The organism is Methylomonas lenta (assembly GCF_001644015.1).
Taxonomy (GTDB): Bacteria; Pseudomonadota; Gammaproteobacteria; order Methylococcales; family Methylomonadaceae; genus Methylomonas; species Methylomonas lenta.
The window spans coordinates 1-43,609 of sequence record NZ_LUUI01000090.1 but is presented as its reverse complement, the minus strand read 5'-3'; the positions used below and the strand labels follow the sequence as shown (position 1 = coordinate 43,609).

The 43,609-nt window shown below is 45.6% G+C and carries 38 protein-coding genes; 14 read left to right on the top strand and 24 right to left on the bottom strand.

Annotation, left to right across the window (positions count from 1 at the left end; genetic code table 11):
* Positions 1–382 precede the first annotated feature (382 nt).
* Entirely contained in the window at positions 383–520 is a 138-nt protein-coding gene (locus A1359_RS21850; RefSeq protein WP_232322152.1) for a cold shock domain-containing protein, read from the bottom strand.
* Here A1359_RS21850 and A1359_RS23780 point away from each other — a divergent pair.
* The 4 genes from A1359_RS23780 (at position 514) to A1359_RS07330 (ending at position 4,182) form a co-directional block, all read left to right on the top strand.
* The gene (locus tag A1359_RS23780; protein ID WP_332310072.1) at positions 514–729 is read left to right on the top strand and encodes a type I restriction-modification system subunit M N-terminal domain-containing protein; all 216 of its coding nucleotides are present in this window, start codon (positions 514–516) and stop codon (positions 727–729) included. The genes A1359_RS21850 and A1359_RS23780 overlap by 7 nt on opposite strands.
* Positions 730–1,171: 442 nt before the next feature.
* On the top strand, positions 1,172–1,447 hold the full coding sequence (locus A1359_RS07340; RefSeq protein ID WP_066980292.1) for an HU family DNA-binding protein: 276 nt from the start codon (positions 1,172–1,174) through the stop codon (positions 1,445–1,447).
* 102 nt (positions 1,448–1,549) lie between these two features.
* Entirely contained in the window at positions 1,550–1,882 is a 333-nt protein-coding gene (locus A1359_RS07335) for a hypothetical protein (RefSeq protein WP_066980289.1), read from the top strand.
* Positions 1,882–4,182, top strand: coding sequence for an EAL domain-containing protein (locus A1359_RS07330; protein ID WP_066980285.1), 2,301 nt, complete (start codon positions 1,882–1,884; stop codon positions 4,180–4,182). Before A1359_RS07335 ends, A1359_RS07330 begins: the two co-directional genes overlap by 1 nt.
* 252 nt (positions 4,183–4,434) lie before the next feature.
* Here the strand turns inward: A1359_RS07330 and A1359_RS07325 are convergent, their stop codons facing one another.
* The 4 genes from A1359_RS07325 to A1359_RS07310 form a co-directional block, all read right to left on the bottom strand.
* Positions 4,435–6,294, bottom strand: coding sequence for a diguanylate cyclase (locus A1359_RS07325; protein ID WP_066980282.1), 1,860 nt, complete (start codon positions 6,292–6,294; stop codon positions 4,435–4,437).
* Complete coding sequence (locus A1359_RS07320; RefSeq protein ID WP_066980279.1) at positions 6,291–9,815, bottom strand: response regulator; 3,525 nt, start codon at positions 9,813–9,815, stop codon at positions 6,291–6,293. The genes A1359_RS07325 and A1359_RS07320 overlap by 4 nt, the downstream gene beginning before the upstream one ends.
* Before the next feature lie 182 nt (positions 9,816–9,997).
* Positions 9,998–14,101: a PAS domain S-box protein gene (locus A1359_RS21840; RefSeq protein WP_157200498.1), complete on the bottom strand. Its 4,104-nt coding sequence runs from the start codon at positions 14,099–14,101 to the stop codon at positions 9,998–10,000.
* 411 nt (positions 14,102–14,512) lie between these two features.
* On the bottom strand, positions 14,513–15,487 hold the full coding sequence (locus A1359_RS07310; RefSeq protein WP_066980276.1) for a tyrosine-type recombinase/integrase: 975 nt from the start codon (positions 15,485–15,487) through the stop codon (positions 14,513–14,515).
* Between the two features lie 257 nt (positions 15,488–15,744).
* Between A1359_RS07310 and A1359_RS07305 the strand changes: the two genes are divergently transcribed.
* Together A1359_RS07305 and A1359_RS07300 are read left to right on the top strand one after the other, a co-directional pair.
* Positions 15,745–15,996 (top strand): antitoxin, encoded by a 252-nt coding sequence (locus A1359_RS07305; RefSeq protein WP_066980273.1) that lies wholly within the window; start codon positions 15,745–15,747, stop codon positions 15,994–15,996.
* Complete coding sequence (locus tag A1359_RS07300) at positions 15,993–16,304, top strand: type II toxin-antitoxin system RelE/ParE family toxin (protein WP_066980270.1); 312 nt, start codon at positions 15,993–15,995, stop codon at positions 16,302–16,304. Before A1359_RS07305 ends, A1359_RS07300 begins: the two co-directional genes overlap by 4 nt.
* A gap of 256 nt (positions 16,305–16,560) precedes the next feature.
* Here A1359_RS07300 and A1359_RS07295 read toward each other — a convergent pair whose 3' ends face one another.
* Genes A1359_RS07295 through trbB form a run of 14 tightly spaced genes read right to left on the bottom strand, consistent with a single transcriptional unit; the run spans position 16,561 to position 28,544 of the window.
* Complete coding sequence (locus A1359_RS07295) at positions 16,561–17,259, bottom strand: TraX family protein (protein WP_066980267.1); 699 nt, start codon at positions 17,257–17,259, stop codon at positions 16,561–16,563.
* 37 nt (positions 17,260–17,296) lie between these two features.
* Positions 17,297–17,848 (bottom strand): transglycosylase SLT domain-containing protein, encoded by a 552-nt coding sequence (locus A1359_RS07290; protein ID WP_066980264.1) that lies wholly within the window; start codon positions 17,846–17,848, stop codon positions 17,297–17,299.
* A gap of 1 nt (position 17,849) precedes the next feature.
* The gene (locus tag A1359_RS07285) at positions 17,850–18,125 is read right to left on the bottom strand and encodes a TrbM/KikA/MpfK family conjugal transfer protein (protein ID WP_232322150.1); all 276 of its coding nucleotides are present in this window, start codon (positions 18,123–18,125) and stop codon (positions 17,850–17,852) included.
* 14 nt (positions 18,126–18,139) lie between these two features.
* The gene (trbL, locus tag A1359_RS07280) at positions 18,140–19,531 is read right to left on the bottom strand and encodes a P-type conjugative transfer protein TrbL (RefSeq protein WP_066980261.1); all 1,392 of its coding nucleotides are present in this window, start codon (positions 19,529–19,531) and stop codon (positions 18,140–18,142) included.
* 15 nt (positions 19,532–19,546) lie between these two features.
* Complete coding sequence (gene trbK, locus A1359_RS07275) at positions 19,547–19,825, bottom strand: entry exclusion lipoprotein TrbK (protein WP_066980258.1); 279 nt, start codon at positions 19,823–19,825, stop codon at positions 19,547–19,549.
* A gap of 6 nt (positions 19,826–19,831) precedes the next feature.
* Positions 19,832–20,635 (bottom strand): P-type conjugative transfer protein TrbJ, encoded by an 804-nt coding sequence (gene trbJ, locus A1359_RS07270; RefSeq protein ID WP_066980255.1) that lies wholly within the window; start codon positions 20,633–20,635, stop codon positions 19,832–19,834.
* A gap of 23 nt (positions 20,636–20,658) precedes the next feature.
* Positions 20,659–22,059 (bottom strand): TrbI/VirB10 family protein, encoded by a 1,401-nt coding sequence (locus A1359_RS07265; protein ID WP_066980252.1) that lies wholly within the window; start codon positions 22,057–22,059, stop codon positions 20,659–20,661.
* 4 nt (positions 22,060–22,063) lie between these two features.
* A complete protein-coding gene (locus A1359_RS07260) occupies positions 22,064–22,504 on the bottom strand; it encodes a hypothetical protein (protein WP_066980249.1) in 441 nt (146 codons plus the stop codon).
* Position 22,505: 1 nt separating this feature from the next.
* Positions 22,506–23,408, bottom strand: a complete 903-nt coding sequence (trbG, locus tag A1359_RS07255) for a P-type conjugative transfer protein TrbG (RefSeq protein ID WP_066980247.1) — start codon at positions 23,406–23,408, stop codon at positions 22,506–22,508.
* 17 nt (positions 23,409–23,425) lie between these two features.
* Positions 23,426–24,178 (bottom strand): VirB8/TrbF family protein, encoded by a 753-nt coding sequence (locus A1359_RS07250; RefSeq protein ID WP_066980244.1) that lies wholly within the window; start codon positions 24,176–24,178, stop codon positions 23,426–23,428.
* Entirely contained in the window at positions 24,175–26,739 is a 2,565-nt protein-coding gene (locus A1359_RS07245; RefSeq protein ID WP_269747890.1) for a VirB4 family type IV secretion/conjugal transfer ATPase, read from the bottom strand. The genes A1359_RS07250 and A1359_RS07245 overlap by 4 nt, the downstream gene beginning before the upstream one ends.
* Complete coding sequence (locus A1359_RS07240; protein WP_066980241.1) at positions 26,736–27,071, bottom strand: conjugal transfer protein TrbD; 336 nt, start codon at positions 27,069–27,071, stop codon at positions 26,736–26,738. Before A1359_RS07240 ends, A1359_RS07245 begins: the two co-directional genes overlap by 4 nt.
* A complete protein-coding gene (locus A1359_RS23445; protein ID WP_083960542.1) occupies positions 27,071–27,571 on the bottom strand; it encodes a TrbC/VirB2 family protein in 501 nt (166 codons plus the stop codon). Before A1359_RS23445 ends, A1359_RS07240 begins: the two co-directional genes overlap by 1 nt.
* A gap of 10 nt (positions 27,572–27,581) precedes the next feature.
* Positions 27,582–28,544 (bottom strand): P-type conjugative transfer ATPase TrbB, encoded by a 963-nt coding sequence (trbB, locus tag A1359_RS07230; protein ID WP_066980238.1) that lies wholly within the window; start codon positions 28,542–28,544, stop codon positions 27,582–27,584.
* A 369-nt stretch (positions 28,545–28,913) separates the two neighbouring features.
* On the opposite strand from trbB, the gene A1359_RS07225 reads away from it, so the two are divergent.
* The 3 genes from A1359_RS07225 to A1359_RS21835 are packed head-to-tail and all read left to right on the top strand — an operon-like array spanning position 28,914 to position 32,138.
* A complete protein-coding gene (locus A1359_RS07225; protein ID WP_066980235.1) occupies positions 28,914–29,843 on the top strand; it encodes a hypothetical protein in 930 nt (309 codons plus the stop codon).
* Positions 29,824–30,687: a type 1 periplasmic-binding domain-containing protein gene (locus A1359_RS07220; RefSeq protein ID WP_066980232.1), complete on the top strand. Its 864-nt coding sequence runs from the start codon at positions 29,824–29,826 to the stop codon at positions 30,685–30,687. The genes A1359_RS07225 and A1359_RS07220 overlap by 20 nt, the downstream gene beginning before the upstream one ends.
* Positions 30,684–32,138, top strand: a complete 1,455-nt coding sequence (locus tag A1359_RS21835) for a sensor histidine kinase (RefSeq protein WP_083960541.1) — start codon at positions 30,684–30,686, stop codon at positions 32,136–32,138. The genes A1359_RS07220 and A1359_RS21835 overlap by 4 nt, the downstream gene beginning before the upstream one ends.
* Here A1359_RS21835 and A1359_RS07210 read toward each other — a convergent pair.
* From A1359_RS07210 to A1359_RS21830, 4 genes are all read right to left on the bottom strand, one after another.
* Positions 32,113–33,099, bottom strand: coding sequence for a response regulator (locus A1359_RS07210; RefSeq protein ID WP_083960540.1), 987 nt, complete (start codon positions 33,097–33,099; stop codon positions 32,113–32,115). The genes A1359_RS21835 and A1359_RS07210 overlap by 26 nt on opposite strands.
* Positions 33,100–33,133: 34 nt before the next feature.
* On the bottom strand, positions 33,134–34,441 hold the full coding sequence (locus A1359_RS07205) for a cytochrome P450 (RefSeq protein ID WP_066980224.1): 1,308 nt from the start codon (positions 34,439–34,441) through the stop codon (positions 33,134–33,136).
* 2 nt (positions 34,442–34,443) lie between these two features.
* Positions 34,444–36,486 (bottom strand): TonB-dependent receptor plug domain-containing protein, encoded by a 2,043-nt coding sequence (locus A1359_RS07200; RefSeq protein ID WP_232322149.1) that lies wholly within the window; start codon positions 36,484–36,486, stop codon positions 34,444–34,446.
* Between the two features lie 525 nt (positions 36,487–37,011).
* Positions 37,012–37,194, bottom strand: a complete 183-nt coding sequence (locus A1359_RS21830) for a helix-turn-helix domain-containing protein (protein WP_198159290.1) — start codon at positions 37,192–37,194, stop codon at positions 37,012–37,014.
* 165 nt (positions 37,195–37,359) lie between these two features.
* Here A1359_RS21830 and A1359_RS07190 point away from each other — a divergent pair, with 165 nt between their 5' ends.
* The 5 genes from A1359_RS07190 (at position 37,360) to A1359_RS07165 (ending at position 43,035) form a co-directional block, all read left to right on the top strand.
* Complete coding sequence (locus A1359_RS07190; RefSeq protein ID WP_066980217.1) at positions 37,360–38,577, top strand: replication protein; 1,218 nt, start codon at positions 37,360–37,362, stop codon at positions 38,575–38,577.
* Between the two features lie 695 nt (positions 38,578–39,272).
* Positions 39,273–39,599, top strand: a complete 327-nt coding sequence (gene kleE, locus A1359_RS07185; RefSeq protein WP_083960538.1) for a KleE stable inheritance protein — start codon at positions 39,273–39,275, stop codon at positions 39,597–39,599.
* 97 nt (positions 39,600–39,696) lie between these two features.
* Positions 39,697–40,779, top strand: coding sequence for an AAA family ATPase (locus tag A1359_RS07175; RefSeq protein ID WP_456297536.1), 1,083 nt, complete (start codon positions 39,697–39,699; stop codon positions 40,777–40,779).
* Positions 40,769–41,899 carry a ParB/RepB/Spo0J family partition protein gene (locus tag A1359_RS07170; protein ID WP_066980212.1) on the top strand — a complete coding sequence of 377 codons (1,131 nt, stop codon included), beginning with the start codon at positions 40,769–40,771 and terminating at the stop codon, positions 41,897–41,899. Before A1359_RS07175 ends, A1359_RS07170 begins: the two co-directional genes overlap by 11 nt.
* Before the next feature lie 467 nt (positions 41,900–42,366).
* Positions 42,367–43,035, top strand: coding sequence for a hypothetical protein (locus A1359_RS07165; protein WP_066980209.1), 669 nt, complete (start codon positions 42,367–42,369; stop codon positions 43,033–43,035).
* Between the two features lie 357 nt (positions 43,036–43,392).
* Here A1359_RS07165 and A1359_RS23100 read toward each other — a convergent pair.
* The coding region (locus A1359_RS23100) for a hypothetical protein (RefSeq protein ID WP_232322148.1) at positions 43,393–43,609 on the bottom strand (217 nt) is incomplete at its 5' end.

Genomic DNA, 43,609 nt, shown 5'->3' with positions numbered 1-43,609 from the left:
ACGTTACGTTACGAAGAACAGTTAAAAATGGTTCAAGAGGCCCTCAGGGAAGGCTTGGAAAGCGGCATCAGTGATCAGTCAATTGATGACATTATCGACAGCAAAGAGACAGAAATCTAATCGCTTCTCAAAGGCCAAATGTTGGCAACAAAACAGGCATAGCGACACCGTTTTCGTACATTTTTGAGGCCGACTTTAGGGAGCGACATGGTTAGGATATTTCAACGTTGCTAAAACAGGACATTACTATATTGCATTAACAGCATAACTTCGCATAACACGGGTTATGTTAAAACATAGAAATTTAACGCCGTAATTTATAATAAAAACAAGTGCTTAAGTCGGATCTGGTTTTACGCTTTGCGAGCCACTGATTCGACGACTATACAGGGGTCACGTTCTCAGCTTGTGGTCCTTTGGGCCCAGAGGTCACTGCCAGGGTCACGCGCTGGCCTTCTTTCAGGCTTTGCCTTCTACTATTACTGCCATAAAATTCTCTTACTTTAACAAACCATTTCATCCCTCTCTCCGCCTTCATCTGGTCAGTCACTGACCTGCTACGCGGCGATTAGACAATCAGATTATGGCAAGGTTATCTTGCCATTCACCGTACTGCGCCGACTCGACTGTGTATTGGAATCCACTAAAGATGCCGTGCTGGCCGAATATACCAACAAACAAAGAGCCGGCATCAATCCTGAACTGTTAGGCTTGGCAAGGTTTTTATAATACCCCACATTGTGAGAATCCCCGTGCCCGAATACCGTTGGCTTCCCGTTCCATATAGACCAGAATTTCATCGAAGCCTTTACGCCCAATACTGCCTTGGGCCAATTCAAAATTAGGATTGGCTTGGGAAAATTATCAGCACGCCACGGGCATTGTTCGCTTTGGCTTCTGCAAATTGTATCCTTAATCCATTCCTGCGCCGCTTGCTGCGGGCTGGCAAACCTCAACACTCATTCAACTCAGATTCCCGATAATTTTACAGCCAAGGAGCGTAGCAGTGCGGAAATAGCAGAACTACTGGAGTGGATATTGATGAAAAACAAACTTATGAAGGGAGGCATGTTAGATCATGAAGGCGATTTTCAACTATTATAATGAATCTGAATCAAGTTAATCCATTACACGCATTTAACCTAACCATTAATTTAAGGAGTATCTCTGCATGAACAAGTCAGAACTGATTACGGCTATCGCTGAACACGCAAATTTGAGCAAAGCAGACGCAGGGCGTGGCTTAGAGGCCATAATGAACACCCTAGAAACCGCTTTAAAAGCAGATGATACAGTTACTTTGGTTGGTTTTGGCAACTTTGAGGTCAAGCAACGCGCAGAACGAACAGGCCGCAACCCGCAAACGGGTCAGGCCATTACGATTGCGGCAGCAAAAGTTCCGTCGTTTAAAGCGGGCAAAGGCCTGAAAGATGCAGTAAACGGCTAACCCTCTGCTGTTTGAGAGTATTCGCCTCTCTAGCAGACAGATTATCGGCGCATTCTAACGTCTTTAACATAGCTTAAACATCAAACCCCCATTCCTGACTTTATGACAATCGACAGAAAAACCCACATTAGTGCCCAAGTCGGTGAATATGCCATCCCGCCATTAAAGGACATGTTGGTTTTAGGGAAACAGGCACCCATCGGTTGCATAGCCATGCGCAGAGCCATAGAGCTTTTGATCACAGCAACATATGCACATATCGAAATTGAAGATGATGTCATTTCGGATATTTTAGTTCGTCAGCATTTATTGAAACGAGTCTCCAGAGACGGCTTGATCGATTTTGTTTTGACACATGTAAAACCAATGATGGGAGCCGATGAGATTATGCACGCTGAATTAAATATTAAGGTGTTTCTGTCTGAGGGCATGTAATGGATCGGTTGATTGTTCGAGACTGCTTACTGCCACAGATAAGTCGTGTGTTGGAAGAAGAGCGTCCTGGGACTGTATCAAACCAGCCATTGTATGCTGTATTCAGGGAATCCGTTGATAATGGTATTTTTTGCGGACTAGCAACTGCGCAAGACGTCATGCAGCACCCTAGCTGGATTTTCGCTGATTTAACTGAGCACCGAGAAAGTAAATGCGTATCTCTGGATATGAGTGTGGATCGGGCGCTGAGAACCATGGACCAGCACGACCTGGATGCATTACCAGTGCTTGAGCAGCAGTCATTTGTAGGCGTCGTAACTCGGCAAAGTATTCTGAACGTATTGCTACAGCGGGAGCGGACCTTACTAAAGCAAACACGCATATTAAATAAAAGACTAGCGGAGGAACATGAGCAGATTGTTTCCTGGTCAGAGAAACTTGCCAAACTACATGAAGCCTCACGTAGTTTGCTAACGGTATTGGCACATACGTCTATTCAAAATGATCTTCTACAAATCGGCATTGAATCGCTTGCCGAGTTATTGGAAGCGCGGTATGGCGCCATTGGTATTCTGGATGCGTCAGGCGAACTTAACCATTTCGTTTATACCGGCATTAATGCCGAACTAGCAGAACGTATCGGACAATTTCCGCAAGGAAAAGGGCTTTTAGGCGTCGTCATTCAGAACAATGTTTCGCTCAGGCTTGATGACATGAGCTCACATCCGCAAAGCGTCGGCTTTCCTGAACATCATCCGCCTATGAAAACGTTGTTGGCGGTGCCTATTGCCTATCATGATCGAGTATATGGGCGTATCTACCTCAGCGATAAGGAGAACGGCGAGCTATTCAGCAAACAGGACGAAGACTTAGCCTTCAGTTTTGCACACTCCCTATCATTGGTGTTGGACAATGCCCGTGAAATTGAAGAAGTCAAACAAGCTCGCCAATCCTTGGATTATATGGCGCATTTCGACGCGCTGACTGATCTTCCCAATAGAACCCTGCTAAAAGACAGAATGGATCAAGCCATTTCTCAGGCCCAACGTAAACAGCGTATGGTCGGGGTCCTGTTTCTTGATCTGGATAATTTCAAAGTGGTTAACGATACCATCGGTCACACTTGCGGTGATGAGTTGTTGAAAAGTGTCGCTCAGCAAATATCGGATTGTTTACGCGAGGGAGACACCGTCGCGCGTTTGGGCGGCGATGAGTTTATCGTGTTACTACCCGATCTATCGGATACTCAGGATGCCGCTAAGGTGGCGAATAAAATACTGGAATTGTTGAACTCCCCGTTTGATATTGGTCAGCATGAAGTTTATGCAAGCGTCAGTATCGGCATCAGTATTTATCCTCACAATTCCAAAAACATGGAGGGACTTTTGTCTAATGCCGATGGCGCTATGTATTACGCTAAAAAATTGGGGAAAAACAACTATCAATTCTTTACGCCGGAAATGAACCGTTCGGCACAACAGTATATAAAACTTGAAAAATATTTGCGGCGAGCTTTGGAGCAGAATGAATTCGTGCTGCACTATCAACCCCAAGTCGATGTTAAAACTGGGAGAATCATAGGAATGGAGGCTTTGATCCGCTGGATGAATCCCAAATTAGGTTTGGTTAATCCGGCAGATTTTATTCCGCTTGCAGAAGACACCGGTTTAATCGTACCGATTGGCGCCTGGGTATTGAAAACGGCATGTAAACAAGCCAAATTTTGGCAGCAAAACGGGTTTCCTATTCGCGTTGCAGTGAATATGTCGAGTCGTCAATTTCATCAAATTCAAAGTCAACAACAAAGCCAACATCCGCTTTTAGACGACGTTCTGAATGCACTGGATGAATCAGATTTACCGCCTGAGTTACTCGAGCTGGAGATCACTGAGAGCATACTGATGCAGCACCTTGATACGACGATGGAGATTCTCAATGCACTCAAAAACATAGGCATACGTTTATCGATTGATGATTTCGGCACCGGCTATTCATCGCTCAGTTACCTTAAACGTTTTCCCATCGACATACTCAAAATTGACAAATCTTTTGTCAACGACATTACAACCGACCCTAGTGATAAAGCGATTGTTGCCGCTATTACCGTCATGGCTCAACAACTAAAACTCGAAGTGGTTGCTGAAGGCGTTGAAACCTTGGCACAGCTGGAATTTTTACGAAAATTACAATGTAACTTTGTGCAAGGTTATTACTTTAGTAAACCGTTATCGGCAGATGATGGTTATGCTTATTTATTAGCCCAAGATGATTTGAATAGAATGGGCGCTTCAATAGGCTAAGGGTAAGGACGGGTGTGGGTGACGCTACGGTTTATAGGGTATTGGCTAAAGCGAGAAAAGCTTAATTTGCGGGTTATATAAATAATACTAGGCGGTCGAAGATGGTGGTTTTTGCAGCTATGTGGTCGCTATCCGACCAATTTGCCGGCATTATCACTTCGCTGTTGTACCAATGCTCTCCCAATTGATTAAAAAATCGCACTTCCGAAGTCAACCAAGACTGTTCTGGAGCAGATTTTAATCAGATCACGTTTACAACTCAGATGCCAGCTGCGTAGCGTTACGACGACCCGCCTTGACGACGTATAAAGCCCTATCGGCCTGTTTGATTAACTCATTCCAGCCGGGTTGATTGCCTATGGAACCTGCCACACCAATGCTGACCGTGATAGGTCTCTTTAACGCAAGGCCATTTGGCTGATGTGTTTGGATGGCTATGCGAATGCGTTCTGCCAGCAAAACAGCGGTTTTGCCGTCGGTATTCGTAGCGATAATCAAAAATTCCTCGCCACCCAAGCGGCAGGCGATATCAGTCGCTCTGGATGCCGCTTTCAGCAGCTTGGCGGTATGGGACAGAACTTCGTCACCGGCATCATGTCCTAAGGTATCGTTGACCAACTTAAAATGATCCAAGTCCAGCATCAGGACGCTGATAGGTCGGTTGTAGCGCTGTGCCGACTCCCATTCCTGCGCCAGACGAGCCAACGCATAGCGGCGGTTAGGCAGGTCGGTAAGAAGGTCAGTGTTGGCCATAATGCCCAGCTTACGATTGGCCACCGCTAATTCGGCGTTGGTGCGTTGAATGTCTTGTTTTTCCCTTTCCACTTCTTGTTGCAGTGTGGTGATACGCTGCCCGGCACGAATCCGCGCCAATAATATTTTTAGATTAACGGGTTTGGTGACATAGTCGTCTATGCCGACGTCAAACGCTTCTACCAGTTCATCTTCGGTTTCGGCTGCCGTCAGCATGATGATGTAAAGATTTTTGCCGATAGCAGAACTGCGCAAGGTTCTGCATAGCGCTAACCCATCCATCGGTTGCATGCGCCAATCGGTAATGATTATCTGCGGTTTGTTTTCAAGTACGTGTTTTAATGCGGCTTCGCCATCAGGGCATACTGCGACGTGATGGCCGGCATGGGTTAATTGTTTGGATAAACGGACGAGTATCAGCGGATCGTCATCGACCAACAATATATCCAGACCCGGTAATACATCAGATTGCTCGGCTTGAGTCGTTGGGAATGCAAGGCGTGTGTCTGTTTTAATGTTGATCAGCTTGCCCCAATCCTGCCATTGCTGGTTGATTTGATCAATAAATTGGCTTAAGGTCTCGTCTGTGAAATTGTGCGGGATCGCTTCTTTTTGTACATCGGCTAATAAGGCTGCACGATATTGATCATCCGCAACACAATAGTGACTCAACTGCCTAGCAAAGGCTAACTGACTGGCAAAACGCACTGTACGCGTGACTTCGGCCTGTGGTGGCTGAAAACTCAGTTTTAGTGCGTCCAAAAACAAGCCGGGTAAACCCCAGTCCTGCATCAGCATCAGTGTCAGTGCTTTGTGATCGATAGCAAATCGTTCGCATTCCAGCTTAATTAACGTATCGCCTTGCGCGGAACGCAGACATTCGCCAAAAATATCCGGCCAGACAGTGGCTAACGCGAGTTGGCCTATTTCCGATAACAACCCCAGCGTAAAGGCTTCTTCAGGTGCTGCAGTCCGCTCGCGCGCAGTAAGTGCGGCAATCGCCACTGCCATGGCCAGCGATTTCATCCAAAAGGTGTTGTAATCAAAATCCGCGCAGTGGCCTTTGCGATTATTACTGACTAAAGACAGGCTGAGGGCAAAATTGCGTACTGCCTGCATCCCCATCATTTGCACCGCCTCATTGACGTTGGCAATCGGTCGATGTGCGCCAAAAGCCGCAGAATTGGCAAAGTTAAGAATACGCGAAGTAAGGGCAGGATCCACTTTGACCGCCTCAGCCAATTGCTTTACGCTGGTGTCATCTTTTTGCACCAGATTCATAATGGTCAAGGCTGTGCCAGAGGGAGAAGGTAAGCGCTCGGCAGACTTTAGCGCATGAAAATTGAATTCAGTGCTCATTTCAGGGGTCCTTGCTTTTGTTCTAAGGCACTGATCAAGCCGGCAGCAGAGTCGGCTACATTTTGAGCGAGGTTTTGAAAGTCGGTTGATTCACCTTGGCGCGCCTGGTGCTCAAGTAGAGTTGCAGAATGGACTAACTGTTCAGCACAAAAATGCCCGGCCATACCTTTGATAGCATGGGCCACATCGGCTAAAGCCGTCAGGTCGTGGTTAATTAAGGCATCTTGAAGTACCTGTAGTCTGGCTGGAATCTCTTGCAAGAATAGGTCGATCATATCACGGAGTAATTCATAGTCATCATCCAAGTACTTCAAGGCAGCAGCTTCATTCCATATGGAATGCGGGTTATGATCGTTATGCGTGTCTTTTGTTTGTTTTGCTGTCATTTTACAATGCGTGGCATCTCCCAACCAGTGCGCGAGCATTTTTGCCAGTTCTGATCGGGCTATGGGTTTGCTGAGAAAGTCATCCATGCCGGCCGACAGACATTTTTCGCGCTCTTCCTGGGAAACATGTGCGGTTAAAGCGACTACGGGTGTGCGTAGGCTATTGTTTGTTAATTCCTGTCCACGCAATATGCGCACCGCTGAGTAGCCATCCAGGATGGGCATTTGGCAATCCATCAATACCAAGTCATAGGTTTGTTGGGCAAGTTTATCCAGTGCTTGTTGTCCATTCTCTGCCAAATCGGCACTACAGTTAAACTTGCCGAGCATGGCCATGATGACTTTTTGATTGATAATGTTATCTTCAACCACCAATAGACGTAGGCTATTGTAATCGGGCAGGGCTTGTTGATCGGGTACAACTTCAGGTCTGTGCGTTTTGTTTTCAGACGATTGCAAGGCACTGATTATGGCATCAAATAATTGCATTTGCCGAACCGGCTTTAACAAGATCTGCGCAAAACCCAATGCCATTTGATCGGCTTCAAAGCTCAATCCGCCTGAGCTAAGCAATAAGCGAGGGGTGTCTGCAATAGTTGGGTTAGCAGTTATCGCTTGTGCCAACGCACAGCCGTCCATATTGGGCATATGCAGGTCGGTCAGCAATACATCAAACGCTTGATTATTGTTGCTGGCCGCTTCCAGTGTCTGCAAAGCGGTTAAAGCATTATCCGTTTCGCTGACGAGCATGCCCCAATGGTCCAGGTAGTGATGCAAAATTTTACGGTTGGTCGCATTGTCATCCACGATCAAGGCGCGTTTGCCAACAAGAGCCTGCAGCTGCTCAACATCCGTATGTTTGGCAATTTCCAATGGCAGATTAAACCAAAAGCAGGCGCCTTGACCGATCGCGCTTTCCACGCCGATGGTACCCTGCATAATATGGACTAGATTTTTGCTAATGGATAAGCCCAGACCCGTGCCACCGAATCGGCGGGCGGTGGAGCTGTCGGCTTGAGAAAATGGTTGAAACAAACGGGCCTGACCTTCCGGGCTCAGACCGATACCGGTATCCTTAACCTCAAAACGCACAGTTGTTTCTTTAGTGTTAACGGCCTGTGGCAACAGATTGACGGACACTTCACCCTGATCAGTAAATTTGACCGCATTGCCTATCAAATTGCTCAAAACCTGGCGGATGCGGTTAGGGTCTCCCAGCCAGCGCTGCGGCAAACTAGGCGGCAAAAAACAATTGAGTTCTAAGCCTTTTTCATGGGCGCGAGCCGACAACAATGCGCACACTTCCTCGACCAGCATAGGCAGGTTAAATTCGATATGCTCTAGCTCAATTTTGCCGGCTTCCAGTTTTGAGAAGTCTAAAATGTCATTGATGATGATTAACAAAGATTCGGCCGAATGGCTGGCCGTCGTGATCAAATCCTGTTGTTCACGGCTCATCGGGGTATCTTTCATAATGTCCAGCATACCCAAAACACCGTTCATGGGCGTGCGAATCTCATGACTCATATTGGCCAAAAATTCAGCTTTGGTTTTAGTGGCTTGCTCGGCGATATCACGAGCCGTTTCCAACGACTTTTTGGCTTGTTCCTGCAACAGTGCCAGTGCCAGCATATCGCCGACTTGTTGCAGCATGGTTAAGCGTGATTCAATTTTGACAGGGTAAGGGTCGGTATATAAAAATAAAATACCCAGGGTGGCGCCCGCTGACATAATCGGCACGATGTAATGACCATGTGACTGCATATCTTCGAAGACATGATCATGCCGTGGGTCGCAAAAACAATCGTCGGAGATGATCATTTCCTGGGCGATAGCCGCTCGACCACATAAACAGGCGCCGAAAGGAATGTGTTGTTCCCGGCGAATGAATTCCTCGCTGAACTGGCCATGCAACACAAACATGTCCAGAAAATCCTGCTCGGGGTCTTTTAAAAAAACACCGCCTTTACGCTGCAAATCAAATTCTTTTAGATTAAACAGAATATCCAAAACCCGCGTGATACGTTGTTGGAGCGGAAGCGATTGTTGCAAGGTCTCGGAAATAGCCAGCCGGGCTTTAGTGTCGGCATTTTCCATGCGTAGCGATTGTTCTTTATTCACCTGATCACTAATGTCGCGCTGAATTTGCACATAACCGAGTAATGCCCCGGCATCATTGCGAATACTGGTAATACTGATTTCGGCCCAGTAATCCCTCTGGTCGGGTGGGGTGGTTTGTCCCGCAATATTAAACGGTGCCGGACCATGACGTCTGCTGAGCAAACGACCGTTCCAGGCATCACCTTGGCGTAAATGCTGCTGCATTTGGCGCAAGGTGTCCGGGTCGGCATGAGGACTGTCGAAAAGTGTCGGCGTTTTACCTAAAATGGCTTCCGCTTTCCAGCCGGTAAAGTGGCATAAAGAAGGGTTTACATACTGAATGCAGCCATGATCATCGGTGATAAGTATCATTTCGCTACTGGCATCCAATGCTCGTTTTAGGATTAACAGACTATTTTGATGATCTTTAGTTTTACTGATGTCCTGCGCAATCGAAATGTATTGTGAAGGCTTATTATCATCGCCCAGCAAAGGCACGATGCTGGTGTCGACCCAATAAAATTGGCCTTGTTTGTTACGGTTGCAGACTTCGGCTTGCCAGGGTTGTCCATGGCTAATGCAGTGCCATAGGTCGCGGATAAAAGCTTTGTCATGATAGCCCGAGTTGATGATGCGGTGATCCTGGCCTAGAAGTTCGTTTTCATTGTAGCCGGACACGTCACAGAACTGGCGATTGACATGGGTAATGCAGCCATTGATATCGGTTATGCTAACCAGAGCATGAATATCCAAAGCCCTCAGCAATTGTTGATTGTATTGGATTTGCTGTTCATTACGTATGTGTTGGTCGCTGATTTTTCTTGCCAGCGGACGTAATGATAGGCTCCAAATGAGCGGGGAAACCAACACAGATAGTAAGGTTGTATTGAGTGTTATTTCCAGCAGTGGTGTTAATGCAATTCCCCATTGTGGCAAGACTTCTAGCAACTGCATGACTAAGGCTTCTGCAATGGCTATGACGCTGCTGATAATCAGCAGGGAAGAAATGAATAAATGGGTAATCGACTTTTTCATGGATGACAGATTGATCTGAACAATATATGAAAAGTAGTTGAAGCCAGGGGGTATAGCAATTGTTAGCGAAAAAAGGGCTAACAGGTTGAAGAGGAGTTAACGGCCTCCCTGGTTTTGCATGCTCTCTTACGGTCACCCATCAACGACCAAAACAGTCATTAATCGTCCAACGATTCTCTCTACTAATGGGTTGCCTCCACCAAGGTCTCCAACTGTTCAAGCAAAGTATCGCTCAAGTCATGGAGTTCACCTAGCCTATCAAGTACCGCTAGATTTTGGCCCCGTGCCTTAAGATCCAGTAAGTCCCCTGCTAATGTATGTATCTGCCTGTGCAGCTGTTCAATAACCTGGAGGTCTGGCGGTGCTTCTTGGCGTTTTAAATTTTCGGCATCCAGCCATATACCGAAGCGGCAATGATGTTGATTCTGTGGCGGCAGAACTTCAAGCTCTCCCTTAAGGAAGGCTTCGATAGAGGCAATCCAATAACGATGTTCGACAATGGCAAATAGTAAAGGTAAATCATTGCGACTTACCGAAGGCACATCATGCCAGGATGGATCGGCCCGCCAAGTAGTTGTCCAGCAAGGTAACTGATTTGCTGGCATGGGGCGAGCGATACCATAGCCTTGTGCTAGTTTACAGCCGAGTTTCAGCAACATTTTACCGTGCGCTATAGTCTCTACCCCTTCAGCTATAACTTCGCGGTGGAAAGTCCTGGCCAAGCCTACAACGCCCTCAATAATAGCTAAATCATCTGGATCGTCGAGCATATCGCGCACGAAACTCTGATCGATTTTGAGTAGAGTGACCGGCAAGCGTTTCAGGTAGGTTAACGAAGAATAACCTGTGCCAAAATCGTCAAGAGCAAAACTTACCCCTATTGTCCGACAAGCTTCGATAACATGGGATACTCTGATTACATCTTCCAGTGCGCTGGTTTCCAATATCTCTAGCTCCAGATCGCCAGGACTGATATTCGGATGAGCTATCAGCAAAGTACGTAGGCGTTCGATGAAGTCTGTTTGCTGCAATTGGTAAGCACCGACATTGACGCTCACCGGAATAGTAAATCCAGCGGTATGCCAGAGCCCCATTTGAGCTAGGGCTGTGTCGATAACCCACTCACCGATGTCAATGGCCAAAGGATGACCCTCTATCGCGGGCAGGAATTCAGCTGGCGATAGCAAGCCTTTTTCAGGGTGTTGCCAACGAATCAGCGCCTCGGCACCGATGACTATCCCCGTATGCATATTCACCTTGGGCTGGTAATATAATACAAACTCGTGCGTGCTCAGGGCATACCGGATGCGTTCCAGACTTTCGTGATGGCCACGGATGCTGCTGTCTTGTATAGCGTCGAATTCGTGGTAGCAGTTTTTTCCAGCCAGCTTGGCTTGATACATGGCCTGGTCGGCTTGACGTAGCAGTTGATCCGCCTCTACGTCTTCCGCCTGTGGATAGAAGGTAACTCCGAGACTGGCCGAGACTTGAAGGACAAGATCATCGGCATATACCGGTTGAGATGCTGCTGTGAGTAGACGTGTAAGTATTGGCCCGCTGGCTTCTATGTCGGCCAAATCGAGCAACACGACGACGAACTCGTCGCCACCTAGGCGCGCAAGGGTATCACCTTCGCGCAGGACCTGCTTCATGCGGGCGGCCACGGTCATCAGTAACTGATCACCGGCTTCATGCCCATGGTTGTCATTAATGGCTTTAAAGCCATCAAGGTCGAGAAAAGTCACTGCAAGTCGCTGACTGCGGCGTTGCGCCTGAGCCATGGCTTGGCTCAGGCGATCAGCCAGCAGTACCCGGTTGGGCAGACTGGTTAGCACGTCGTAGTGAGCAATGTGCTCTAGTTGCTGTTCATGCTCCTTAATTGAAGTGATGTCAGAAAACAACGCCACATAGTGTTGCGGGATGTCCTGGGCATCCCGCACGGCGCTAATGGTTAACATTTCAGCGAACACTTCGCCATTCTTGCGCCGGTTCCAGACTTCTCCGTACCAATACCCATTTTCAAGCAAATCGCTCCACATGGTCTCGTAAAACTCTTTCCCCTGCCCGCCTGAGCTGAGAATACGCGGGTTGCGGCCCAGGGCTTCATCCAGACTGTAACCAGTGATACTGGTAAATGTATTGTTAACATCGATGATCGTGCCATCAGCGGCGGTGATCATAATGCCTTCGCGAGCATGTGTGAAAACACTAGCTGCCAACTGGAGTTTTTCTTCTGCGTGTTTACGGTCAGTGATCTCCTCATAAACACCTAATAACCCAAACACTTCGTTGTTCTGGTTTCTGAGTTGAACCTTAGAGGTTCGTAGCCAAATTAACTGACCGTCTGGCGTCGTCTGAGTTTCATCATAAGAAAGCTTGGCGATAGCTGACGCAATCACGGCGCGGTCATCAGCACGATACAGATCCGCCTGTGCGGCCCATCCCATCTGATAATCGTCCTTACCGATCACATCCATGGGGTGCTTCATTCCTGCATCCTTAGCAAACGCCATATTGCAGCCGAGATAGCGTAAGTTGAGATCCTTCCAGAAAACCCGTATCGGGGCTGTATCAATCACTGTCATCAGTAGATTTTTTGATTCAGCAAGTGCCGTTTCCAACTCTTTGCGTTTGGTAATATCGGTTTTTACGGCGACGTAGTGAGTCACTACACCCATTGAGTTCTTGACAGGCGCAATGTGAGATTCTTCCCAATAAAGTTCACCATTTTTACGCTTATTAAGCAGCTCGCCATGCCATGCATCGCCTTTCGATAGCGTATTCCACAAGTCCAGATACTGTTCTTGGGGGGTCTGACCTGACTGAAGAATGCGCGGATTTTGTCCAATGGCTTCAGCGGTGTCATAGCCGGTGACTTTGGTAAATCGGGAGTTGACATACTGTATACAGGCATTCAGATCGGTGATGACCACTGATGCGGGGCTTTGCTCGACCGCGGTAAAAAGATTGCGCAGCATTTCCTCAGACTGCTTGCGTTCAGTAATGTCACGCAAAGCCGAGCGAGAGTACAAAATGATTCCGTGTTTGTCGCATACGGCCGAGGCATTCAAACTTACTTCGACTATGCTGCCGTCCTTCCGCCGTAGTTGCAACTCCAGGTTATGCAATTCTTTCAAATCCATGAATTTCTGGAACCCTGACCGGACAATGCCTGCACAATCAGGGTGGTAAAGTTCGAACACAGATCTGCCAACGAGCTCTTTTCTGCAGTAACCTGTTACATTCAACAAAGTCTGGTTGCAATCAATGATATTTGTAGTCTGGGCTTCGACCGATAAAAACATGTCGGGAGCATGGTCATAAAGGTCGCGATATTTTTTTTCCGCCTCTTTGCGCTCAACTTGCCTCCGATAGAAGAAATAACCCGCAATGCACATGAAAACTAAAACCATCGGTATGATGTATTTCAGTAAGTCGCGCAGGCCGACCTCTTTAACCTCGTAGACACCGAACCATTTATCGTAGAGCGCGTTATAAATACCATTGGACTTGGTGAGCGCGAGCCCCTCGTTGATCTTGCTTAACAAGTCAGATTGCCCATTTGCTACGGCAAATGAAAACTTCTGTGAAAACCCTGCTTTGACTTTAAGAGCCTCGATGTTGGTTAGCCCCAACTCTTGCAGTGTCTGAATTCCGGCCAGCTTACTGAGTAGCATCGCATCATGTTGACCTGAAGCCAGTAAACGCATGCCTTCGGCAGAGGTGTCCACCAGAATCAGCTGTTTCTCCCACCCTTTTGACTCGGCATAGTCATGCGCAAGGTCAGCCTTAAGCACGATAATGGATTTTCCAACTAAATCATCTTCAGAGGCGATATGGGATTCGCCCTTGCGTACGAAGATTGCGCCGTGAACGATGACATGAGGAACTGTAAAGTCGGCAAACTGATGACGCTCTTCAGATTGAGCAAGGTTAATCAAGACATCGACCTTACCCTCCTTGAATTCTTGAAGGATCTGATAGAAAGGTCTGACATGGAGGCTATATTTCAAACCGACTTCTGCCGCCACTGCTTCCCATAGATCGACAGTAAAGCCACCGGCAGTAGCATCGGTCATGCCTATAGCGAAGGGCGGATAGTCTTGTTCGCTGCCCACGACCAAGACATCTTTTTGTACCTGAATAGTTGGAATGGGTTTTTGTGCGGTGACGCTAGCTTGATTAACGGATGTTAAAGCCTGCGCAAATCCACTTGCCATTAATAAGAAAAGGAAGGGGACGACGAAAGCCGCCAAGGAATGATTGAATTTCTGCCAAATATTCAAAGGAATTTATAAAGTTATTTCAGCGGGGAATTAATAACGTCAGTATATACCGACAAGATCTACCCAGTTTTGCTAACTATGCGGGTATAAGTTTTATATTTTCCTCATGCCAAGACCTGCTTTAGCTCACTTTATTTACCTGATCAAGAATTATCTGCATCGCGCATCAGCCTGACCCGGTATTTGAAAACGCATATCGAAAAATGCCGGTGATTCCTTCAAAAGCTGATCTGGACAAGCAAAGCGAGTTTTATAATTGACAGACTGAATCCGTTGCTGGAAAGGGAAAAACGAAGCAAGCCTCGTGTCTTTTTATCAATGTCGCACACTTTGTCATGGGTGATTAGAGCGTTTGTTTCTAAAATCATCCGCTCAAAATGGTACCAAGACTTGCAATCAAACATCTATAACTCAAATTAACAGGCAGCTATCTAGCTTTAGTAGCCGCCATACATTGAAATACTTGAATGTCGAATAATGGCGTGCGCCGTGCAAAGGCGGCGCTTTACCAGTGGGTGAGAGACCCACCCGGCTAAATCGCTCCGGCCGGAGCTGGGTGGTGCCAGTCGCCCGAAAACTATGATAGCCAATCTTGGTGGCGATGCCGGCGGCGGCTACCCGACGCTGAATCATTGCATGCGCATTGGCTTGCCCCAGGGATGAGACGCTCATCCGACCGGTACCGCGACCCATACTGCGAAATAATAATCCCTTGGGATCATCGCTTAGCCCGGCCCCATCGATATAGGCCATGAGATAATCTTCAAGGTGATGGTGGCAGGGCATTTCGTGGCGTTTGCCACCTTTCTCCCGCAACCGCACCCACAGACGGCGATTTTGCGTGTAGACGTCCTCGACCTTCATGCCCAAGGCCGCGCCGATGCGAGCGAAGGAATAGATCATCAAAGCGATCAGGGCCCGGTCGCGCAGACCGACGAGTGTGCCGGTGTCGATGCTGTTCAGCAGGCGGCGAGCGTCTTCGCTATCCAGCACTGGCGTCTTGCCGACTTGTACCCGATGCGCCGGACCGCGCACTGAGGCGGCGGGATTAAGTGACACTATCTGTCCGGTCACCAACCAGTCGAAACAATGGCGGACGGCGGCTAACTGTTGCTTCACCGTTGGGGTAGAGACCTGGCGAGTTTTGCCCTCGACCCAGCTGGCGACATGCAAAGGCTGCACCTCAATGATCGAGACGACACTCGCCGTCACCTCGCACCAATCGAGAAATTCCGTGACGGCGCGACCATAGGCCCGTCGTGTGTGCGGGTTGCGGATATTGGCCGCGAAAAACTCCAGAAAGCGGCGATGCGCCCGCTCGCCGGCGGCGGTTATCAAGCGGGGACAGGTCGTAAGCGATGATGCGTTAACGGGTTGATTCAACATGGGCGTTACCTATTGTGATTTGAATTAGGATTCGAGATCCCATCAAAATCAGTAGCTCTCATCCCTTAATAGGGTAAGCACACGAGTTCTTGGTTTTTTTATGGGGTTTGCATGTTGTCTAAAAAGCCTTTGTTTATTATTAGAAAAACGGGTCTTTTCGAACCAGGCTTTGCAGCGACCAGGGCCTAAAAACACAAATTAACATTTTTACATTTTTGTGCCATAGTGTGATTTTAAGCCACCGAACGGATGGGACCATGAGCCGCCTGACGATAGAGATCACCGATCAACAGCATCAAAGCATTAAGGCAATGGCTGCCTTGCAGGGTAAAAGCATCAAGGAATATGCCATGCAGCGTTTGTTGCCGCTGACCGCCGATGAAGAAAAAGCCATGCAGGAACTGGAAGCGTTCTTAAAACCCCGCATTGAAGCCGCCGAACGTGGCGAAGTCGTCAGTGCGTCCGTTCATTCCATCTTTGAGGAAACCCTGGCCAAGACAGATTCATGAGCCTGCCCGTTGATTTTACGGCGGAGGCTATCCAGGATTTGTCCGCTATTGCCCGCTATACCGATGACACATGGGGGCGTGAGCAAGCGTTTCGTTATGCAGAATTGTTAAACAAACGCTTCCTGGCTATTGCGGAAGGGCGACTATTCTCAAAGGTGCTTTTCCCTAAGTATCCCCAGGTCCGGGTTTGTCGTTGTGAACATCACTATATTTTCTTCATGCATCCACCCGAAAGCCGGAAGCCCGTGATCTTGGCCGTGCTGCATGAACGTATGAACCTGTTGGCGAGGCTCAAGGACAGGCTTTGAGACGGGACATACTGACCGGTGATAAACCCCATTATCACCGATAGGTATAGCTCCCTTGTGCCACTCGACTCGTTATAACGAAAGGTTTACGCCGTAGTCAATTGGCTCCAAATCGCGCTCTCGAAGCTAACTACGGACAATTGGTTTTTCGCGCATGACCATGGTCGCTATTGCCCAAAATCGCACGAATCCTTACGGTGCAGTCACCCAAATTAATGCGAGGATTGCTAGTCGTTTTTTGGCCATAAATATCGCCTTATAAATTGCTGAATGTCGTGTCTGTCATGGATATGATCCACAAGACACTAAGATGCAGTGGGTAAAAGGCATAGAAGGCCCATTGGATGCGGGGGACTGGCAATCGCACTAAACAGGCCATCAATGCAACCGGCAACACGGCCAGCGCCCAGTAATTACCGCTGATCAGACGTAACGACAGAATGGATATAACTGCAATAATTACTGGGGCAAGCCGTGGTGTTTTACAGTACCACCACGCAGATAATCCAAGCACAAGACCGGGCCACCAATATTCGACCACTGAGCCGCCCAGCAAAAACACCACTGTACCCGCGAGGTAGCCAGTGACTGTTTCGTACTCGATTAAATAAATGGTGAGCGTGAGAATCAATAACGCAAACATAAAATTTAGTGGCCACCACCCAGCAAGTAATCCACCAAGCGCTAGGAAGGCTGGTGTTGCTAACGATCCACATAACGCTAATCGCTTAATTATCCGGATATGTACACCACGTTCGAACGACCTTGGCCTAGCAAGGTTATAGGCAAGGACTAAAACAAATAGCGGCATTGCTAAGCGGCCTATGTTGAATAAAACAGGAATGGCTCCCTTATATAGATATTTGTTGGTGTGATCGATAACCATTAGGATCAGGGAAAACCACTTGATGGCTTCAATGGTGCCATCTGCCACAACGACACGAGGATAGTTCATTTCATCCTTCCTTATTTTAGCGGCTAAAATGGGATGGTTAGTCAGAGCTAACCATAATTTTGCGAGGGACGTAGGTCATGCTGGCCATATGCAGTTGCATCGGTTTTTGATACTCCGGCGTTATGGGTTCGGGTTGTACTTGAACGACCTCTGCTATTCCACCCTTTAAAAATGCATCCAGCCAATCGGCCCATTTGTTGGCCCTTACCATCAAATCGGCTTTATACACCCCGTTGTAATAAGGGGTTCTTGAATGATAATTGGCGACTTTTGTCCATAAATCACCCTTATCGTCTTTGATATGGACGGCCAGTCGCCAGGCGGCTAGATCGTAGGGATAACAACCTGACCTTGCTACATCCTCTGGCGTAATGCCGTATTTTGCCAATTGGTTTAGGTACGATGTGTTGAATTGCATTGGTCCCACATCGTGGGTTCCGTTTGTATTCCTTACCCATTGCCCAGGCTTTCCGCCCTCTTTCTCGGCGACTGCCAGCACAATATTCGCGGGTATATCGTATTTTGCCGCCGCAGTGATCGAGCATACAATCCGCTCTTGTTGTTGTGGAGGAATGTCGATTGCAGGCATATTATTGTCTCGGGCACTGATTTAAAAAATTCGCGCGAGCCGTTGCTGTATCACTCATATCGTCGAAATCAATTCCGAAATAACGATTTAATGATTCCTGGCACTCGTCAGGTTGTCTGTTGCTTGCTAGGCAAAGAATTGCTTCGCAAGCTAATTTCCTATCGCCTGTGAGCCATTGAGGTGTCGGGACTGACGGTGTTCTCTGGGTGTTGGACTGAGCATGCACTAGCATCGGGAATATGCTGATTGCAGCAATGCATAATTTTAAAGCGTTCATGAATTGTTCTCCTGTTATGCTGAATGCGCGTTACCGCTATCGTTGTTAGTGAATGCCGCGACCTCTTCATCCGGATCAACCGTTTCATCCGATCCCGATAGGCTATCGCCGCCAAACGTGGGAGTTGATTGCCCGCTATTGCTTATTGCTGCCGCGACTTGTCCGCCAAACGTATTGCTGGTTCTGTCCATCATTTTTTTCTTTGCGACCTCTCCAATTCCGGTTGCAAGATTTTTAACCATTGATGGCCCATATTTGGACTCATTTGCCTGCTTTGAGGAACCACTGCCTCCCATTGCTTCGCTAAGTGGGGTTGTTGTGTTCGAAGTCGAACCGCCATTGGCGGTGCTCTGACTGCTTTGAAGATAGTCGGCTGTCATTCTGGAAGCTCCGTCCGCCCCACTTCCGACGAATTCCGCGGCTTTATTTGATGCCGCCATAATGGCTTGCATACCGCCGCCGATATTTGTTGCTCCAGCGGCAATCGCTCCGCCTGCAACGCCAATGGCGGCTCCGGCAGTCGCAGCAGCCGCCATTGCCGAGCCGGCTCCAAACCCATTACCCAGTGCGCCGGTTCCTCCACCGAATGCGACTTGCCCAAGCATAGGGGGCACTTTATTGACCAATAACAACAAAACCACTGATGCAACGAGGAATGAACCCATATCCGCGTAGGTCATATCGACCTCCATTGCCGCGACATAATCATTGATAAAGGCTTGACCTATCCCAACAATCAAAATCATCGTCATCAACTGAATGGCGACGTTTAACACCGTTTTGTAAAAGCCGATGGCCATGTCCGTAGTCCATCGGCCACCGCCAAAGCCAAGATATATAACGCCGGCGTAGGCAAGAATCCATCCACTAACAAAGAGCACAAGCATATTAGTGGCGATCAGGGCCATGATCACCAGCACGACAGCGCCCATGATAATTAGCGCCGCACCCTCTACCGGCTCCCAGATTGAGGACGCCGTAATCGCCTTTCCGAATACCTGAAATCCCGCATCAATAATGCCGGACGGTGTTACCGCACCTAATCCGGCCGCATTTGAGCCTAACGTTTGCAGCGATGCAAAAATGCCGGTTGCCATTGCCGGACCGTTACTCAAAAGCCACCAGAAAAACCCTGTTGTAATCGTGAAACGGAGGAATTCGGTATAGAACTCGCCAATATCTGCCTTTCTCAATAGTAAAAAACCATGCGTCCATACCATAGAAATTAAGGCCAGCACCCAGAATAGCCAGATTGCTCTTGCAGTAATCGCATCGGCCCAGCCAGCCGCCGCACCGGCAAACCGGCCTTGAACATCGTCCATAATATTTGGCCCATCTATTGCCGCCAAAGCGTCAGTAGATGCGACCATCAGGATGGCTACAATCAAGAATATTCGTTTATTCATTTGCCTTTTCTCGCGCTATTTGATTGACCAGTTTCGATTGTTAGCAGCACCGAACGACACACGACGAGCACATGCGGAGGCCAGTCGTCTCCGCTTTTTTTCATTTGCGATGCGAATGAGGTTTTCGTGCCTACAATTTATTTCATTAACAATAAACTCATCGACATCCGTCTCCGTATCCTCAGCAACTGGCAAGGAGTCTTCGTCTTGATTGACCAACTCATCCCAATTACTGACGGTTGTTGCAATAGCGGCCATGATAAAAATAACAACTAAAATGTATTTAATGGGCATACGCAATTACCTGATGGTCCAGCCTTCATTATCGCGGTACGCATAGGGCACGATGTGGGCCTTGTCTGATGCCGCTTGTTGTTGCGCTTCTTTATTTGCCAGGGCCTGATTGCGGGTTATTTCGGCGTTTTGTTGCGCAATCATCAATCCGCGTATTTGTAGAAGTTGATTAGCCTGTTGGCTGGCAAGTTGATTGGTATAACCGATAGCCTTGACTTGACCATCGGCGCCTTGTGCCGCCGCTTGAATATCTTCGAGCGTCGCGGCATCCGCTTCTAATGCATTTTGTTGGCTATCGAGGCCCTCAATTGCGGCCTTGTTTGCGGCCTGTTGCGCCTCCGAGCCAATGTGTAAAGAGTCCCGTAAGTCGGCTAAATCGGCATCCGTACAGGCGTCGCCGTTAAAACAAGGCGATCCCCGATACGTGTTGATGTCTTTAAACTTTGCCAAATAGTTATCAATGTTACCGAACCTGTCTTTATAACCTGTGACGGTATCAATGGTTCCGCGAAGCCTTCCCATTGTTGCAGTCGCTCTATCCCAGATATTGACCGCTGGCGACGCTGTGTTTTGCAGCATATTTTCATATTGCTGCAACTGCGTTGAATACTGTTCCAATTGAGTGGCGTATTCTTGGACTTGTTTTATTGTCTGAGCCACTTCTTCAACAGCACTCATAACGTTTTGAGTCAGGTTCGTACCGTCGATTACGGGAATGCCCGCGTTTGAAATGGACGGCCTAAACATGACGATAGCGGTCAACACCCCTACTAATATTTTTTTAGCGGCTAAAATATTTTTGTTTTTCATAAATGACTCCTGTGGTGTAAACCTTAATAATCAAATGCTTGATACGGTTTGGTTAGAGTTAAATCTTTTGTAACGATAATGTTGAATCGATAACCCGGTCTGATTTCCAAAGTCGGCGCGATATTCATGTTTTTCGCGATCATTTGTGACGTTACTCGACCTAATTGTTGTCCCAGAGCATTACTCAACGCACTATTGGCGTTTGGCGCTGTGTACACGCCGTTTTGCTGGTTTTGCTGCTGGTTATAAGTGATGCCGGCTGTAATGGCGGACATTAACAACGCCGAACCGAATATTCGGACAAAATGATGATTCACTTGATCGGTAAATCCGGCATAACCGGCACTATCTGCGCCCGGCATTGCGCCAATATCCATCGCTTTGCCGTCTGGGAAGACGATACGTTGCCATGCGACTAGAACGCGAGATTGCCCGTATTCCACTTCGCTTGAATACACGCCAACTAACCTTGATCCTTGCGGGACCAACAAATATTTTCCTGTCGCAGTGTCAAAAACATCCTGTGAAACTTGGGCCATAATCTGCCCAGGTAATTCGGAATTGATTCCAGAAATTAAAGTCCCAGGAATAATAAAACCGGCTCTCAGTTCAAAGGGTGTTCTCGGCGCTTCCGGCAACGAATCTAACCGCCATCTATCACTTGATCCTGATTGCCCAAATTGATTAATATTGTTTCTATCGCCCTGAGTCTCGGAGCTGACGAGTTGCGGCGACAATTCGCTTGCGCTAATACCGCCTTCCCCGCCTGTTTCCATAAGTCCGGAATCTTTCAATGCTGAAAGCCGCTTCTTATATGCCGTCAGAGTGTCGGTTTCCATCTGTTCTCTGACTGCTGCTAACTTTGCGAGTACCCCGTCTCGTCCAGTTGTCTGCACATGTGGTGCTGCAATGACGCCGGGAGGCGAACCAGCGCTACGTGGAGCTGTAACCGTAACCATCGTTCTTGCTTTAATCGCATCTTCGAATTGTTGACGCTTCATTGCGGCAATACGTGCGGCGGCATCCTCCTCCGGGGTGCGTGCTTTATTGGGCGCGGCCGATGGCGGCGTAGGTGGCATATCGGCCCGAACTATTTTGACTGGCGGTGCCTGCTCTATCTGCGGTTCAGATTGCGGCTTGGATGCTGGAGGAATAATGCCGCCCAGGTTATTGCCCACTATTTCTTTGGCGAGCATATTGGCGTTTCCCGCTTTTTGCCGCTCCGCCGTTTCTGGTTTGTCTTGCTGGTTTGCACGGTCGGCGGCCACCAGAACCATTATGATCAAGAATATCGAGATGGCGACACCCAAGATAAGTACGGGTAAGTTATTGACCCGACGAACACCGTGACCAGCTTCTGGCTCATCCGGTGACAATTCAGGTGACATGTATTCTTCATTGACGGTATTTGCTGTAGTTTCCATTGCCTTACTCCATTTTTGCCCAAGCGCCTGCTGATAAGGCGGTGTTGTTCTTCGCCTCATAAGCATGAGTCAACGTTACGTCGTCAATATTGAGCTGAATGCGGTACAAGTTGGGCACATTGATAGACGGCTTATCAATAACGTACTGGAATCTCAACCCTGTGCCGCCAACGCTTTGCTTCGGGCTATATTCCTTCACTGCATAGCCTTTTGCTCTCAGCGAATCCACCAACAGCATTCCGAATCTATCTGATTTTGGAATGCTTTGGCCAAAATTGAATTGAGTTTGAGCCGGTGGATATACCTTTTCCAAATGCTGAATGGTATCTGCCGCAATACCTTCATGAAGTCCGGAGGGCGCATTTGATTCGAAATTACCAAATCGTTCCGTTGCGCATCCAAACTGTCCGGCGACACAGATGATGAACACTAATAGTTTGATCATGTTATTTCACCCGCTGAATGGTTACGGTGTCTTGATTGGAACCAACACCTGCAATCATGATTGCCCTGTCGAATACAGTGTCGACAATGTAACGGTCGCCCTGTACGCGATAATTCACCATCACGGTTTCATCGTCCTCAAACACCCCCCCTTCCCTTCGCACAACCAGCAATGTCGGCGCTTCGGTTTGTGCCATTGTTTCCGGCATTTGAATTATGGTCTTTTGCTTATCGTGATATACGCGGACCGGTGTCCATGCAATTGGGCCATTAGGTTCGATTTCATAATCGAAACTCAAGTCGCCTAAATACTCCCCGGTTTGCGGTATAGTCTTTTCTTGACGATCTTTATTTTCTCGATGCACGATGGCATTCCATTTCGCCATCGCATCCTCTGGATAAGTAAAAGCCACTTTGGGCATGTACTGCGTCCGGTGGGATCGTAGTTGCAAGTTATAGGCTCGGCGATTGGTTGTCACCGATAGCGATGTTTCCAAGCCCACATCATGCGGTTTGATAATCAGATGTTGTACTTCGCTTTGGCCACTACCTTCTATTGCTGGTTCTATGGTCCATCTTGCGGTATCGCCTAGATTTATCCCGTTTACTTGTTCGCCAGGCTGCAACGATACGTCACACACTTGGAGAACGGCGCAGACAATACTTGGTTGTTGAGCCCCGTATAGGAACATGATGGTACCGTTTTGCCCACTGGTTGGAGCCATGCCGGTCGCGCTACTGGCTTTCCATTTTTCGGCTATCTCAATAGCCTGTTTTTCTTGTTTGGTTAATGTCGGGTTTTTGGTTGCAAAGTACATATCCGCCATATCAGGCTCCGCTACCGCAGACCGCATTACAAATAGCGTCATGGCTATCTTTATCACTGCTCTGTATTGATTTTTCATGAGATTCCCTCGTTCGGTTAAAACTGTTGTTGTCTGGACCAGGAAAAGTCTTTCACGTAAATTCCCATTGGATTTTTACGGACCTGTTCTTCGCTTGTGGCCGGCGTCGGTTCAACGACTTTGATGGTGACCAATGCCCTCATGAATGCAGGTTTGCCGGTCACGACGCCCTGCCGGTCGCGGGTCGTTTCAATCCAATCGACCTCCCAGGTATCTGGGGTTTGAGCCAGAACATTCACCACTTCTACGCTTACCATTTCCTTTATCGCGCGTTTGAACGGACTAGATTCTTCGGTGCCATTCAACCATTCAGTCATTTTTTGTAGCGATGGATCGCCAGGCGCTAACATGGCGTAGACATCCATAACGGCTTTTCTTTGTAGCGCGATGTCTATGGTGACTATTCGAGAGTTTGAGATAAAGGCCGAAACAGCAGATGCGACTACTCGCGCATCCACTGGTGATGCGCGGTCGGCTCTGGCTACGGCTGCGGTTTGACCTAGCTTGTCAACCTGTATAACGTAAGGCACAAATTTCGATAGCTGGCCGATATGAATCATTCCTCCAACCCCAGTTAACGCCACCAACATGGACAATATTCCCATTACTTGCCACGCCTGCCGCGTAGAAATAACGCCTTGTGTGTGATCCTTCCAGGTTCGTCTTGCGGACAAATACGGATTTTCGTTTTCTCCGGCTCTACGGCCACCGATCAGCTTTTCAGGTCTTTTTCTAGGGTCTGCTTTTGGGTCTTTTCTTTTAAAAATCATGCTGCTTCCTCCAAGTAATCTTCAATGCTTAAACCCTTCCGAGCGAGCCATTCACCAACCCATTCATGACCATGAGTGGCTTTTAGTTTCTTGATGGCTGCAACAGAGTCTTTATCCGATGAGCCGACAAATGCGAGAGCGAGCGGGCCTAACGCAAGATCATAAAGACGACAGCCTTCTTCCGAGACGTAGTAGTAATGTCTCTTGGGGATTGCTGTAGCCAATAATTCAATTTGCCTAGAGTTAAGGCCCATACGGCGATACAGTGCGGTCGCGTCTTCCTCTCTGGCGTAAATGTTTGGCAAGAATATTTTCGAAGCAGTTGATTCGATAATTACGTCGAGGATGCCCGAATTGGCGGCGTCGGATAAATTTTGAGTTGCCATCAGAACGAAACAGTTCGCTTTTCGCAGTACCTTTAGCCACTCTCGAATTTTTTCGCGAAATACCGCATGACCAAGCATTACCCAAGCCTCGTCCAAAATAATCGCCGTAGGCTGCCCGGTTAATGATCGTTCGATGCGCCTAAAGAGATATAACAACACTGGAAGCGCATAACGATCCCCGAGGTTCATTAACTCTTCTATTTCAAAAACCGTGAAATCGGTAAGTTCTAGCCCGTCCTCGTCGGCATCTAATAGATGCCCCATTGCGCCATCAATCGTGTATTGTTTAAGAGCTTCGCGTATTGCCTCATCTTGAATAGTTACCGTGAATTCGGATAACGTTCTAGCACCGCTGTTATGCATGTTGATGATGGCGTTACCAATTTCATTTCGCTGACCGGGTGATGTATTCAAGCCATTTAACGCCAGAATGATGTTGATCCATTCCATAGCCCATGCTCGATCATTTTTTGTTTTCAGATATTGCAAAGGACAGAAAGCCAGTTTTTCGTCGTCGGCAGCCACAGTGAAATGCTTGCCGCTCTTCCCGCCACTCGTTGCGTGGATTGCTTCGGTTAATGGGTACAGCGACATCCCTTTATCGAATGCAAAGATGTGCATGCCTTGATAGCGGCGTAACTGTGCGGCAAGTATGGCTAGATGTGTTGATTTGCCGGCCCCAGTTCGACCGAACATGAAAGTATGTCCAACGTCACCAACATGTACGTTTAGCCGAAACGGCGTTGATCCCTGGGTAACACAATGCATTATCGGGGGCGATAGCGCCGGGTACATTGGACAAGGTGCATATTCTCTGCCTGTCCAAATTGTGCTAATCGGCAACAAGTCCGCCAAATTCATAGTGTTCAACAAGGGGCGACGAACATTCTCGACACCGTGGCCCGGCAAACTACCTAAGTAGGCTTCCATTGCGTTAATGGTTTCGATCCTAGCGACAAATCCAAGCCTGTTTATGGCCTTCTCTACCTGTTGTGCCAATTCCTGTACACGTTTTCTATTCTCATCCATTAGTACTACAACACTGGTGTAATAGCCTTGGGCGATTATGCCGCTATTGACTTCTGCTAACGCTGCCTGCGCGTCGTCCACCATGTTTTGCGCGTCCTCGTCTATCGGTCCTGTGTTGAGATTGAACACTTGATCGATGAATCCGCGTACCTTCTGCCGCCATTTTTTTCGGAACTTTTCCAAGTGACTGATAGCCTCGTGCGGGTCCATAAAAATGAACCTTGAAGACCAGCGATATTCGATAGGTAACTCTCCAAGGACGGTTAACATTCCCGGTGTCGATTCGAGCGGGAACCCTTCAATGGCTACTACCTGGATGTATTTTCGACCTATCTTGGGAATCACACCTGCGAGCAAATCCTCTCCACCAATTAAACAGTCGAGATACATGGGGTTTGTTGGCAGTTGGACCGGATGATTTTTTCCGGTAATACAAAACTGCAACCACCGCAGAAGATCGTCATGAATGACAGTTGTCCCGTCTTCATTAACGATTTCATGGCCTTTTAATCTGCGTAAGTTGACCGCTGCCGACAATCGCGTTTCGATGTTGTGACATTCGCGTTTAAAGTGCTCGATTAGGTCGGTTGTGTGTGTCTTTGAGTCGGGTTTCTTAGCGTCGTCATCGAACATAAGCTCAATAAACTTGCGCTCAGCAAGCACAGGCGGGAGATATGTCAATGTCACGACAAAGTACCCTTCGTACATGGTACTTAGCCCTTCGAATAGTGTCCGGCGCTCTTCGTCGATGGCTGCCGTGATTCGATCGGGAAATGTCGATAAACCGCGTTCTGAATATGACGGTGCCGGGCGACGCACTGCGTCGACGTGGATCATCCAGCCATTACCTAGCCTGGATACTGCTTGGTTTAGTCTGGCGGATATTGATTCGCGATGTGCTTCGGTTGAGCTATCGTTATCATCACTCGTATAAAGCCAGCCGGCGAGAAACGATCCATCCTTACCAACAATAATACCGTCATCGACCTCGGCGGCATAAATCAAAAGGTCGGCAACGCTGGCGTTTTTTGATCGATGTTGACTTAACCTGCGATCCTTGTCCGCTCTGTAAATCAATCTCGCGAGGATGGCGACTAACAATATCCCTAATCCAGCTATCGTGAATGTTATGGCCTCGATCATCATCTGTATTGTTTCCCTTGGCTATTTGGATTTTCGCGAAATGGGGTGCTTCTGGCCGGGTAATAACCTCTTAAATTACCTATCCGCGTACCTCGATACCGTAAATGTCGTAGATAAATAAATCGCATTTTCGGGTCTGATTTAGCCGCCAACCGTGCTAGATATAACGAACATAACCATAGAGTTATCCCGACGATGGCTGCCCTCAGTTCTTGAGCGGAGAAAATTAACGCTCCGGCCACAAGGCCGGAGAACATCACAAACTCGCGATCACCGCCCATGAACAAGTTGTCTCTGTTACCCGCTCTGCGGATAGGAATCGCGCGCAAGGCCATTACTTTTCACCCACCACTGCCAATGATTGACCGATGCCTTTTGATGTACGCAGTTGAAGGCCGGCTAATATGGCGATGGAACACGCGGTTATGAGAACCGCCTTGATGTAGTGCGCTAAATGGACGCCCATAATGTTGAGTTGTGTACCTGCATCATCAGATGAAGGCATGATTACGGCTCCGCGACCAAACACGTTAGTCATCACGTTTTGAGCGCCGACTAAGAGAGCCATGACGAGAACGATGAAGATCAGTGTCCGAAAGAATCCGTTTAAATCCCCGCCGAAAATCAACACACCGCCGGCGACAATAATCCCGATCAGTGACAACGAAAATGCCACGGGGCCGGTGACAGATGTTCGAAGACTCGTAAGCCAGTCTTCATAAGGTAATGCGCCACCATCACCTACGGCGGCGGTCGCCTGTTCAGGGATAAAAAAAACCAATACCAGTAACACGATTAGCGGGGCTGTTTGCAGTCGATTGGCAAGTGCATTCATTTTGTAACTCCTACAGATTAGCGGTTATGTAGTGACCGTCCCTGTAGCCAGAAACCTTTATGATTTCTTGAATACGACGGCCCTCTTGGGTTTTGGCGATAAAAACAACTACATGTACCGCTTCGCCAATCAGCGGTTCAATCGGTCTTGGTGATTCCGGATGCATGCTGATTAACATGGACAATCTGTCCAGTCCTGCCTTCGCATTGTTTGCATGCAGTGTGGCGGTTCCGCCCTCGTGGCCCGTATTCCATGCCATTAGTAGGTCTAGCGCCTCTGGTCCACGCACCTCGCCCACTAATATTCGATCTGGCCGCATCCTGAGCGTTGTTTTCAATAACTGCGTCATCGGAACATCGATAGTTGAGTGATACTGAACGTAGTTCTGGGCCGCACATTGGATTTCGCCTGTATCCTCAATAATGAACACTCGTTCTGTGGGGTCGAACTCAACCATTTTGTTAATGATGGCGTTTACCAACGTCGTTTTCCCTGATCCAGTTCCTCCGACGACCAGAATGTTTTTGTGATCTTCGACCGCCTTTGTAATCGCATCGAATTGATTACTGGTCATAATGCCGTCCGAGACGTATTGCTCCAGTGGAAATATTGCAACAGCCTTCTTCCTGATTGCGAAAGTCGGTGCAAGCACAATAGGCGGTAGTTGACCGGCGAACCGCGAGCCATCAAGGGGAAATTCGCCTTCTAGGGTGGGTTTTAATCTGGTAATTTCTTTACCGTGAAAACCAGCAATAGTTTTAATAATTGCCTCACCCTTGCTGATTGATAAAGTGCCTATGCACTTCATCTTGTCCCCAAGACGTTCTTGCCATAGTTTGCCGTCGGCATTCAGCATTACCTCAACGGTTTTCGGATCAGCTAAAGCGGACAAGATGATTGGTCCTAAGTCACGTTCGAGCTTTACTTTTGCCCTATCACTAACTGATTCGTGTAAATGTGGTTCGTGGGTCATCGTTATCCTCTCTGTTTGGTGCTTCACTGCTTCCTTGTGCTATTTAGCAAATATGCAATGCACTTTAATAATAGTGCATTGCACTTTATTACAAGTCGCCTATGCAGTCAACATAATGTGCATTGCGCTCTTGCATTTTTTTTACAGACCCCGCTCATTTTGTTAGGGCAATTGAAGTCCGTTATGTAATATCGTGTAGGTTGCTATTTTTTTAGCGGCTAAAATTTCGTAGCGGCCTATTGGGCTGCGAAGTACGAGTGAAAACAGCTAGAAAAATTAGCATGTTTTTTACATGCAATAAACAACGAAAAAAATATTATCAACAATGACTTACAAAGGCAAATACATTAATTTTTTTTATTCGATTTTATGGAAATAGACTACCCTATTAGCGACTTAGGTTGCGCTGTTGTGCGAATGTCATTCGCTGATTGGCTTGAAATACGTGAACTTGAGTTCTTTGATGTTGATACAGGCGATCATGACGGTTTTGTTCAACACATTCCGTCTTTGTACGCTTACTCAATCACCGTAGCGTTGGTGAAAGTCGACAATACGCTATTCAAATTAACCGGGAAACGACGTAAGGAAGCGTGGCTGAACGGCATGCTGTCAAAACCTGATTACCTTACGACCTTGATATTCGATATGACCGAAGCGGATTTTCAGACGTTATGCACTGAAGCGAAGGCGAAGAAATTTGAGGCCCTTCCACCACATGAAGTTGTTAAGGCGTCCTATAACGAATTGGGATTGGTCTTTGTTTCCGAACGGCTGCGAAATGGATTTATCAATGAAGCCATTCATATCGCGCTACGGGGCCGTCAACGTTCTCTACAAGACAAAAGATCAATCAGAGAACGTGAGGACATCAATATGAAAAAAGCTATTGAATTATTTAAAAACGAACTTCTGTTGATCGATGGCCTACTCCCTAAATCGGATGTTTTTACAACGGGTGTATTAGCTGGGGCGCTAATAATGCTTGGCCTAAATAAACCAATTACTGAATTTCTGAAACGATTGAACGATAATCAAGGGAAAACTAAAGATGGATTAGGCGACCCGATTGAATGTTTGTTGAAAGCAATTCATCGCCACAAGATAAGTCAACGGACAATGCAGCCGCGTATGGCAATAGATTTGGCAAAAAAAACAGTTCACGCTATTGCTATTTGGCTAGAAGGTGAACAATCGGCTAAATATTGGCGAATGAGGGATTTAACCGGGCATGAGCTGATGCCTTTAATTATGGATTTGAAGCAACTAAAGATGATAAATGCGGAAAGAGATTTATAAACTATTGAAAACTAGTATTATCTTTTTCAGTTGCTCAACATTCGCAAAAGACCCTCAAGTAGCTATTATTTACTCGACGGAAGCTTTAGGGAATCCGGCATATGCTCAAGTAATAGCCGGAATCGAACAAATCAATAGTCATGTTCAACGAATCGAATCTACTGGCGATAGCAATAATTTAATTTCTATTCTTGAAGGGGCTCATGCCGACAGGGTTATTGCGCTTGGCAAAGGGATTGTTGACGCAATTTACAAAACGCAATATCGAGAACGAACATTGGCCGGTTTAATGTACTTTAACCCCACTGAATTCAGTGGGGTTGGCCTGGCCCTCGACAATCGTGTACTAGTTGAACATCTGGCTAGGTTGTTGCCTTCTGTCAAACGCATCTTTGTCGTTCAACAGTCTCATTTTCAGACCATTGATTATGTACCGTCTAATCTAAAGCCCTCTGCCACCATGGAAGTAAGAGAAGGAGTGGATTCGCTAGATACTATTCGTGTTCTCGGCAGGTTGTTAGATGAAGTGACGGCCTCTGATGCAATATTTATCCCAGCGAATTTACCAAAAAATATTCTGTACGAAGTCGCCAAAGCCGCATGGGACAAAAAAGTCATCCTTTTATCGACAAACCTTAGCCACTTAGAAAATGGAGCCCTCATCGCCGCTTATCCTGATGATTTCGCGCTGGGAGAGCAATTAGGCCGCTTAGTGAACCGGCCCAACCCTGTCTACGAAAACATCAAGGTCATTAAATTCGCGCTGAATAGACGAGTTGCACAACATCTTGCCATTGAGTTCGATCCAATTGTATTAGATTCATTCGCACTTAAAATTAAATGAACTTGCTCGACCGCTACAACATACAACAGCGGTTCAATCTGTTGATTTTCATTTCCATTATACTGGCGTCATGTTTCTTAATTGGATTCATGCACAAGCTAATATCAAATTACATCAACGACTACACCAGTCACTATTGGCGAGAACACACAAAGACATTTGCCGATTCCGCTATATATCCGGCTATTTTAAGTTCAACATCTCAGTCGGAATCCGTTGCCCATAGCTTTGCGTCAGACAAGAACGTATTGGGAGCAACAATTTACAATAATCGTGGAGAACTTTTGGCTTCTTATGGTGCCAGGTCTGTATGCAAGGTCACTCCTTTCTTTCGCACAGAAGAGTCCAGTTTTTTAGATAACCGCGATTCCTGGTGCTTCTATTCCCCTATATATCAAGAAAGCTATTTAGGGTACGTTGAATTAGTTATATCGAAATCCGAATATGACTTAGTAATGAAGAAGCTTTTACTAGGATCGATATTGATTACTCTCATTTTCTCGTTGTTTTTTATTATTATTGTCCGGAGATTGTCAAGATTATTCACCTCAACTTTGATGGAAATGGCAATGGTACTCAATAAGGTAAGTCTAGGCGAGCGAGGAAATCGTGTTCATTTCTCGGGGGTGTCCGAAATCAATAACATGCGGATTACTCTTAATGAAATGTTGGCCAATATCGAACTTACAGAAACCGAACTAGAGAAAAGCGTCGAAGAGCGAACGAGTGCATTAAAAATAGCGCTCGAAAGCAGCAAAACCGCTAATGTGTACAAGGCGCAAATCATGTCGATGGTAAGTCACGAAATGAAAACACCTTTACACGCCATAGGAGGATATTTACAACTGTTGGCCGAACGATTACCGGATGATCCTGCTTACAGAGAAAATCGTGCGTTACATGCAAAGGCATTGGTGCGTGTTAATGACTTAAATAATTTAATCGACAATATTCTGTTACATGCACAACTAGAGGCTGATCGTTATGAAGTGGCACTTACTTCTATTGCCATTGCCCCTTTAATGAACGCTTGCGCCGAGAATGTTGCCCCGTTACTTAACCGCAATCGCAATCGAATTCAGCTCATCGGCTCTGATGCCATGTTTGTATCGGATAGCGAGGTATTACGGCACATTCTGAATAATTTGTTGAGCAACGCTTGTAAATTCACCGTAGATGGTGTCATCACGTTGACCTGGCGACTTAGCCAAGCCTTTTTAATTATTGAGGTTGCTGATACCGGTTGTGGAATACCCGCCGAGTTTTGCGATCAAATTTTTGATCCGTGGTGGCAAATAGACATGAGTCTAAGCCGGCGATATGGTGGGCACGGACTTGGGTTGGCAATAACAAAACAGTTCGTGCAGCGTTTAAATGGAGACATTTCTGTTGAGCCTAATCTCGTGTCTGGCACTATTTTTACAATCAGGATACCGAATTCCAAATCTTAGCTTGTTCGTCTTCAGATAAATTGTTTGGTAAGTTTAGTTTGATTGATTCGATAATACGTCTTGCTTTTTCAATATTGCTACCTTTTAACTCCCGTTCCAACTCATAGACTAACTTTCTCAGTTTTTTTTGTTTTTGATCGTAAAAATAATCCTGATAAATTAGTTTTGCTTTATTTATTTGACAAACACATTGAGCCCTTAAATCCGTCAATGTGTACGGTTTTGGTAAATATTGACTGGCCCCGTTCAGGATAAATTCTTTGTTATATTCTGGCTTATCGAAAGCCGTCATGACAATAATCGGCTGATTTTTATCAACATCCATTATTTCCGATAGCACTTCATCGCCTTTGAGCCCCGGAAGCATGTAGTCAAGCAAGATAAGATCGTGACGCTTCTTTTTCCATAATGCCACACCTTGTTCGCCATCTTGCGCTCTATCAACGTCATAATCGGCCTTTAAGGCCTCATATACTATTTCTGCGGCATCCTCATCGTCTTCAATGACCAAAATGCTTGCCTTTGCCTGGCCACGCTGTCCGCGAACATATCCGACGTTGTCCGCTTTCTTTAGGGTTTCTAACAAGTCATTTATTGAAATAACTTGGAAGTGATGCTCTTTCGCGAGAATAAGCGGTACTTCGGTGTCACAGGTTTCGCTGATTAGGTAAATTGGTACTGCATGCCTAACCAGTTGCTTCGAATTTACCAGTTTAGATAACTGCCATATATCAGTGCCATCAAACGAATAATCAGTGACAATGAATTCATATTCATCACTTTTTAAGGCTTCGATGAAGTCATCGGTTGTTTCAATAACGGATATATTGGAATTTTCTACACCAAGAAATTGTTTGGTAATCGCATTGCTGATTTCATAATCACTTGAGGCAACAATCACTTTCATTAGACATATCTTCGATAGAGGTTTTAGTTGGCCGCCACCGTTACCGGTATCCATGGTTTACCGTGGCGGGCTGGATTTCGTCATGCAATTACATTGCCTGAGTAGCTGGAGTGATCGAAACGATTACATCCCTCTCAGGCTTATACGTGATACTAACGGTTGGCTTAATTTCCTCGTTTACGTGAATTTTGATTTCACGCAACACTGTGGCAATAATTACCATCATTTCCAACTCCGCAAAATGCCGACCAACACAATTATGCACTCCGCCGCCGAACGGGAGAAACGTGTATTTATGTCGTTGAGTTACCGCACCGTTTAAAAAGTGCTCTGGGTAAAACTCGTTTGGTCTTTCCCACCACCTACCATCACGATTGGTCGCATAAAGGCTCATTATTACTGACGTACCGAGTGGAACAGTTTTTCCTCCTACGGTAATAGTCGCCGCCGTGTCTCTACTAAGAGCGATAGCCTGCGGATATAACCGTAATGTCTCATAAAGCGCCGCCTTGGTGTAGATCAAGCGTTCAATAGTTTCTGGCGTTAGCGGGTCTTCATCAAGGCTTTGAATCTCACTGGTAATACGTTTATGGACGGCCTCATTCTTACCTATGAGGTAAAAAAACCATATCAACGTATTAACAGTTGTATCTTGTCCAGCCAAGAATAACGTAACTGCCTCATCCCTTAGTAACTCTCTCGACATATGAGCGCCATTTCTATCCCTGCCTTGCATCATTAAAGAAATTAAATCATGCCCTTCAGGATCGATTTCATCGATTTTGGAATCAACATAGGCCACGAATTGATTAATGGCTTTTTCCATCCGCCTGTTTTGTAGAAAAAAAAGCCGTTTTAATATTCCCTTGCCTAGCGTCTCTGTTAGCAAATGCGGAAATAGCCCTTTTACAATGGTGTCAATCGCAGACATCAATAATTCTTCACTATGTGATGATTTTGTCTGGCCGAACATAACTTGAATCAGAATGCTTTGAATGGTTAATTTTAATTCTTCTGATATGTTTACTTTAGTAATGCCATCGTTTTTAAGCCGCATTGCGGCTTTGTCGGCTTCTTTAAGCATAATGCCGTGCCACTCGGCGATTGCCTGCTTTGTAAACATTGGCTGCATTAATCGGCGCTGGTTGGTCCATGTAGCGCCCTTGCTGTTAAAAAGCCCATCGCCGAACATAGGTTTTTTTGCTTCATAAAGCGAGTCTCTATTCAGTAGCCCCCTCGCTTCTTGATTGAATATTTCCTCGTAATGTTCAGGATTTGATGTAAACAAAAGCCTCTTACTAAAAAACCTTGTTTGCACAAAGTCGCCATATTTTTTATGTATAGCGGTTAATGCACCTGCAGGATTTGTAATTAGTCTAACTAGATAAATAAGCATGACTAGAATGTCACTTTGACTTGTCCCAAGACGGTGCGCCCAAGAATTGATTCATCCCCTGGAAATAGAATTGGGTTTAACGTTGGTTCTTTTAGAGTTGAATTAAAGACGTTGTTGACTCTGAATGTGAATTCAAGTGGTTTCGCGATCTTGGTCGATAGTGTTAGCCCCGCCGTAAAATAGCCTGATAAATTACCACGCGGATCATCGGATGGCCGTTTTCGTTCCCCAATCCAATTTAGTTGAGTCCCAATCGCCCAATTATCGGTAATATCCCAGTTTATTAAGCCTTTTACCATGTGTTCTGGCATTAGGCCTGTATAAGAAGTGGATGGCAACCCGTGATAACTGTAGCTAACAGCAAAATCCACATCGCTATTTAATGTGTACTTTGTTTCAGTTTCGAAACCAATCCCATCAATTGGGGTGCTATTTCGAAATCCGACTGGGATTACACTTGTTGAATTCGTGGACGTGATTAAGTTTTCTTGTTCAAACCAATAAACATTCGCCGACGTCATTAAGTCAGATGACCATTTGTTTTCTACCTGGAATTCAACTGTGTTTACTGTTTCCGGTTTAATTGTAGTGCCGGGAATCAGTGGTAGATTCTTCTCAAGAAACGACGGCGGTCGAAATGCTCGGCTATAAAGTAACTTAGTTGTCAGATTCAAATTGACATTCCAGATTAGTGCGATACGCGGGCTATAACCTGGCGACACGTCAGAGTAATAATCGTAGCGAAAGCCAGTGGTAAGATACCAATCTGGTGCGAAATTCCACTCGTCCTGAAATAGCGCATAGTAGTTTGTTCGTTCTTTCGATGCTAATAATGGATCTCTTCCAAATGCCGACGCTTCGGTTAATGGAATCTGTTGTACGAATGTAGGTGTAATGATGTAATTGATTTTGTTAGTTCCATCAGAAATCCAGTTGTAGACAAGTCCGGTGCCTGCTGTGACCGTGTGATTGTTGAAACCAACATAATTGAACTGTGTTGTTATCCCTGTTGTACCCTGGAATCCAGACACAATATTTCTTGCCCCTAATGGTAATAACCCTCCGAATGTACCTGCGGGCAACAAGTTTACGTCTGTACTTGGATTTTGCCCCAGAAAATAAAACGTAGTTTTATTTGTCAGTACATCGGTAATTTTATTATTTAGCGACAGATCGAGATTGTAAATCTCATTATTTGTGCCGCCGGTATTATCTAAGGCATACGCCGCCCCTACCCCGGTTTGCACATGGTTAAAGCCTTGATACCCTGCTCGAAGCCTGATAATGTCTTTATAGGCAACATCTATCCGCGCATCAATGTCATCCCGGCCATTATTAGTGAATCCCGGTGCATTCGAGACATGGGTGCCAAACTGGTTATCTATAACTGTCTGTGCATCTTGACTAACCCTACCTTGATAACCATTAGTACCGCCACCCTGAATGGCTAGACTGTATTCTAAATCGCCGAATTCGTTACCGTATTCGCCCCATCCTTCATAAGTATCCTGATTTCCAAAAAATGCACCTGCATCGCCCCCCTTAAGCTCCTTGCCCGTTTTTAGAACAATATTAATGACCCCGGTCGTAGCATCGCCACCATAGAGCATTGATCCAGGTCCTCTAATTACTTCTATGTGGGAAACATTCTTAATGGGCATATTCCATTCGAATGGTTTACCGCCAAATAATGTATTTCTAACAGGAATACCATTGACTAGAATCAGTACTTGAGCGTTTGACTCAGAGGAAACACCTCGAAAGCCAATAATGCTAACCCCATTTCTGCCGTTGCTTACATGTACTCCAGGTAAATATTCAAGAACATCCGTTAAGCGTCTAGCACCGATTCTCTCAATATCTTTGGCGGTCATAACCGAAGTAACACTAGGACTTAGGCTTTGAGGCAAAGGGTGCCCTGATGCTATTGATTGCATTTGACCAGTGCCATAAATCAGCTCTAAGTCGTCGTCTGTTTCTGCTAATGCGTCTTGTATTGGACAGAAACAAATCATCAATAATTTAGCCGTTTGGAAAGATTTCATAGTAACCAATGGTTATTTGAAAGGACTAATCACTTTGATCTATTACGATATTCATTTCTTCTGCTGCTGTTGATCCTTCTACATCGGAAGGCACAAACGTAAGTCTAATGGGGACTGATATGTCTTTATACGTTTCTCGAATGTATCGGATCAGTGTATCTAACGTTGACCATTCTCGAACTCGTTTCCGATAAGAAACTAACAGAAAGGCCCCGTCCTTCCAGGTTAGTTTAGTTATTATTCTGTACTTTTTATTTGTCGACTGAACAATATTGATTTCCCTTACGGCCTTGGTTTTAATAAACTCAACCAGCTCGGCTTCCTCTATATTGTATGTGTTGCTCTGATACTCCATTACGTTATGCCAGTAGCCGTGAAATGCAATTAAACACTGTTGAAACCCCTAATTTTCTAAAATATAACATGATTTCTTAATGACAGTTAGCGTGATTTAACGGGGTAAAATTGTTTTTATTTCACATCTGGAGCGCATCCAACCCCTCTCCTGCCAATCAAAGCAATGATTCAATATTCAAGTCTGTCTGCATCAATAAACACTGGCAAATCATAATCCAATGCTTTTGCTATTAGCTCCATTTTGCGCAATGATGGATTTCCTCTACCTCTAGTCAAGTCGCCAATAAAAGACTCGGACACATCTGATTGGTCGGCAAGTTGTTCCTTTGTTACCCCTCGCTCATCAAACAAACGAAGAACATTGTTAAAAGAGATATAAGCATTAAAAATTTTAGCGGCTAAAAAAAATTTGTTTGACGTTACTTTATTGTTTAGCTAAACTTGCAAGCACTGAGGCACTCCCATCCGAACAGGCATACTTTTACCGCTGAAACTACACTTTCAAGGAATTTACACATGGCATCAGGCGAATCATCAACCTTCAGCGATTCTAATTTTGATCTATTGTCCGAAACAAGCGAAACCGACGACGTTGCTAAAAAAAGACCAAAGGCAACCAAAAAGAAAACCGCTACCAATCTCAAACCAATCCCTCCAGACGCCTTTGCTAATTACCAGTTATGCTTATTCCAAGATTTTCTTGCCAATACAAATGATGAGAAAGCGCAATTAGGCAATGTATTTGATCTTTGGGACAGTATTCCTAGATTCTCAATATCTCGCAAAAGACAGGAAGAAATGCGGCTACCCAGTGGCTCGTTACCTATTTGTACAATTGAATTCAAATATAGAGGCTATGAATTTCGCATACAAATACGCCCTGCCCGTCTTATTGACCCCGTTACAGGCACGGAAACGGAATACTACCCCGGCGCCAGAGAAGAACTTGTTGAGCATGCACTACGGAAGATGGCAGTAGATGATGGGTTCTATGATGTCGCGGAATTCCGCTCAGGATGTCGATTCACTCTTCACCAATTGCGGACCCATTTAGAAAAACAAGGACACTCCCTACGATACGACGAACTGATAGAAGCCTTGGATATTCTGTCATTTAGCATCATAGATATTCAAGGTGAAACAGAGAATACCGAAATCAGCTATACCAGAATGAATTATTTATCGTTATTGGCCAAAGTCAGCCGTAAAGGTAATTCATTGATCAACAATCAGGAATCAAAATGGCTGGTTCAGTTTCACCCACTAATAACAAATAGTATATCTAACCTAACTTATCGGCAATTTAACTATAGACGACTAATGAAATGTCGATCCCAATTATCAAGGTGGTTAATCTCTCAATTAGTCCTAAAGTACACTCAAGCATCTTTAACAAACAGCTTCATTATGCGGTATAGCACGATCAAACGTGATAGCGCCCTACTCGAAGGCTACAAGCGAGAACGTGATGCTATCGCAGCTCTCGATAGCTCATGGAATGAACTAAAAACACTTGGTGTTTTAACATCCTATACCAAAAGTGAAGAACGAGGGAAACGAGGTAAGATAGAGGAAGTTATCTATACCATATATCCGTCCCCAGAATTTACCTCTGAACAAAAAGCTTCAAACCGCCGGTTAAACGATGCTAAAAACGCTGCCAATGAAGGGAATGGATCACTGGTCGCCATAAACTCAAGGGGAATAGGTCGCGGGTTCAAAACACCTAGTTAACAACTAGTGTTGATAAGGGGGAATAGGTCGCGGGTCTGCTTTGAAATTACAACTTTCAGGGTACTTAATAGCAATTTAAGAGCACTTACTCTCAATATTAACGTTCGGCATCCTGTGCTTTTAAACATTTTCATCCGATATTAAGCCAAATTAGAACAGATAACACACAGGGGGATTAGCTCGCGGGTTCTCAGCAACCAGGGGGAATAGGTCGCGACTATTGAAAAATCACAAGGGGAATAGGTCGCGGAACTAAGGGGGAATAGGTCGCGAGTTCAAAAAATCAGGTTAACCCCTACAAATATCAAAAAAAAAACAAGGGGATTGGGTCGCGGGTTATAAAAAACCCAAGGGGAATAGGTCGCGGGTTATAAAAAATCCAGGGGGATTAAGTCGCGGGTTATAACTGCTTAAAAATTTCAGGATAAAAAATGACCAAAATTACAAAATAATGACCGAATTTACATCTTATTTTGGGGGAATAGGTCGCGGGTCAATTTTTCAAATCATTGATATAATTGAAAGAAAAGCAGTTATTTGAGGCCTTATTCTTATTAACCTTATATATCCTTTTCTTAACCATGAGGAAATAGATAAGCCCCGGCTAACCGGGGCTTTGCCGCGATGCTGTCACACCACGACACAGGCGCGGGCCTGCTCGAATATTAAAACCTTAATTTATAGGGACGGTCAACATGTCAGCAAAAGTATATAAGTTTCCTGGTGTTGGAAAGAATAGACCTCTGATGAATAAAAACAGAACCTATGAAAGTGATAAAAAATATACAAAACTAAACACCTCATATATCCAAAACCTTCTTTATGTAATCTGGATCGTATTGGCAACATGCTGGTTTTTTGTTAAGTGGCTAATTGCACTAGATGTTTTATATCAATTCTTAAGAGCAATTTATTACTCTGGCACACCGGGTATGTTTGCTGGATGGTACGCACTATTTCATTTTGGCGTTTTCATTGCTATTACATACTTCGTTGAGTTTTATGGTCCACGTAAATTTTAGCGGCTAAAATTCTTTGACTTTTCTTTAATGTATAGCTAAACTTTAAAGCGTCCGACGGCTGTCACCGTCATTTTCAAACAAGGCGCGGAGCATTAAAATGATTGCACAATCTCAAGGCATTGTTGATGAAAAAACTAACCGAAGATCAATTCAATCAAGCAATATCCGAGTTGCCTGTGGGCGACCAAACGATAGAAATCGCAAGGGGAGTATTAGTGGAGGGAAAATCACAAGCGGATTACGCCCGAGCCCTGAATATAACACGGGGAGCGGTTTCTCAAGCTGTGAAACGAGTTTGGGAAGCTCACGCGAAGAAATCGGGAGTACCAGAAGGGTACGAACGCGTAACAGTGGTATTGCCAAAATACCGCGCCTTTCAAGTAAAGAAATGGGCAAAGGCCGTAGAGGACCAATGAAAACATTAGTTACAGCGAACCAAAAAGGCGGGGTTGGTAAAACAGCTACTCTAGTCCACCTTGCATTTGATTTTGCCGAACGTGGTTTAAAAGTAGCGGTAATCGATTTAGATACCCAAGCTAATGCCTCATTTACACTTAAAACGTATCGGTCTGGAGTTACCGCAAGCTCAATGTTTTCGAATGAATCCATCGTCAGTCAAATCTCCGATGAAAACATAAACATGATGTTAATTGAGTCCGATGCAGGCTTGGCTGATTTAGAAAAAATGGCATTACCCGATGCTGCTCGCAATTTTCAAAAGGCTATAGCGGAATTAGACGCTAAAGGATTTGATGTATGCTTGATGGATACTGCTCCATCCCTTGGTGTAACAATGGCCGCAGCGTTACTCTCTGCTGATTATGTCTTGTCACCGATTGAATTGGAGGCATACAGCATACAAGGTATTCATCAGATGGTAACAACAATTGTGAATATTCGAAAAGTGAATAAAAAGCTTAAATTTATTGGTATGGTGCCTAGCAAAGTCGATTCAAGAAACCCTCGGCATGGACGACATTTAAATGAATTGAATACGGCATACCCTAGCATGATGGTTCCTTTATCAGTTGGGTTGAGAAGTAGTATTCCCGATGCGTTAGCCTCATGTTCTCCAGTCTGGAAAATAAAAAAGACGGCCGCTCGTGTTGCGGCAAAAGAAGTCAGGGCATTAGCCGCTTATGTATTTACTCAAATGGAGATAACCAACGATGTCCGTTAATAATGCATTACAAACAACAAGCTCTTCTGGTTTGCTGGATGGGATGGGCGACCTTTCCGCGTTGTTAAATACACCTGAAGCGGCCAATAATGGTGGTCCCCTTGAATTTAATTTAAACCTAATCGATGAAGACCCTGATCAACCCCGAATGGATGGCAATCCAGGGTTTTCTAATGAAAGTCTAAAAGAACTGACCGATTCAATTAAATTGAGAGGTGTGAAAACGCCTATTTCTGTTCGCGATAATTTGAATATTCCAGGCAGATATATTATCAATCATGGCGCAAGGAGATACAGAGCTTCTATTCGTGCTGATAAAGAAACGATTCCAGGTTTTATTGACAACGACTATAACCATGCAGATCAAGTCGTTGAAAACCTTCAGCGCAACGACCTAACCCCCAGGGAAATTGCCAATTTTATAGGTCGTGAGTTAGCAGCTGGGCGAAAAAAAACGGAAATTGCAAAATCAATTAGTAAATCGCCGGCTTATATAACGCAACATGTCGTATTGCTGGATTTACCTGATCCAATTGCTCAGGTTTTTAATAATGGTAGGGCAAAGGACGTTACTGTTATAAATGAACTGGTCAAACTCCATAAAAAAGATGCTGAGAAAGTAGGCGAATGGTTATCTGATGAGTCACTAGAAATCACTCGTGGATCCGTTGAGGAGTTGAAAGAGTACATTATTGTGAGTGCTCTTGGTAACGAACACAGCCAAAGTACCGTATCAACCGATTCATTGGCTGAGGGTAACGATAAAACCCAATTAACTGATTTATCCGCTAGTAACCCAATTCAAGAAAATTATAGTCAAACGTCGGAATTTTCTGATGAAACCGTTGATAAATTGAGTCAAGGTGAGACCGATATTCAATCAAAACAACCAGAAGAACCTACTGGAAAGCAAGTCGATAAAAAAAGTGAAAAACAGGCTGATCCAAGTAAATTCAAAAAGACAATTGTACAAATATGGCATGACGGGCGACCAGCAAGAATTATGCTTGATAGAAGACCAACGGCAGAGGGATTCGGGCATATCAAATACGATGATGATGGACACGAGATAGAGGTCGATCTTGGCGAAGTCAAATTAATTGCATTGCTCGAGGGATGATACAAGGCTCGATCTATAAGTTATGACAATGCTGGAAGCTATGTTGTTAAGGAGATAGACCATCTTAAACAAGGCCTATCTCGATAATTTTAGCCGCTAAAATTATCGTCATCAGTGCATTCGACGTTACGACTTCGACTGATTGCCATAAAATGCATACCTGACTTTCAGTTTAAACAAATTTGCAGGCCGGAAACTTTCACGCTTAGTCCGGCCTACATGGCACAGGACCCCACTCCGGAACATGGGGATACAGCATATAGATCGCTGCTTGCGCGATTAGTAGGACAATATTCACAGATATCGCTAGTTCTGACTCTAATGGTTTGAATGCTGAAAATATCATCAGTGCTAATCAAATAAACTCACAATCAAAATACCTCTATCCGTTCAGTGACGTTTTATTTTAGTGTCGTCGTAGTAGGATAAAAGTTATTTGGACAATACACGTTAACCCACCCACCGATATGACAGATACCCATTTCACATCCACCGATTACCTTGAAATTCGCCGTAGAGGCGTTTTATTGAATAGTAAGATTTTCAAAAAGCTCAGTACCGAAGATATTAAAAATTGTGGCCGTCATCTTGGGCTATGGCACCAAAAAACATTAGTGATAGATAGCGACGAAGAAATGGATTTATTTGCCGATTACGCGACTTTCGGCTATCGCCCTCATGGCTTCAATATGGCCGAGAAATTCTTGCGTTTATTTCATAAACAGGCAGACGAGTTTGAACTTGAATTGCTCAGGCGTATGCGTTTTGCCCACTATGCAATGTATCAAGTGGAAAAAACAAATGGTCTGGATACCCTTATAGTCGTGGATGTGTTTAATAAGGTTAAGTACAAAATCATTGATCACCAAATGGCTAAGACCGCTCATCAAGGGCTGATCTTGGCAGGCCATCTGTTAGATTTTGATGATTTCTCCATCCAAACGGGCGGAACAGTGTTAGTAACGCGAGAGATTATAGAGTCTGATGAAGTGGTGCGTGTGATTGATCGTATTCATGACGATCAACTGGGTGATTTTTTGAGTAATCCTGCAAATGGCGCTAAGCTCGCCAAAGGGATAATTTCTGCAGCTCTTAAGCAAGGACAAACTTCAAATGTCAAGCATGAAAGGCTTTGATAGGCAACCCCGTTTTTTGATCGGTATCAAGTTCAGAAATTGCACATTTAGAGCTCATTAAATTCCGGACAAAATTAGTATCCATTTTTTCAGTTGAGTTGCGGGCGGGACGCTGTTGGTCGGCAGCCAACGACCCAAAACGGCCTGTCGCGCTTCTCCAAACCGGCCAGTCAGCCAAAGCACTGGAGGGCTACAAAGCAGGCGTTGGTGACCTCACACAATCGGCCACTTTCCTGCCACTGAATACCCCAAAAATTATGGAAATTGAATGCCTGTTATCTGCACAAAACCTGACACCGACTTTGTACCCTTAATAAAGAATTGTGTTTTATGCAATACACAAATTAATTCAATAAATTATAAGTTTTTAAGCTGGGGATGATTTTGGTAAGGAACGAGAAGTTTGAGAATAGTTATCCTAATTGAGGTTGTAAGCCCTAACCCCTTTAAACGCCATAATCGGACTTTCGATTTAGTTTTGTCTAACTTGTCATTTTTTAAAAACCTATCCGCAGACTTTTCAATACTTCTGCCACTTCGGGTTTTGCGGCCGATGTGGGTGGGAATATAGCGC

What these genes read in the sequence shown, in the direction of transcription:
- A1359_RS07340 (WP_066980292.1), top strand. Translation starts at nt 1,172, where the DNA reads ATGAACAAGTCAGAACTGATTACGGCTATCGCTGAACACGCAAATTTG.
- A1359_RS07220 (WP_066980232.1), top strand. Translation starts at nt 29,824, where the DNA reads ATGCGGAAAGAGATTTATAAACTATTGAAAACTAGTATTATCTTTTTC.
- trbK (WP_066980258.1), bottom strand. Translation starts at nt 19,825, where the DNA reads ATGCCCATTAAATACATTTTAGTTGTTATTTTTATCATGGCCGCTATT.
- trbB (WP_066980238.1), bottom strand. Translation starts at nt 28,544, where the DNA reads ATGACCCACGAACCACATTTACACGAATCAGTTAGTGATAGGGCAAAA.
- A1359_RS07165 (WP_066980209.1), top strand. Translation starts at nt 42,367, where the DNA reads ATGACAGATACCCATTTCACATCCACCGATTACCTTGAAATTCGCCGT.
- A1359_RS07285 (WP_232322150.1), bottom strand. Translation starts at nt 18,125, where the DNA reads ATGAACGCTTTAAAATTATGCATTGCTGCAATCAGCATATTCCCGATG.
- A1359_RS07330 (WP_066980285.1), top strand. Translation starts at nt 1,882, where the DNA reads ATGGATCGGTTGATTGTTCGAGACTGCTTACTGCCACAGATAAGTCGT.
- A1359_RS07240 (WP_066980241.1), bottom strand. Translation starts at nt 27,071, where the DNA reads ATGGCCTTGCGCGCGATTCCTATCCGCAGAGCGGGTAACAGAGACAAC.
- A1359_RS07170 (WP_066980212.1), top strand. Translation starts at nt 40,769, where the DNA reads ATGTCCGTTAATAATGCATTACAAACAACAAGCTCTTCTGGTTTGCTG.
- A1359_RS21835 (WP_083960541.1), top strand. Translation starts at nt 30,684, where the DNA reads ATGAACTTGCTCGACCGCTACAACATACAACAGCGGTTCAATCTGTTG.
- A1359_RS07320 (WP_066980279.1), bottom strand. Translation starts at nt 9,815, where the DNA reads ATGAAAAAGTCGATTACCCATTTATTCATTTCTTCCCTGCTGATTATC.
- A1359_RS07210 (WP_083960540.1), bottom strand. Translation starts at nt 33,099, where the DNA reads ATGGATACCGGTAACGGTGGCGGCCAACTAAAACCTCTATCGAAGATA.
- trbJ (WP_066980255.1), bottom strand. Translation starts at nt 20,635, where the DNA reads ATGAAAAACAAAAATATTTTAGCCGCTAAAAAAATATTAGTAGGGGTG.
- A1359_RS07260 (WP_066980249.1), bottom strand. Translation starts at nt 22,504, where the DNA reads ATGATCAAACTATTAGTGTTCATCATCTGTGTCGCCGGACAGTTTGGA.
- trbL (WP_066980261.1), bottom strand. Translation starts at nt 19,531, where the DNA reads ATGAATAAACGAATATTCTTGATTGTAGCCATCCTGATGGTCGCATCT.
- A1359_RS21850 (WP_232322152.1), bottom strand. Translation starts at nt 520, where the DNA reads ATGAAATGGTTTGTTAAAGTAAGAGAATTTTATGGCAGTAATAGTAGA.
- A1359_RS07250 (WP_066980244.1), bottom strand. Translation starts at nt 24,178, where the DNA reads ATGATTTTTAAAAGAAAAGACCCAAAAGCAGACCCTAGAAAAAGACCT.
- A1359_RS07335 (WP_066980289.1), top strand. Translation starts at nt 1,550, where the DNA reads ATGACAATCGACAGAAAAACCCACATTAGTGCCCAAGTCGGTGAATAT.
- A1359_RS07305 (WP_066980273.1), top strand. Translation starts at nt 15,745, where the DNA reads ATGAGCCGCCTGACGATAGAGATCACCGATCAACAGCATCAAAGCATT.
- A1359_RS07175 (WP_456297536.1), top strand. Translation starts at nt 39,697, where the DNA reads ATGATTGCACAATCTCAAGGCATTGTTGATGAAAAAACTAACCGAAGA.
- A1359_RS07225 (WP_066980235.1), top strand. Translation starts at nt 28,914, where the DNA reads ATGGAAATAGACTACCCTATTAGCGACTTAGGTTGCGCTGTTGTGCGA.
- A1359_RS07295 (WP_066980267.1), bottom strand. Translation starts at nt 17,259, where the DNA reads ATGAACTATCCTCGTGTCGTTGTGGCAGATGGCACCATTGAAGCCATC.
- A1359_RS07265 (WP_066980252.1), bottom strand. Translation starts at nt 22,059, where the DNA reads ATGGAAACTACAGCAAATACCGTCAATGAAGAATACATGTCACCTGAA.
- A1359_RS07200 (WP_232322149.1), bottom strand. Translation starts at nt 36,486, where the DNA reads ATGAAATCTTTCCAAACGGCTAAATTATTGATGATTTGTTTCTGTCCA.
- A1359_RS07290 (WP_066980264.1), bottom strand. Translation starts at nt 17,848, where the DNA reads ATGCCTGCAATCGACATTCCTCCACAACAACAAGAGCGGATTGTATGC.
- trbG (WP_066980247.1), bottom strand. Translation starts at nt 23,408, where the DNA reads ATGAAAAATCAATACAGAGCAGTGATAAAGATAGCCATGACGCTATTT.
- kleE (WP_083960538.1), top strand. Translation starts at nt 39,273, where the DNA reads ATGTCAGCAAAAGTATATAAGTTTCCTGGTGTTGGAAAGAATAGACCT.
- A1359_RS07300 (WP_066980270.1), top strand. Translation starts at nt 15,993, where the DNA reads ATGAGCCTGCCCGTTGATTTTACGGCGGAGGCTATCCAGGATTTGTCC.
- A1359_RS07325 (WP_066980282.1), bottom strand. Translation starts at nt 6,294, where the DNA reads ATGAGCACTGAATTCAATTTTCATGCGCTAAAGTCTGCCGAGCGCTTA.
- A1359_RS07245 (WP_269747890.1), bottom strand. Translation starts at nt 26,739, where the DNA reads ATGATGATCGAGGCCATAACATTCACGATAGCTGGATTAGGGATATTG.
- A1359_RS07310 (WP_066980276.1), bottom strand. Translation starts at nt 15,487, where the DNA reads ATGTTGAATCAACCCGTTAACGCATCATCGCTTACGACCTGTCCCCGC.
- A1359_RS07190 (WP_066980217.1), top strand. Translation starts at nt 37,360, where the DNA reads ATGGCATCAGGCGAATCATCAACCTTCAGCGATTCTAATTTTGATCTA.
- A1359_RS23445 (WP_083960542.1), bottom strand. Translation starts at nt 27,571, where the DNA reads ATGAATGCACTTGCCAATCGACTGCAAACAGCCCCGCTAATCGTGTTA.
- A1359_RS07205 (WP_066980224.1), bottom strand. Translation starts at nt 34,441, where the DNA reads ATGCTTATTTATCTAGTTAGACTAATTACAAATCCTGCAGGTGCATTA.